This is a genomic window from Williamwhitmania taraxaci (genome assembly GCF_900096565.1).
GTDB lineage: Bacteria > Bacteroidota > Bacteroidia > Bacteroidales > Williamwhitmaniaceae > Williamwhitmania > Williamwhitmania taraxaci.
In genome coordinates, this window is record NZ_FMYP01000005.1 from 1 (window position 1) to 57,671 (window position 57,671).

A 57,671-nucleotide genomic window follows, 5' to 3' on the forward strand; every position below is an offset into this window, starting at 1 on the left:
GGACGACAGCGCATCCTAAAGCTCTTTTCGGCCAAGAAATACCACCTGCTGCTGGAGTGAAGCGGCCACGCTGCTGTGCCCAATGGGAAAGGTATGCCCGCGCCTCAATAGCTAGTAATTGAATACCTGACACTTACGGTTCGTTACGGTTTTTATTGTTGCAGGCTTCCAAAAAAGGAAGTTGCAAACCATAGGGGGAGCGAAAAACGGAAGAAGTGACGCAAAGAAGGGCTATGTCGAACCAAAAAAATGGCAAAATATCCACCAAGCAAACCTAAATACGCTAAGATTTAAAACCTAGCAATCGACCTGCGGATTTAAGGTTAAAACATTCTAATCATTTCTTTGTATCCATAAAACTACTGAACACCGTTACACGTTTACACTTTATTCGTGGCTTTGTGTAGTTTTTAATACCTTTGTGCTCATTATGGAAGAGAAAAAGGAGTATTACCTCATAGAAATTGGCAAGCTGTTCCTAAAATACGGCGTGAGTGGTATTACCATGGAGGAAATTGCCACTAGAATTGGTATTTCAAAGAAAACGATCTACAACTATTTTGAAAACAAGGCCGAAATTGTTGAACTTATAATTCAACAACGTTTTAAAAACGACAATGAGGCCATGTGGGAAACTATTACCCAAGGGAAAAATGCCATTGAAATCCTAGTGCGAATTACAAACCAAATGAAGGAAACAATTCGGGAAGTGCCACCATTTGTTCGTCGCGACTTAATGAAACACTTCCCGCTCCAATTAGAAAAAATTGGCCGAAACCACAAGAATAATGTTTTTGAAGGCGTTCGAAAAAATATTCTGATGGGTATTTATCAAGATATTTATCGCTCCAATATTAATGTTGAACTTATTGCCAGATACTATGTTAACTCTCTCGACCAGTTTATCCGTGAAGAGGTTATGGCTGGCACCGAAATACCCATAGATGCCTACTACGATGAAATTCTGTCCTACCACATTCATGGTATCGCCACGGCGAAAGGAGTGACTATTCTCGAAGAAATTATAAATCCAACTAAATAACAACAGCATAAAATGGTGAAAAGAACACTATTGATTTTTCAATCCTTACTGCTAGTATGTGCTTACTCCGCTTTTGGTCAGGCCGACAGCACACCAACTCAGCTTTCGCTGAAAGCAGCAATGGAGTTTGCGGTTAAGAATAACCTCACAGTAAAAAACTCAGAACTCGACCTGCAAATTGCCAAAAAGAAAATATGGGAAACTACGGCTATTGGATTGCCCCAAGTTAACGGAACGGTAAACTACCAGCATACCTTTAAAGTTCCCACTGCCAATTTCGGAGGTCAGAATGTTGAATTGGGCACAGCAGATAACACCAATTGGGACATTACTGCCTCGCAGCTTATTTTTAGCGGCGAATACATTGTTGGTCTGCGGGCTGCCCGTGTTTACAAAGAGGTATCGGAACGTAACCTTCGGAAATCAGAAAACGACATTCGCGAATCTGTAGCGCAGAGCTACTACCTCGCATTGGTAATGGACGAGAACGTAAAAATTCTTAAAGAAACACAACTTGTTACTACCAATTCTCTTGCGGACATTATTGCCCTGGGTAAGGAAGGTCTTGTGGAAGAAATAAATGTGGATCAAGTGCGCATTCTTAAGGCAAACATCGATAATACCGTTGCTAACCTGGAACGCCAAGCAAGCCTGACAAAGAATTTACTCAAATTTCAGCTTGGCTATGATTTGGCCAGTCCTATCGTTTTGACCGACAACCTAAACGATTTGATGACAACTTCCGAGTTTACCCAATACCTTGATCTCTCCTTTAATGTTGCCAACAATACAGATTATAGAGTTGTGGAAACTGCCGAAAAGTTGCAAAAACTTAATGTTGATCGCTATAAAACGAAGTTCTTGCCTACGATCTCAGGATTCTACCGCCACAAAGAACAGCTGAAAACTGCCGCCTTCAATTTTGAACCAAAGGACGTGGCTGGTATTACCCTGAGCTTACCAATATTTACGAGTGGATCGCGCATATCTCAACTCTCCCAAGCCAAAAAGGAGTATGAGAAAACGAGGAACAATAAACTTAACGCAGAACGCGGGCTAGTTATCGAATTCCAAAAATCACAAAACACGTTCAACACCTCATACTCCAGCTACCTAACACAAAAGGATAACCTCACCCTTTCCCGAAAAATTTTCGACCATACTATGATCAAGTATAAGGAAGGCGTTTCCTCCAGCACCGATTTACACCAAGCCGAATCGCAACTTCTCGATACCCAAAGCAAATACTTTACAGCTCTTTCCGACCTGCTAAATGCTAAGGCATCTCTTGATAAACTTACTTCAATCCAACAGTAATTTGAAACGTCAAAAGCATTACTATATGAAAACGAAATTTGTAGCCATCGCTCTTTCCGCACTCCTTTTCGCTTGCTCCTCGAGCAATCAGGACCAGCTAACCAAGCTAAAAGGTGAGCGTGACAAGCTGAACCTTTCTATTGAACAACTCGAACAGAAAATGCTGGCCGAAACTCCAGATTCTCTAAAAGAAAACAAATCAACCTTAGTGTCGACTCAAATAATTGCTTACCAACCCTTTGTTCACAACATTAAGGTTTATGGACATCTCGATGGTGACCAAAATGCAGCGGTTTTTGCCGAATCGCCCGGAACGGTGATTGCAAAGTATGCCGACGTGGGAGCGGTTGTAAAAAAGGGACAAGTATTAGCACAACTCGATGACGCCCAATACAAAAACTCTCTTCAGGGTCTCGAATCACAATACCAGCTGGCCCTCGATCTCTTCAACAAGCAAAAGCGTCTTTGGGATCAGAAAGTAGGTAGCGAAATTCAATACCTTCAAGCAAAAACAACGAAGGAATCCTTGGAGCAGCAAATAGCCTCCACACGAGAGTTAATTGACAAGTTTAAGATCAAAGCACCCATCTCGGGAACTATCGAGGAGTGTAATGTAAGAATTGGTGCCCTAGTAAGCCCCGATCCTCGCTTGGTGGCCTACCGCGTAGTAACGTTTGGTCAACTTAAAGTGAAGGCAGAAGTGTCGGAAGCATACATTTCCAAAGTTACGAGAGGAGATAAGGTAACCATCACATTTCCTGATATAAACGCAACCTTAAGTTCTCAAATCGACTTTGTAAGCAAGTATATCAATCCGGTAAATAGAACCTTCATGATTGAGTCGCCGGTTCAAGCCAACTCTATGAACCTAAAAGCCAATATGGTTGCGATTGTTAATATTAACGACTATCGGAACGAAAAAGCCATTGTTGTTTCTCAAAACCAAATATTAACCGACGCTTCTGGTTCCTACATTTATATTGCTAAGCAAATCGAAAAGCAGCTGATCGCCACCAAGCAAAAGGTTACCCTTGGCCTTTCAAACAATGGAATTACTGAGATTATCGGTGGTCTCAAACTCGGCGATCAAGTAATTACCGTTGGCTACCAAGATCTGGTAGAGGGCGAACACATTAAGCGTTAACCCCTTCAATGGCACTTTAAAAGCTTACAGAAATGGAAAAAAAGTTTAAAGAATTCAAGCCCACCAGCTGGGCCATTGAGAACAAGCTCAGCATTTACGTGCTCGTTTTCATAATCGCTATATTTGGTCTCTTCAACTACAACACCATACCCAAAGAACAATTCCCGGAAATTGTAATTCCTACCATAGTTGTAAACACGATCTATCCGGGAGCTGCGCCTGCCGATATTGAAAATCTTGTTACACGACCTATAGAAAAGAATATCAAGGGTATTAATGGGGTTAAAAAAGTAACGTCTCGCTCCGTTCAAGACTTTTCATCCATTGTGGTAGAATTTAATACCGGGGTGGTAGTGGCTGAGGCAAAGCAAAAGGTGAAGGATGCGGTAGATAAATCGAAGCGAGATCTCCCCACAAATCTCGATCAAGATCCTTCGGTTCAGGAGGTGGATTTCTCAGAATTTCCCATTATGTACCTTAACATGTCGGGTGATTTGCCACTCGATGTTATAAAAAAACATGCCGATGATCTTCAGGAAAAGATCGAGGGTCTCTCGGAAATTACTCGTGTAGATATCGTTGGAGCACTCGACCGCGAAATACAAATCGACATCGATATGTATAAGATGCAAGCGGCCAGCCTTACCTTTTCAGAAGTCGAGAATGCTATCAAGTATGATAACATGACTGTCTCTGGTGGCAATATCGATCTTCAAGGAATGAGCCGGTCAGTTCGTGTTATTGGCGAGTTTAAAACCCTTGACGATGTAAAGAATATTATCGTTAATACCGCGAGCGGCGCAAAAGTGAAGTTGAAAGATCTGGCCGTTGTTCACGATGGATTCAAGGAACAGGAGAGTTTTGCCCGCTTCGACGGAAAAAATGTTATCACCCTTAACGTAGTAAAAAAGAGTGGCCAAAATCTACTCGATGCTTCTGACAAGATAAAGGACATTATCAAAGAGCTGAAAACCAATAAGTTTCCAGATGAACTAAAGGTTGAAATCTCTGGTGATCAATCTAAGTATACTCGGACTACGCTTACTGATCTGAACAACACCATTATTATTGGTTTTATTCTGGTAGTAATTGTGCTGATGTTCTTCATGGGTATTATGAATTCCCTCTTTGTTGGACTATCGATTCCCCTGTCCATGGCTTTGGCCTATATTATTATGCCATACATCGGGTTTACCATGAACATGTTGGTAATGTTCGCATTCCTCTTTGCTCTGGGAATCGTGGTGGATGACGCTATTGTGGTAATTGAAAACACCCACCGGGTTTTCATGAAAAAACAGATGGACATTGCAACCGCTGCAAAATTTGCAGCAGGCGAGGTTTTTGCCCCAATTCTTTCCGGCACGCTCACTACTCTGGCTCCATTTTTCCCATTAGCTTTCTGGCCAGGTGTTGTGGGAAAATTCATGTATTTTATACCGGTTACGCTTATAATTACACTTTTCGCTTCACTTTTGGTGGCCTATTTAATCAACCCAGTTTTTGCCATCGATTTTATGAAGCACGATGAGGAGGAACGACCTACACCGCTTAAAAAACTATACTATATATGTGCAGGCATTGCGGTAGTTGCTATTCCATTCTACCTCAATAATTTGAATGCTATTGCAAACCTTCTCATTTTTGTATCTATTTCAATTTTCCTTCATAATATTTATGGATACAAAGTGTTGCGTAAGTTTCAACACCACTTTATACCAGCCATGATGCGACGCTACGAGGCACTACTTGTATACGTACTACACGGCCGTCGACCATATTGGCTATTCTCTGGAATGGTTGGTCTGTTTTTCATTACAATGGTTATCACCAACTTTTTCCCTCTTAAGGTTGTTTTCTTCCCCGAAAATGAACCCAATAACGTAATCACCTATATTAAAATGCCCATTGGAACCCAAATTGCAGTAACCGATTCGGTTGCCAAGTTGGTTGAGCAAAAAATTAAGCACGTTATTGGTGATGACAATAAGGTAGTGGAATCAATTATTACCAATGTAGCCTTTGGTGCCTCTGAAGATCAATTCGACAACTCCACCAAAGTTTCCCACCTGGCAAAAGTCTCCGTAAATTTTGTAGAATTCCAAAAGCGTCTGGGAATCAACACCTCTGATTACTTGACTAAAATTAGAGATGTGGTTAAAGATATACCCGGTGCTGAAATTGTTGTCGACAAAAACAAAAATGGTCCACCAGTTGGTAAGCCAATCAATATTGAACTTGCTAGCGAAGACCTCGATTTGTTGGTCGAAACATCAAGCAAGTTGAAACGCTACCTCGACTCGCTTAGTATTGATGGCGTTGAAGAGTTAAAATCGGACTTTGCTGCTTCAAAACCCGAGTTACTCATAACCCTCGATAGGGAAAGAGCGAACCTCGAAGGCATCTCTGCGGGGATGGTGGGTGGCCAAATTCGCACAGCCCTGCTGGGTAGTGAAATTTCAAAATTTAGGGAGGGAGAGGATCAATACCCCATTATGCTTCGGTTTTCCGAATACCAGCGCAAGGATGTGGAACAATTAATCAACCTCAGCATAACCTACCGAGATATGAACTCGGGAACACTACGCCAAATTCCCCTCTCGGCTGTGGCAAAGGTTGAATACAGAAACAGTTACGGGCAAATCAATCGCCTAAACTTAAAGCGAGTAATCACCCTAACATCTAACGTACTTGATGGTTATACGGCGAATGAAATCAATGCACAGATTAAAAAGGCCATCCCTAACTTTTCCAAGTCCACTGCCGTTGAAATAAGAATGACTGGCGAACAGGAAGATCAGGCCGAAACTGTAGCCTTTCTTTCCAAAGCAATGCTCTTCGCACTGTTCCTGATCCTATTCATCCTCATCAACCAGTTTGGATCCTTCAGTAAAATGGCTATAATCTTGTTAGAAGTTGTTTTTAGTATCATTGGGGTTCTATTGGGCTATGTATTCTTTGGAATGACCGTATCGGTAATTATGACGGGTCTTGGCATTGTGGCTCTTGCGGGTATTGTCGTTCGAAACGGTATCCTTTTAGTGGAGTTTACCGATGTGCTAAAAGACCAAGGCATGAAAACGAGGGCCGCCATTATTGAAGCAGGGAAAACTAGAATCATTCCTGTTATTCTAACAGCAGCCGCAACGGTTCTCGGGCTAATTCCGCTCGCCGTTGGTTTTAACATTGATTTTGTTGGTCTCTTTTCCTCGTTCCAACCACACATTCACTTTGGTGGCGATAACGTTAAGTTTTTCGGACTGTTGGCCTGGACAATTATTTTCGGGTTAACCTTTGCAACATTCCTTACTTTGGTTCTCATTCCATCTATGTACTTCATGATTTACGTTCGGGAGGTAAAGGCAAAGCGCCGCTCTTGGGCAAGAAAATTCAAGAAAAACAAGTAGTAAAAAAGGCGCCGATGGCGCCTTTTTTTATTCCATTAATTCAGATATAATACCATCCGAAATCAGCCATTTCTCTTCGGAAATTATCCAACCAAATTCCATCCTCTTGAGTAATCCCTTACTCTCCATTTCCTTGGCTTGCTTTTCAAACCAGCTTTGCTGTATTGTAGCCACAAGAGCCATCTCTTCGTTAAGAAGCCCCCGTTTGGTGCGTAGCCGGGTAAGAATTAACTCGTTGTAACGATCCTTCTCCGTAAGAAACTCCTCCTCGAACCACTTATCACCGGTTACAACTGCTCGACAATATTTCTCTATACTTGAAACGTTCCACTGGCGGCTTATCCCATTAAACGAATGGGCCGATGGCCCAAGTCCAAGATATCTTTCTCCAAACCAATAGGACGAATTGTGTCGGGAGTGGAAACCAGGTTTGCAAAAATTGGACAGTTCATAGTGTTCATAACCGTTACCACTTAACGCATTGGTTAAATATTGATAATTCTCGGCACTCTCATCATCATCAATTGGTTTAAACGTGCCCTTTTGCTGCCGCTTATAGAATACAGAACCTTGCTCCACCATCAGCTGATACGCTGATATATGCTCAATACCAAGACTTACCATTGTCGCAATGTTTCGTTTCCATTGCTCGCTCGTCAATCCCGGAAAACCATAAATGAGATCGGCCGAAATATTCAAAAAGCCGGCATTTCGAGCATTTTCAATCGCTTGTATGGCAGCAATCGCTGTATGCTTTCTTCCAAAATAGATTAAATGCTCATCATTAAAAGATTGTATACCTATACTCAATCGGTTTATCCCTAACACCCTTAACTCTTTTAAATATTCCGGGGTAAGATCTTCAGGGTTCGCCTCAAGCGTTATTTCTACTGCTGGGCTGACCTCAAACTGCTGATTTAACTTATCAAGTATTCGACCAAGTTCTTCGCTGGATAGGGTAGATGGAGTTCCTCCACCAAAATAGATGGTTTGAATGGATGAATCATCTAGGTATCCGTGGCGATAACCGATTTCGGCCACAATGGCATCAACCAACTCCAAGCGCCTTGCAAGCGATGCCACTGAATAAAAGTCGCAATAGAGGCATTTATGCCTACAAAAGGGGATGTGTATGTATATGCCGGCCATGTATGTAGCGTCGTAAGCAAAAAGTTTATATATTCATGCACTGAAATCTACTACTGCAATGTTCAAATACTTCTGGAAAACCTACCTGTGGGGAACATTTATTCTAATTATTTGCGGCATACCCGGAGATGAGTTGGATCGTTTTAAGATTGTTATTATTCCCTATCTCGATAAGATGGTACACCTTGTGCTTTACTTCATCTTCGCAACTTTTTTGTTCTCGGGGTTTACCCATTACTATGCAAGCCACCACAAAAAGGCCAGAACCTTTATTTACGGTTCTGCCATTGCCCTGGGATACGGAATTCTAATCGAACTCTTGCAGTTTTCCGTCTTTTCGCATCGCTCATTCGAAATTCTTGATATTGCAAGTAATATTATTGGAATAGTTGCGGCACTAGCAAGTTATCCGGCCATACACCGACTCACCGAAGAAACGTTGTAACCTATCTTACCGCTATTTTATCTATCCGTTTCTGGTGGCGTCCGCCCTCAAATTCGGTAGAAAGGAACATGTCCACTATTTCCTTTGCGGTATCAAGAGATATAAACCGTGCAGGCAAAGAACACGCATTCGCATTGTTATGCAACCTCGCTAATACTGCAATCTCGCCAGTCCAGCAAAGTGCGGCCCTCACGCCTTGATGTTTGTTCATGGTCATATTAATGCCATTCCCACTTCCACAAATCGAAATTCCGTAATCTACGGTTTTGCTCTCCACTGCCGATGCCAATGGATGGGCAAAATCAGGATAATCTACACTCTCGCTGGAGTTGGTTCCAAAATCACTTACCGAATATCCCTTTTCCTGAAGGTATTTACTTAATGCCTCTTTCATCTCGTAGCCAGCGTGATCGCAAGCCATTCCAAGTTTACATGGTTTCATCTTTCCAATTATTTGTAGTGACGTGTATGTTCTAGTCTCAATTATGGTCAACAAAATTAGCATTTGTTTCGCTAAAAATAATGGCATTGAGTGTAATTCCCAATCATAGTGATAAATCCAAGGTTATTAACAATTCGTATCCCAACGTTTTTTTCTGTTCACCAGTGCACCAAAACTGTTGATAAATTGTTGGTCATTTATCCATAAATATTTCGGTGCAACTCTTGACTGGTATCTTCTTTTAGTGCAAGCAAACTTTAGGTAATACGAGTCAAGAGAAAAGTATCAGAATTTATTGTAGATAAGTGAACATCCTGTTAACAGTAAAACGCAGCGCTAAGAATCCAAACTTATCAACGATTGGAGTTATCAACAGTTGTTAAAAACAATTGTAACCCACTGTCCAATAACACAAACATCACTTATCCTATTGTTAATACTATGTTTTTTGATTTTTAATGCCCAATTTTGCAACGGTTATAGCAATTATTTTTCAACCAAGCTAACCGACTAACATTACCATCACGTTTTAAATCTTTAAGAAAAAACATAAAAATAATATAACATGGATTTGTTAACAAACGGTTTCGTAAATCTTCCCGTTGATCCTAATCTGAATCTTGCAGAAGAGATAAAACGGTTAAAGAAGGAAAAAAATGCAGTAATCTTGGCTCACTATTATCAACTGGGCGAAATTCAGGATATTGCCGACTATGTTGGCGATTCATTGGGATTATCACAGCAAGCTGCGGCAACAAATGCTGATATAATTATCTTCGCCGGTGTTCATTTCATGGCCGAAACTGCAAAAATATTGGCACCAACTAAGAAAGTGTTAATTCCGGATCTTAGTGCAGGTTGTTCACTCGCTGATTCTGTTCCTGTAGATAAATTTAAAAAATTTATAGAGGATAATCCTGGTCATACGGTTATCTCCTATGTTAATACATCTGCAGAGATAAAGGCATTAAGTGATATTGTTTGCACTTCAAGCAATGCGGTACAAATTGTTAATAGTCTTCCTAAAAATGAGAAAATTATTTTCGGACCTGATAGAAATCTTGGAAATTATATCCAAGGGCTTACTGGTCGTGAAATGAAAATTTGGGATGGAGCTTGTCATGTACATGAGGAATTTTCACTTAATAGGATTTTGGAGATTAAGAGGGAGCATCCAAATGCTAAAATATTGGCACATCCGGAATGTAAGCAGCCAATTCTTATTGCAGCCGACTTTGTTGGAAGCACGGCTGATTTGTTGAGATTTGCAGGCAGTGATTTGGCTAGCGAATATATAGTTGCCACGGAATCTGGAATCTTGCATCAGATGCGCAAAAAATATCCGAAAAAACTGTTTATTCCTGCACCACCTTTGGACTCTTCTTGTGGATGCAACGATTGTGTTTTCATGAAGTTAATCACTCTAAAAAAGATATACTTAACCTTAAAGTATGAGATTCCTGAGGTTACTTTGGACGCTAGTCTAATTGATAAAGCGAAAGGTTCAATTACTCGGATGTTAGAAATTTCAAGTAAATTAGGATTTTAATTTTCTTATGAAGTACTACTCATTTTTGCTATTTTTTTTATTTGTTGCACTTTATGGTTTTAGCCAAGACCGTGAGGATGGGTATAAGAAGTTTACCTATCCTAATGGAGTTGTCAGTAGTGAAGGATTTTTTTTAAATGGTTCTCCTTACGGTTATTGGAAGACATATTACGTTAATGGTGTAATTAAGTCTGAGGGTAATTGGCGAAATAAACATTTGGATTCTACTTGGCGGTTTTATGATAAGTTCGGTAGTATTGAGTCTGAGATTAGTTACTTCGAAGGAAAAAAGAATGGATACTATTCAAAGTATGCTACACGTTTGGGCTTCGGAAGTAATAAGCAAATTCTTGTGAACAAAGAGTTGTATGTTTCCGATTTACGTCAAGGTCTAGCTTATGGATATTCTGTTGATGGTTTTGTGCAGAGTATCTCTTTTTTTGTTGATGGAAAAAAAGATGGAGTTGAAAGAGAGTTTAATAGGGATAGTATTGTTATTGCGCTTAAAGATTATTCTAAAGGTAGAGTTATTTTTTACGAGGAGATTAATCGCTACGATAAGGATAAGTTGCCTTATGGAATTTGGAAGGAATTTTATCCCAATGGTAAGGTTTCTATAGAAAAATCGTTTGTGAATGGTAAATTAAACGGCTATTTAAAAAGATTTTCCGATAGGGGAGTTCTTACTGCTGCAGTACTATATAAGAATGATGCATTAGTCCGCGATTCAGTTACACTCGATGAGATGTTACTTAGAGAATTTACTGATTCATTAGGCTCTTTGAAACGACGAGGAACATTTCTTGGTAATTTACCGGTGGGTAGTCACTATTATTTTACTGATAATGTAATAGATTCTTCTTTAGTTTTCAACGAAAAAGGAGAGGTAATTGCTAAAGGAGGAACCGATACTGAGGCTATGAAATCTGGTATGTGGGTAGAGTTTTTTCCAGGCACTCGCACGATTAAAGCTAAGGGAGCTTATAAGGCATCGCAGAAAATTGGTAATTGGACTTTTTATTTTAAAAACGGTAAAATTGAGCAAAAGGGCAGTTTTGCAAGAAATAAGATAAGCGGCATTTGGGAATGGTATAATGTGGATGGAAATCTTATTAAAAGCGAAGAGTATCTTGATGGAGTTAGGGATGGATTTTATTTTGAATTATCTGCAAAGGGTGACACTATTGCTGCCGGTAATTTTTTGTCAGACTTTAAGGAAGGAAAATGGAAAATTGTTGAAGGTGACCTTACCCAAATCGGTAATTTTGTAAATGATACTAAAGATGGCATCTGGTATTCCTACTATCCTAATGGTAAAGTTTATTTTAAAGGTAGGTTTAATCAAGGAATTGCTGATGGCAAACATACTTTCTATTATTCTTCTGGTAAAATTCAAGAGGAGCAGTACTTTTCTAGTGGATATCCTATCGATACTTGGCGGAAATATGACGTGGATGGCTATTTGAATATTAACTTACAGTATAAGGCTGGGGAGGTTTATAAAATTAATGGTTATGTTGTTGAACGTTAGACATGGGTAAGAATCGAACTATAGATAAACCAGGGCAATTAGATGAACCCGATAGTGATATCGAAAGGAAAATTCGACCTATTGATTTTGCTGAATTTAGTGGACAGAACTCTATTATTGAGAATCTGAAAATATTTGTAAAAGCAGCCAAGTTACGAGGTGAGGCTTTGGATCATGTACTGCTACATGGACCTCCAGGCTTGGGTAAAACTACTTTAGCGCATGTTATTGCCAATGAAATGGGCAGTAATTTGAAAATTACAAGTGGTCCTGTGTTGGATAAAGCAGGTGATTTGGCTGGTTTACTCACTAATCTTGAACCTGGCGATGTTTTATTTATCGATGAAATTCATCGTTTAAGTTCTGTTGTAGAGGAGTATCTTTATTCAGCAATGGAAGATTTTAGTATTGATTTAATGCTCGATAAGGGACCAAGTGCAAGAAGTATTCAGCTTACCCTTAATCCCTTTACACTTGTTGGCGCAACCACCAGAAGTGGTTTATTAACAAGTCCTTTACGAGCTCGATTTGGTATCAAATGCCACTTAGAATACTATGATCATAAAGTTTTGCAAGGCATCATTACCAGGTCGTCTGCTATTCTAAATATAGAGATTGATGAAAGTGCTTCTCTTGAGATTGCACTCAGAAGTAGAGGTACACCTCGTATTTCTAATGCTTTACTACGAAGAGTTCGTGATTTTGCTCAGGTTAAAGGTAATGGGCGTATCGATCTTGAAATTACTAAATATGCTTTAGATGCTTTGGTCATTGACAAGCGCGGTTTGGACGATATGGACAATAGAATTCTAAATACTATTATCCATAAGTTTAAAGGGGGTCCTGTTGGTGTAAATACTATCGCAACGGCAGTGGGTGAAGATCCAGGCACAATTGAGGAAGTTTATGAGCCATTTCTAATAAAAGAGGGCTTTTTAATGAGGACTCCACGGGGTAGAGAGGTCACTGCCTTGGCTTATGAGCATCTTGGACTTATTAAGCCTGGAGAACAAGGAACTCTATTTGGTTAAAGATCGTAAGAAAGTTTTTTTAACGCGCTAAGGTTAAGAATTTTAATCTTCTTATTGGATAGCTCAATTAAATTATCCGATTTAAACTCTGATAGCAATCGAATTACCGATTCTGTAGCTGTGCCTACTATGTTGGCTAAATCTTCTCGTGTGAGAATTATTTGGAGATATCCTTCTCCATCTTCTCCAAAAGTTGTTTTAAGCATCAAAAGTATTTCTGCTAATCGTTCTCTTACAGTTTTTTGTGCAATATCCTTTATATACATATTTGCTTGATTTAGTTCCTTGCAGGTAAGTTGCATTAAATCAAGCGAAAAAGAGGAGTTGCTTTTTACTAGACTGAGTAATATTTCGGAAGGTATATAGCAAAGAAGCGTATCATCTATTACCTGAGCGGTTGTGCAAGCAGGTTCGCTACTCAAAATGGACCGATAACCTATAATATCACCTTTCTGTGCAAATGCTATAATTTGTTCTTTTCCTTCAATGCCAGTTTTGTAAATTTTCAGAATTCCTTTGTTCACGCAGTAGCAACCTGAAATGCGGTTTCCTTCGTGGTAAATTATATCACCCTTTAAGTAGGAATTGCAGTTTTTTTCCTGGTTAAGAAGTTCACGTTCTTCTTTACTTAAACTCTTAAAAATATTAGAATCGGCCACACTACAACCCATACATATCGGTAATTCTTTTAAGGGCTTTTTCATCACGCTTAGTTTCTAATTGTTGCGAAATATAGTCCAAAAATATTAATTTTTGAGATATTTGGTTGGATATAACAATGGCCGGGAATTTCCCGGCCATTGTTAGTATGCTTTGTCAAATTGTTTTAGAAACCGTAAATCGTTTTCGAAGTAGAGCCGTAAATCCTTGATCTGATATTTTAGCATTGCAATGCGCTCAACACCCATTCCAAACGCAAATCCGGAATAGCGTTTAGAATCTATTCCACAGTTTTCTAATACGTTAGGATCTACCATGCCACAACCCAACACTTCTAGCCAGCCTGTGTATTTACAAACATTACAACCCTTGCCTCCGCAAATCTTACAGCTAACGTCCATTTCGGCAGATGGTTCTGTGAATGGAAAGAAGGATGGTCGTAATCTGATTTCTGTATTTTCACCGAACATCTCTTTGGCAAAATAGAGAAGGGTCTGCTTAAGATCTGTAAAGGATACGTTTTCGTCTATGTACAAACCTTCTACTTGGTGAAATATGCAGTGAGCACGAGCCGAAATTGCTTCATTTCGAAATACTCGTCCTGGCATAAGTGCTCTGATAGGAGGTTTTTGATTTTTCATCACTCTTACTTGAACCGAAGAGGTATGGGTTCTTAAAAGTATATCCGGGTTTTTGGCGATGAAGAATGTATCCTGCATATCTCTCGCAGGATGTTCTGGTGGGAAGTTTAGCGCCGAAAATACATGCCAATCATCTTCTACCTCTGGACCTTCTTCTACTACAAAACCAAGTTTAGAGAAGATTTCTGTAATCTCGCGTTTCACTAAAGAAATTGGATGACGTGTTCCTACAACTGCGTTATCCGAAGGGCGTGATTTATCCTCTTTGCTAGTTAATACTGATTGGTTCTCTAGTAGATCTTTGATGCTAACTATTTTATCAACCGCCTTGTTTTTTAAACTGTTCAATCGCTGGCCAAATTCTCTTTTTTGTTCCGTTCCTACAGTCTTGAACTCCTCAAATAGTTGCGTTATTTCTCCCTTCTTACCTAAAAGACGAATGCGCCAATCTTCGAGAGCTTTTTCAGCCTTATCGTTGAATTGCTCTATCTCTTCCTCTAACTTCTTTATCCGGTCTAGCATAAATTATAATACTTTGATAGTTATTATTTTAACGTCTTTCTTTGGCCTATCGTTCGAATCTGTTTCTTTTGCTGCAATTTTGTCGATTACATCAAACCCTTCTAGTACTTGGCCAAAGACGGTGTAGTTGCCATCCAGGTGTGGAACTCCGCCAACTTCCTTATAAATCTTTCTATTATTCTTAGGAATAATACATTTTTCCTGTGGCATCAATACATTATCAACACTGTCTTTGACTTGTTGCATTACTTTTTGAAAGTTATTCTGATTATACTTATCTCCCAACAAGTTTAACTTTTCTTGGAGGATTGCTGAGTATAGGTTAGTTTTCCGCGTTGTATTTGCTTTAATTTCAACTTTATCGAGTTCTTCTTCAGTGAATTTCTTTCCTTGAACAATGTAGAATTGTGATCCGGATGATTTTTTTTCTGGATTTTCTTCATCGGATGTTCTGGCAGCGGCTAGTGCTCCCTTCTGGTGAATATGATTTGGTCTGAATTCAGCATCAATTGTATATCCAGGATCTCCTTCGCCTAACATTTTCCCTTCTTCTGCTTTTCGGGAATCAGGGTCACCTGCTTGGATCATAAACCCTTGAATTACTCTATGAAACAAGATATCTTCATAATATCCGTCGTTTGCTAATTTCAGGAAATTTGCCTTATGTTTTGGAGTATCGCTAAAGAGTTCAATAAGAATATCTCCCTCCGATGTTTTTATTAGTACTTTATTACCCTCCTTTTTTGAACACCCTGCTGAAAATGCAGTTAAAAGCGAGAGGAGAATAATACCTTTGGAAAAAATTTTTGGCATAGTTATTTCTTATTACAAAAGGTCACCTTACATTTGGATACAAAAGTAAATGAAAATGAAAATAGTAGGGCCCATGTGCAGGTTTTTTTTATTGGTAATAATAATTACTTTTTCTCACAGTAGCACTTTTTCTCAATCTGTGGGCTTGGTTTTGAGTGGTGGTGGCGCTAAAGGGCTTGCGCACATTGGTGTTATTCGCGCTCTTGAGGAAAATGGAATTCCAATCGATTATATTGCCGGTACCTCCATGGGTGCAGTTGTTGGTGGTCTTTATGCCATCGGTTACACTACTCATCAAATGGACTCCATTTTTCGTACGGACGATTTTCAAAAGTGGTCTGAAGGAAATATCGACAGCGATTTTCTTTATTACTTCAAACGTGGTTTGCAAAATAGTGGCCAGTTTTCTTTTAAAATTGGTTTACAAGGGGATAAGCCGATTCCAAAATTGCCGACTAATATTGTTCCTAACCACCAAATGGATCTGGCTTTCCTGAAACTATTCGCGGGTGCCTCTGCCGCTTGTAACTACGATTTTAATAAGTTACTCATTCCATATAGGGCGGTTGCTAGTGATGTGTATAATCGAAAACCGTATATTCTTTCTAGCGGCGATTTAGGATCTTCTATTAGAGCTAGTATGACTTTCCCTTTTTATTTCAAACCGATTTCCATCGATTCGGTTCTTCTTTTCGATGGTGGTTTGTATAATAATTTTCCTTGGGACATCATGAAGAATGATTTTAATCCAGATTATATTATTGGTAGTCAGGTTAGTAATAATTCACAAAAGCCAGATGAAGACGATATTATTACTCAGATTGAAAACATGTTGATGTCAAAAACCGACTATTCGATCCCAGATAGTGTGGGTATTGTTATTAATACTCGTTTTTTTGATGTAGGGTTGATGGATTTCCAAAAGATCGATGGTGTTATTAGTGCTGGTTATGATTCAGCATTAGTTAGAATCGCTGAAATAAAAAGAAGAGTTCACCGAACGGTGGATACTAATAGCATTAAAGTTTCTCGAAGAGATTTCCAAACTAAATTTCCGCCCTACCAGTTCCGTGATATTTTACTATCTGGTTTGCGTAGAAATCAAATGGAGTATTTTTATCGTTCTTTTAGTAAAAAGCGTAATAAAACCTTTAACTATAGTCATTTAGAAAGTGAATACTTTAAATTGCTGAGCGATAATAATATCGTATCTATATACCCATTGGCTAAGTATGACACTTCTACGGGTTATTACAATCTCAATCTTAAAATCTCAACTGACGATTATTTAGATGTTTCTTTTGGTGGAAATATCTCATCTAGTTCTATGAACCAAGGTTTTTTAGGGGCTGAGTACCGCTATTTTCGTAAAAATGCTACCAGTCTTTATACTAATATCTATTATGGAAGGTTGTATAGTTCCGTAATGGTTGGTTTAAAACGAGATTATCCTTACAAGATCCCATTTTATTATGATATTAACTTGATACTTAATCGACTAGATTATTATAAAAGTTCGATAGATCCTTTTTTTGAGGATGTTAGACCTAGTTATTTAGTTCAAAACGAGGCGTTTGGTACATTTAATTTTGGTTGGGCTCTTGGAACTAACTATCTATTTAAATTTTATGGTTCAGGAGGAAAAGAAATTTTTCAGTACTATCAAATATCTAACTTTCTGGAAGCGGATACACCTGATAATTCTAATTTTAAGTATTATAGTTTTGGTAGTAGTATAGGTCTCAACAGCAGTAATTATAAGCAGTACGCCGATCGAGGAATTATTCGACATTTGAGTTTTACTTATATTCGTGGTATTGAAAACTATGTTCCTGGAACTACTGCTCCTGTTATGGATGCGGCTAGTAGTAATAAACATTTTTGGTTTACGATTAAGTTTTATAACGAATCGTATCATCGTATTTTGAATAGGTTTCGACTAGGGGTTGTTCTTGATGGTACATACTCGAATAAGTCTTTTTTCAGTAATTATACTTCCACTGTTCTTTCTGCCAATGCTTTTACTCCGAATCCTCATTCAAAAACTCTTTTTTTAGAAGCCTATAGAGCCAATAATTATTTTGCAGCAGGAATTCTGCCCATCTTTAAGATTACGGAGAAATTTATCCTTAGGTTGGAAGGCTATGCTTTTCAACCATACCAAACATTTTTGCGAGACGATATTAATTTTAGTACTTATTATTCAACGCGTTTACCCAAACCCGTTTTTATGGCTGCTGGTGGATTTGTTTACCAAACTGCATTTGGACCGGCTAGCATATTTCTTAACTACTATGAGAAGGAAAATAAGTATTTATATTTGACTTTTAATTTTGGTTTTATCTTGTTCAATAGCCGTGGAATCTAACTCATCCCTTTTCAAAAAACTTTTTGGGCATGCTGCCCTTTACGGCATTAGTAGTGTTGGTGGAAGATTCATTAACTATTTATTAGTTCCCTTTCATACTCGAATTTTTAACCCTGAAGCATATGGCGTAATTACTGATTTTTATGCGCAGATTGCTGTATTGCTTATTTTCCTTACTCTTGGATTAGAGACAGGTTTTTTTAGATTCACTTCTAAGGGAGTTAGCCCAAAGGAAGTTTTTAATAACTCTTTTCTTATTCTCCTAGCTAATGGTTTGATATTCCTGTTAGCCGTTTTTCTTTTTCTTCCTTCGATTTCTAGTGCATTGGGCTATTCGCATTTTCCTGAGTATGTTCTGATTTTTGCCTTAATTCTATTTTTTGATACTCTCGTTGCTATCCCTTTTTCTAAACTTCGACTCGAAGGTCGCGCCCTAGAGTTCGCTCTTGTAAAATCAGGTAGTATTTTTGTAAATGTTGGTTTAAACTGGTTATTTCTTACTAATACATTTTTCATAAATTCTATTCATCGAATTCCATTTCTTGAAAACACAGGTTTAGTATTTCTAGTATTTCTCTCAAATTTTGTGGCCAGTCTATTAACGCTTGGATATTTTTATAGAGATTTTTTTAGTATACGTTTTAAGGTTAATCTGGCGCTCATCAAGAAAATTGTTTTCTACTCTTTTCCTCTTATGGTTGGTGGGTTTGCTGGAATCGTCAATGATATGGCTGATAGATTTTTCATAAAGGGCTTGGTTCCTGCAGAACAGAATCCTATGTATCAACTTGGGATTTATGGTGGAATTCTGAAGATATCCATACTACTCAATCTTTTTATTCAGGTGTACCGATTTGCTGCGGAACCATTATTTTTTAAGAATTCCGAAAATGCTGGCTCAAAGAAGTTTTTTGCTGATTCTACAAAGTTCTTCTTTGTTATTAGTTTATTAATTTTTCTATTTATCTCCTTTTATCTAAGTTATTTTCAGATGATACTGGGGGGTGATTATCGTGTTGGTATTGGAATCGTACCGATTCTATTATTATCCTATGTTTTTTATGGATTTTATTTCAACATAAGTGTTTGGTTTAAATTAACGGACAAAACCAAGTATGCTGTAGTTTTTACTCTTTTTGGATTAGCAATAAATGCGCTTATTAACTATTACACAGTTCCGATCTATGGCTTTTGGGGTAGTGCCTGGGCTCGTTTGGCTAGTTATTTTTTAATGGTTGTTTCATGTTATTTTGTTGGTCAGCGTTTTTTTAAGGTCGACTATGATTTGCGTAATATGTTTTTATATTTGACTTTTTCGCTCTCACTTTACTTTTTTGATTTTTTTCTGCTTGCTGAAAATTCTATAACAACATTTTTCACAAAACTTTTGCTACTTTTCCTTTTTATTGCTCTGTTTTTATGGCGTGAAAAGGAACTCAGGTATAAGCTTAATTCTATTATTAAAACTTATGGAAGTAAAGGTAATAAATAGCAGCCGGTTCGATTTGCCTAGTTATGCTACTGTCGGTAGTTCGGGATTGGATCTCAAAGCAAACATTGAAGAAACATTGATAATTGGTTCGTTAGAACGTTGCATCGTGCCTACTGGCTTATTTCTCGAAATTCCGCTCGGATATGAGGCTCAGGTTCGCCCACGTAGTGGTTTAGCTTTCAAGCACGGTATTACTGTTTTAAACACGCCAGGTACAATTGATGCTGATTATCGTGGCGAAATTAAGGTCATATTAGTTAATCTTTCTAATCAATCGTTTAGTATTGAAGCGGGAGAGCGAATTGCTCAAATTGTTTTTTCAAAAATCGAACTAGTTAGTTGGGTCGATGTGAATGCTATTTCTAATACCGACCGTGGTGATGGTGGTTTTGGTCATACTGGTCGTTAGTTTTTTGGTTTTAATTTTTTTGTATGAAAAGATATTTTCTGTTGCTTTTTCTTCTGCTTCCTGTTTTTGTTGTTGGCCAAAGAATTGAGAGAGTAAATTTGGACTCCTCATCCGACTCTCTAAAAGCAAAGTACTATTTTCATGAAGCAATTAAAAGTAAGCTTGCGCAACAGTATACAATTTCTTATGAGTTGTTGAAGCGCTGTGCAAAACTAGAGAAAGATAATCCTGCTTATTTCTACGAACTCTCTATTGTCTCTTACAATTTGCAAAAAAGCAAAGAGTCTGTCGATTTTGCAAGTCGTGCTTACTATGCCGATACGTCAAACCGCTACTATGCTCTTAATTATGTGCAGATGCTCTCTCTTTCAGGAAAAAATTTGGAGGCTATATGGATTTATGAGAAGCTTTTAAAAAGTCATTACTCTACGCTAGAGGACTACATTAATTTAACTTATTTATTTCAGAGGATAGGCGATGGTAAGAGTGCTATTGAGACGCTTAACGCAGGTGAGGGAAAATTTGGTATTCAAGAGTTAATTTCTGGTTCAAAAATCGATATATATACTAATCTGAAAGATTATTCTTCGGCTAGCTTGGAGGCTCTAAAGTTGGCTTCTACCGATACTCTTAATGCTCGTTATATACTTATACTGTTTGAGGTTAATTTGAATTTTGGATATATTGACAAGGCACGCAATTATTTGGACGAAGCATATGCTCTTGACACATTGAATCCGCTTGTTTTACTTAATATGTGCAACTTCTATTTAGGAAAGGGCGAATTTGATCTTTTCTTTAAATATTTGAATGATTATCAGAGTCTAAGTGACGGTGCTGAAGAGGCATACGTGCTTTTAAGTAAACTTTTATCTAATTCAGCGATTGCATCCAAGTATTTGGACTCTATTCAAGGTGCAACCAATAGAATTGACGTTATTCAGCCTGGATCAACTTTTTCTGCAGATCTTAATTCTCAAATCGCGACTATCAAGCAGGATATACCTGCTTCAATTATTTTTTTACGTAGAGTTGTTTATAGTCCGTCAGCTAACGAGAATATTTGGGAACGCTATTTAAGCCTATTAATGCAGCAGCAACAACATGACTCAATTCAAATAATTACGGATAGACTCCTAAATACTTACCCCGAAAACCCTTTTATACCATTTATTAAGAGTATTTCATTGTGGCAGATGAAACAAGATAAGCAAGCATTAACCATTCTTGAAAAATACAAAGGTCGTATTAGTTTTCGGCAAGCAATTATTCCCGATTATTTGGCTTCTATGGGTGATTTGTATCATTCTACCGGAAATACTAAAATGGCTTTTAAGACTTATGATCAGGTTTTAAAAATTAAGCCAGATCATTTTTCTGTGCTCAATAACTATGCTTATTATTTAAGTGTTCTTAATAAAAGACTCGATGAGGCATTAACTATGAGTCGGCTTACTGTCGATGGTGATCCTAGCAATTTTACCTATTTGGATACATATGGCTGGATACTTTACAAGTTAAAACGTTATAGCGACGCAGAAGTTTTTATACGTAAAGCTATTGTAGGTGGAAGTGATGAGAATGCCGAAGTTCTCGAACATTATGGCGATGTCTTGTTTAAACTAAATAGGGTCGATGAGGCAATTGTGTATTGGAGGATGGCACTTAAGTTAGAGCCGAATAGACTGTGGATTGAAAAGAAAATCAACAATAAATCAATTAACTAAATGGACAGACTACGATTAGCTCTATTCGTTTTGGGTTTAACTCTACTTGTTGGGAGTGTTTTTGGTCAATCTGTAAAAGAACTTCAAAAGAAAAAGAGTAGTATTTTAAATGAGTTACAAGTCACTCAGAATCTTATTAGTCAGTCTGAAAAGGAGAAAGAAGTTTCTTTGAATCGATTATTGCTGCTAAGAAGCCAAGTGCAATCGAGGCGTAAACTAATCGAGAATCTCACTCAAGAGATATCCGCTCTGAATGAGGAAATAATTGAAGGCGAATTGAGACTTTCACTACTTATCGTTCAGTTATCAGATGTGAAGGTTGCCTATAGTAGTTTGGTAATAGCTGCATTTAAGAGTCGTTATAACCAACAAAAGTTAATTTTCATCTTTAGTTCTAAAGATTTCAATCAGGCTTATCAGCGAATGCGCTACTTCCGCGAGTTTAGTGACTTAATTAAGCATAAGGGTGATGAGATTGTTGTTACAACGACGGCTGTTACTCGTGAAATTAATTCTGTAAAGCAAAAAAAAGAAAGTTTAAATCAGGCAATTGCATCCCGTAACAAAGAGGTTGCTTCGCTGAGTAGTTCAGAAAATGCAGTTAACGTTATGGTTGTGCAACTTCAAAATAAAGCCACGCAACTTAGAGTGGAGCAACAGCGACTTTCTCTGGAAAGTCTAAGAATTGAAAAAGAAATTGCAGCGTTAGTGGAGGAGGAGCGTAGAAAGTCTTCTGTTAATGGTAAGATCATTTATTCACCTACCGACCAAAAGGCCAGTACTAAGTTTGACGATAATCGCGGTAAATTTCCAATTCCTCTGATGGGTGGGGTTGTTGTTGAGCAATTTGGTGAGCATAACCATCCCATCTTGGCTCATGTAAAAGTTAAGAGTAATGGTGTTAAACTTGTAAGCTCTACAGGAACAACTGTTTTTTCAATTTTTAACGGAAGTATTAGCAAGGTTCTTACCATCCCTGGATTAAATAAAATTATTATTGTTAGACACGGTAAGTATATTACAGTCTATTCCAATTTGTCTGAAGTGTTCGTTAAAGTAGGTGATGTGATTAGTTTAGGTCAAAGTATTGGAACTGTAAAATCGGGTAATTACCTGCAGTTTGAAATATGGAACGAAAACCAACCGCTTAATCCCGAAGTGTGGTTGAGAAATAATTAAAATTTTTTTTAAAAAAATTGATGTTTTTGGTAACTTGGTTTTGATTAGATTCGTTGAAAGTAAATATATAAGTACAATACATGGAAAAACGGCTTACTATTTCTTCTAAGCTGGAGAATATTTGTCTAGTAGAAAAACTCATCGATGAAGTTTCCGATGTGTTACAGCTTAGTTCCGAACTTTATGGCAAAGTTTTAATTGCTACAGTTGAAGCCGTGAACAACGGTATTGTGCATGGAAATAAACTCCGACCGGACAAAAAGGTTGAGGTTATTCTAACATTCCAGTCGCCTGTTTTGAGAATTCTTATTAACGATCAAGGATCGGGATTCGATTACTCTAGCGTGCCTGATCCTACCACACCGGAGAATATTGAGAATATTCATGGGCGAGGAGTTTTTTTGATGCAACATCTTTCAGATTCTGTATCGTTCGATAATAATGGTTCTACTGTTGAACTTATTTTTAATTTGTAGTGGCGATTTCTTTTTATAGCGAGGATACTAATTACTGTCTAAAGAATCGTCGTTTACTTGCGAATTGGGTAAAGAGTTGTATTGCTAATGAAGGGAAAAAGTGTGGAGATATTTCTTTCATTTTTTGTTCCGACGATCATTTGCTCTCTATCAATCGACAATATCTTCAACACGATTATTATACTGATGTGATTACCTTTGATTATTGCACCGGAGATATTGTGTCGGGTGATATATTTGTAAGCGTGGATACCGTTAGGGAAAATTCCGCTTTGTTCAACAAAGCGTTTCTCGATGAACTTCATAGGGTAATCATTCATGGTATCTTGCATTTGTGCGGTCATGGCGATAAGTCGGATCAAGATGCCTCCAAAATGCGGTTATTAGAAGACAATAGTCTAAATTTGTTGCCCAACAAATAGTCTTCTTTCTGTTTTCACAAAGTACAATTTTAAATTCATGAGTTTTTCTTTTGATGTAATTGTTGTCGGAGCAGGTCATGCCGGCTGTGAGGCGGCCGCTGCGGCTGCAAATCTGGGTAGTAACACGTTACTTATTACCATGGATATGACCAAAATGGCTCAAATGAGTTGTAATCCTGCTATTGGCGGAATTGCTAAAGGCCAGATTGTTCGTGAAATTGATGCATTAGGTGGATATACCGGGATAGTAACTGATAAAACGAGCATTCAATTTCGAATGTTAAACCGCAGTAAAGGGCCAGCGATGTGGAGTCCGCGTGCACAATGTGACAGAACCCTTTTTTCAATTGAATGGAGAAATGTTTTAGAAAGTTTGCCAACTCTTTCTTTTTGGCAAGATAATGTTATTGGTTTGCTTTCTCATAATGGCTGCGTTACTGGCGTTGAAACAAGCTTAGGTATTCGATTTTATGCCAAGAGCGTTGTGATGACCAATGGAACTTTTCTTAATGGAATTATACATGTAGGGCGAAAAAACATTACAGGTGGTCGGTCGGGGGAACCTGGATCGGTTGGTGTTACAGCTAGTTTACTCGATCTTGGTTTTGAATCTGGACGAATGAAAACTGGTACACCAATGCGGGTAGATGGTCGTTCTGTGGATTTCTCTAAACTGACGATTCAGTATGGTGACAGTCCTGCGAGTAAGTTTTCTTTTCTAAATTCGATAAAGCCGGTTACGAAACAATTGCCGTGCTACACTGCATATACTAATTTAGATGTTCATGGTACAATCAAAACTGGATTCCTTGATAGTCCTTTGTTTAATGGTACCATTAAAAGTATTGGACCTCGTTACTGCCCCAGTATAGAGGATAAGGTTCGAACTTTTTATGATAAAGACCAGCATCAACTCTTTTTAGAGCCGGAAGGCTGGAATAGTTGTGAGTACTATTTGAATGGATTTAGTAGTTCTCTACCATTTGAGATTCAAATTGCGGCGTTAAAAAAAGTTGTTGGTTTTGAAAACGTAAAGGTTTTTCGTCCTGGTTATGCGATTGAATATGACTTCTTTCAGCCTACTCAATTGAAACATTCATTGGAGACTAAATTGATTTCCGGTTTGTTTTTTGCAGGGCAAATTAATGGGACTACAGGTTACGAAGAAGCAGCCGCACAAGGATTGGTCGCTGGGATTAATGCTCATCAGCTAATTCATGACTCGGATCCTTTAATACTCAGCAGAGATCAGGCTTATATTGGCGTTTTGATAGACGATCTTGTTAATAAAGGTGTTGACGAGCCTTATCGTATGTTTACCAGCAGGGCGGAGTATCGCATCTTGCTGCGACAGGATAATGCCGATGAAAGGCTTACACCTATTGCTTATGAATTGGGACTGGCTTCAAAAGAGCGCTACGATTTGATGTTGAATAAGCGTGAATTCGTTAGTCGGGTTATTAAGGCCATTAAGGAAACTAGTGTCACGCCCGGGCAGTTAAACTCGCTTCTTATTAGCAGAGTTAGCGCAGAGATATCTCAGAGTAAAAAGGCTATTGATATTCTATTACGTCCTGAAATATCAATCTATGACATTGTAGTTTTTATCCCACTGGTTGCTGAAATTGAGACTGAATATGATGGTGTTTGGAGCGAGGTGTTGGAATCCGCTGAGATACTATTAAAATATGCCGGCTACATAGAGCGAGAGCGAATTGTTGCCGATAAATTGAAGCGATTAGAGCATATAAAAATAAACCCAGATTTCGATTATGCCCAACTCGCATCACTGTCAACGGAGGCTCGGCAAAAGCTTGCAAGAATTAAACCGGTAGACATCGGTCAGGCTAGTCGCATTCCCGGGGTAAGCCCTTCTGATATCAATGTTCTCTTGGTCTGTTTTGGAAGATAGTTCCACGTGGAACTATTTTTTTCGTTTTATAGTTAAGTCGCGTTAGCGAAAACAAATAAGTGGCATTAATTGTTCCACGTGGAACAAAATACGTGTGTGTATGAAATTGTCTGGAAATATTGTTGACCTTGAGAGGTCGGAGGTTTATTACGGTGCCTTGTTTGTGGAAGGGGCGCGGGTTGTTGATGTGTTAAAGGAGGGGCCGGAGCGGTCCGGTGAGCGCTATTTGTGCCCTGGGTTTATAGACTCTCATGTACACATTGAGAGTTCTATGGTGTCTCCTTCGAGGTTTGGTGCGGAGGCAGTAAAGCACGGCACTGTGGCTGTAGTAACCGATCCACACGAAATCGCCAATGTTTTAGGTGTTCCGGGCATCGACTTTATGATTGAAGACTCAAAGAAGAGTCAAGTGAAATTTTATTTTGGGGCACCTTCTTGTGTTCCTGCTACGTTTTTTGAATCATCTGGAGCGATAATTGACGAGGGGGATATAGCGCGGTTAATGGCGCGTGACGACATTTTCTTCTTGGCTGAAATGATGAATTTCCCTGGGGTTATCTATAATGACCCACGGGTAATAAAAAAGATTGAGCACGCTAAGGAGTATGGCAAACCTATTGATGGCCATGCACCAGGATTAATGGGCGATCAACTTTCTGCATATGCTGGTGCTGGGATTTCAACCGATCACGAATGCTTTTCAATGGAGGAGGCAAGGGCCAAAATGAAACTTGGCATGAAAATCTTGATCAGAGAGGGTAGTGCGGCAAAAAATTTCGATGCATTGCATGAGTTAATTGCCGAGGCTCCGGATTTGGTGATGTTCTGCACCGACGATTGTCACCCTAATGATTTTAGAAATGGTCATATTAATCTGCTTGTAAAGCGCGCCATTGCGTTGGGATATGATTTTTTTTCTGTTCTAAAAATTGCGTGCTTAAACCCTATTGGTCATTATAAACTTGCTGTAGGGACTCTTAAAGTAGGTGATTATGCCGATTTTCTAGTTCTAAAGGACTTGGTCGCTTTCGAGGTTGTTTCTACCTATATTAACGGCGTTTGTGTTACCACTACAGAGGGAGTTTTGTTGCCGCTTTCTCACACTCCAAATAATTTCAATTGCGAAACAATATCGCTTTCAGATATTCGTGTGGAGGCAAAATCGCTTAAAGTAAGGGTCATCGAGATTGAGGATGGAGAGTTGATTACTGGATCTGGAGAGGGTTGCCCAACGGTTGTTGATTCGAGCCTTTGTTCGAATGTGGATGCCGATATACTCAAGATTGTTGTTGTAAATAGGTATGAGAAGGCTACCCCCGCAATAGGTTTTATTAAAGGCTTAAAGTTAAGTAATGGAGCAATTGCAACAACAGTAGCTCATGATAGTCATAATATTATATGTGCAGGTGTCTCTGATGAGGATATAGTCATGGCGATTAACCATATTATTGAAAATAAGGGTGGACTTTGTATTTATGATAGCAAAGAGTTGTCCATTTTACCGCTTCCGATTGCCGGACTTATGTGCGATTGTTCTGTAAATGAAGCGGCCGACAGGTATGAATCGTTAGAGAAACGAACTCGATCACTCGGTTGTACATTAAAAAGCCCATTTATGACTTTGTCTTTTATGGCTCTTATCGTAATTCCTGAATTAAAACTTTCGGATAAGGGTCTTTTTTCAACTTCGAAATTTGATTTTGTCGATTTGTTTGTGAATTAAGTATGGACACGTCTTTCGACTACAAAGTTGCACTTGAATCGTTACCCTCACTTCCGGGGGTTTACCAGTTCTTCGACCGGACTGGTAAGATTATTTATGTGGGAAAGGCTAAGAACCTCAGGAAGCGTGTTTCCTCTTACTTCAATAAAACACATCAAAGCGGCAAGGTAACGGTGCTCGTTCGTAAAATTGTCGAAATTCGACACATTATTGTCAATACCGAATCGGACGCACTTTTGCTTGAAAATACTCTGATTAAGCAATTTCAGCCCAGGTACAATATTTTACTCAAAGACGATAAAACATATCCGTGGGTAGTTATTACAACTGAAGATTTTCCACGCGTTTTTGTAACCAGGCGCACGGGCATTGACGGATGGCGCTATTATGGTCCCTATACCTCAGGAATTAGTGTGCGTGGATTAATGGAATTGTTTCGCAATATATATAAAGTTAGATCTTGTAAACTTCCGCTAACTACATCCTCAATTCGAGCTGGTAAGTTTAAAGTTTGTTTGGAATACCATATTGGAAATTGTCCTGCTCCATGCGAGGGTCTTCAGTCCGAAGAAAGTTACCACGATAACATTCGAAGTATTACTTCAATTCTGCGCGGAAATACGACTGACGTTATTAAGGAAATGAAAGTTTCCATGGCATTGTTGTCGGCTGAATTGAAGTTCGAAAAAGCACAATTATTTAAAGATCGTATAGATTTACTGTTGAATTGGCAAATAAAGTCAACCGTTGTAAACTCCTCTATTACAAATGTTGATGTTGTATACCTTTATCTAGAATCTTCTTTTGGCGTTGCTAGCTTCTTTAGGGTAGTGCATGGTTCAGTCGTCCAATCAATAACCTTTGAGGTAAAGGCTAATTTGGATGAATCCAAGGAAGAAATTCTTACCGTTGTTTTAAATGAATTGAAATTGCGGTTTGGTTTTTTATGCCGAGAAGTTCTTGTTCCTTTTTTGCCCGAAATAGAAAACTTTGTCGGTATTAATCTAATCATACCGCAGCGTGGTGATAAGAAAATACTACTAGATCTTGCAGAGAAAAATTGTAAGGAGCACTTGGCTTCAAAAATGAAGATTCTTGAAAAAGTTGACCCTGGAAGAAGGGCTGAGTTATTACTTCTGCGAATGCAAAAAGAATTGCATATTGTTAGACCGCCTAAGCGCATTGAATGTTTTGATAACTCAAATCTACAGGGGACAAACCCGGTTGCTGCGTGTGTTGTTTTTATTGATGGAAAGCCAGCTAAATCGGAGTATAGGCACTTCAATATTAAAACTGTAGTCGGTCCTGACGATTTTGCTTCAATGGAGGAGGTTGTGTTTAGACGCTATGAGAGGAGGTTGTTGGAAGGAGCTGAACTGCCTGATTTAATAGTTGTTGATGGTGGTAAAGGACAATTGTCTGCCACCTATAATACCTTAGAAAAACTTAATTTGCATGACAAGATACCGTTAATTGGTTTGGCGAAACGCCTAGAGGAGATATTCTCGCCTTTTGATTCAACTCCACTGTATCTTGATAAAAATTCTGATACACTGCGGGTCTTAATGTATATTCGGGATGAAGCTCACCGATTTGGAATTACATTTCATAGGAATAAGCGGAGTAAATTTTTCTTGGAAAGCGAACTCGATCATATTCCTGGCGTTGGGCAAAAATCGAAGGAGGCACTCCTTAGAAAATTTGGTAATCTGGATGCTATTAAAGTAGCTACTATTGTACAACTCCAAGAGGTGGTAAAATTGAAAATTGCTGGTAGTGTTTTTGGCTATTTCAATAATTAATTGGTTGTTCCGATGAATGATTCTATATCGCAGTTGCACATCTTATTAAACATGTTTTATTCGGCTTTTATCTTACTTTGTATTGAGTATATTCTATCTTCCTTCGGTCTGGGTGTTAATAATTCCGTCATTATGGGTTAAAATCGTTTGATATTCCTGTTATCTTTGCGATTAATATAGCTTCCAATTTTATCTATGGGAAATTTTGCAGAAGATAGTTTCAATATCTGTTTTCAGGCGGATTCCACTCAAGTGGTACAAAATGCTGGAGATAGTACCACCAAGTTGGTTCACCTTAAAGACTCACCAGTTGTTAAGAAAAAAGAACAACGTATTGAACATCTAGACTCGTCAAAAGCCACCTCCGTGGTTCAGTCTAAGTACAAACCTGTTTTTGAAACGCCCCAAACTAGTTATGCCAATGATACCATCTTTGAATTGCCAACAGTAGGTGATTTTGGATCAACTCTTCAAGGTAGTGTCTTTTTGGTGGAAAATTATTCAAATAATCTATTTAAAGGTGCTACTCCTTTAGTCTCTAAAAGACAAAGTTATAGTTTCAACGAATTTAGTGGACGTGTATTTACTGAAGTTGCTGGAAAAGAGAATAATACGATGTTGTCGGCGGGTAAACCTATTAAGCATTTTGTGTTTAATTCGTGGCTTTTGTTCATATTAATTATCACGCTATCAGCGAGTATGATTCTTTTTCGCCGTTATTTTCAAAAATATTTCGGCTTAATCCTTCTCAGTGCCATTAATATCCGTGAAGCCGAACGATTTTTTGATAGCAAAACAAGTCTCTACCAACGAATCTTATTTATTACGAATTCTCTTTTGATAGGTTCAATCTGCCTTGCTGTTTTCAATTATCTAACTCTCGTTTCTGACACTTTTGATTCTTCGGTAAAATCTTTTCTGATTATTGCTTTGGTTGTTATTGCATACCTTGGTTATCGAAATATATTGCTTTCCAGTTTTGCTGTCGTAAGTGATTTACGCGATTTCTTTTCTTCGTTGTCGTTTCATCATTTCGTTTTCAACTTTATAATTACACTTTTTCTTTTGTTTTTTGGAGTATTGTCAACCTACTTACCTTTCGAATTCCGAATTTTACCTCTTTATGGAAGCCTAATTATTGCATCTATGCTTTTAATAATGAGGGCATTAAGATCTCTTCGTCTTTTTATTTTGCACAGATTTTCTATTTTCTATTGGTTTTTATACTTTTGTGCGCTTGAATTAATGCCTTTAGCCTTTTTATTTTATGGCTTAAAAAGGTTAGTTATTATTGCCTAATTCTTAAATAATACGGCCTTGAAAATTAAAAGAGTTTTAATCTCTCAGCCTGAACCTCAAAGCGATAAGTCTCCTTTTTCTGAGCTTGCTACACGATACAGTTTAAAGATCGATTTTCGACCATTTATTCATGTAGAAGGCGTTTCGGCAAAGGAAGTAAGACAGCAAAAGATTGATATTGCGGCTCATACCGGAATCATTTTCACCAGTAGAACTGCAATCGATCATTATTTCCGGGTATGTGAGGAGATGAGGTTTACCGTTCCTGAAACGATGAAGTATTTTTGCATTTCTGAGGCAATTGCCCTCTACCTTCAAAAATACATTGTTTATAGGAAGCGGAAGATTTTCTACGGAGATTCTACCTTTAAAGACTTGATGAGCGATATTGTTAAACACAAGGAGGATAAGTTCCTTTTAATGTTGAGCGATATCCATAAGCTTGACATTCCAAAGGCCTTGGACAAGGAAAAAATCAAATACACCAAGGGTATCTTTTATCGGACTGTTAGCAGCGATGTTTCCGATATAGACTTATCAGTATATGATATTGTGGTTTTTTATAGCCCTAGTGGGATAAAATCACTTTTAACAAACTTTCCAGACTTTTCTCAAGGAGAGTTGCGAATAGGAACTTTTGGACCAACAGTTGCTAAAGCGGTAAAGGATGCCGGTCTTCGGCTCGATCTTCAGGCACCGACGCCTGAATTTCCTTCAATGGCCACAGCACTCGAAGTTTATATTAAGAAGTATAATAAAGAAAACGGAATTAAATAAGCACTGGGGGACTTACATCCCCCTTTTTTTTTCAATGGTAAAACTGTCTCTCACAAAAAGCGATCGTTTATGTAGCGAAAAGTTAATAAGCAGCCTATTCAACAACGGGCACGCTCATTTTCGCTATCCCATTCGTGTCGTTTATCGAAGAGTAGATTCAGGTTTCATTCAAAGCCAAGCACAAGGGGCGTTTTCTGTGCCCAAAAAACGATTTAAGCGCGCCGTTAAGCGTAACTTACTTAAACGACGGATGCGAGAGGCATATCGGCTTCAAAAGGGCGAATTTTATGACCGACTGAAAGCGGTTGACTCGAAAGTTATATTTATGTTTGTATACGCGAGTAATGAAATCTTAAGCTTTCAGATAATTTCCAAGTCTATAAGTGCGTTATTGGCGGAAATGGTTAGTTTGCTAGAAAATGAGAAAACTGTTAATAAGCCTACTGATACTTCCTATTAAGTTTTATCAGTTTTTTATTTCGCCTTTTTTTCCAGCAGCTTGCCGCTATACTCCAACTTGCTCGGCATACTCTATTGAGGCAATAAAACGTCATGGTCCAATACGTGGTTTTTGGCTATCCATTAAACGAATAGCATCATGCAATCCATGGGGTGGCCACGGACATGATCCTGTGCCGTAGCAAATTTTTTTATAATGGAAATCCAATGCTTTAGCCGAAATCTTTTGTTGACCGTATATTGTTGGGATGGCAATTTTTATGGGTTTAATCTAATTGTTACTCAAAAGTGTTATTAACGATCCGATAGCCCGCTTAGCGGAATACTTTATTTGAGTTAAACCAAGTTAATTCTAAATATCCTTATGAAAAGAATAAAAAAGGCATTAATCGTTTTTTCGGTTCTGTTTACCGTTGGATTTGGATTATTCACAGTTTTGGCGTTTACTTCCGATGATTTTAAAGTAAGCAAAAGCTTAGATGTTTTTTTTACTCTCTTTCGGGAGTTGGATATTTTTTATGTCGATAATATTGATCCAGAAAAGTTAGTTAATACCGGTATCGAGGCCATGTTGATGTCTCTAGATCCATATACGGAATACTATTCGGAGGAAGACAAGGGGGATTTTGAATTTCTAACTACTGGAAAATATGGTGGCATAGGCGCGATGATACAAAAGCGGGGAGTCATGGCTCGTATCATGGATGTGTACGAAGGAACTCCATCTCAAATTGGGGGTATCAGTGTAGGCGATTATATTACGAAAATTGATGGCGTTTCGGTAAATAACTTTACCAATGAGCAAATTAGCATGCGTCTGAAAGGGGAACCTGGAAGTAAGGTAACATTGGAGCTAAAGGATAGCTTTACCGATTCTCTTTATTCCAAAACTTTGATTAGGCAACGAATTGCTATTCCGAGCGTTCCCTATAGCGGGGTTATCGAAAAGGAGATTGGCTATGTACGCCTTAGCAGTTTCACCTTGGGTTGTGCCGACGATCTACGAAAATCTATTCTTGATTTAAAGGGTCAAGGTGCAAAGAAAATCATTCTGGATTTGCGCGGAAATCCAGGTGGTTTAATGGACGAGGCGGTGAAAATTGTAAATTTCTTTGTTCCAAAGAATCAACTAGTCGTTTATACGCAAGGAAAAACAAAGCAATTTGACTCGCGCTATTTTACCAACGAACAACCACTAGACACCATTATTCCATTGGTCGTTTTAGTAAATAGTGGAAGTGCTTCGGCTAGCGAGATCGTTGCCGGATCGCTACAGGATCTCGATCGAGCAGTCATTGTCGGTTCTCGCACTTTTGGCAAAGGGTTAGTTCAAACCACTAGGAAGTTGAGCTATGGTGGACAACTAAAGGTAACCACAGCTAAATACTATATTCCTTCCGGTCGCTGTATTCAAGCCATTGATTATTCTCACAGGAATGAAGATGGTAGCGTTGGACATATCCCCGATTCGCTCATAAAAGCATTTAAGACAAAAGCGGGGAGAGTTGTTTATGACGGCGGCGGTATTCTGCCCGATATTACGTTAAAAGCGGATACACTGAGCAATATCTGCATGAAAGCATACGCTGAGAATAGATTCTTTGAATTTGCTAATGTCTATCACCGATCCCACAAATCAATAGCCAATCCTGACACTTTCGTAGTAGACGAGACTGTCCTCAATGGGTTTATAACCTATTTGAATGAAAATGGTTTTGTTTTCAAATCGGAAGAGGAACGGCTTATCGATCGTTTGGATTCGCTGGTTTCAAAAAAATCTGAAGGGAAGAATCTTTCCTTAAATATTGAGGCGATAAGGAGCCAGGTTTCACGTGGAATCGCAAAACAGATAATTGAGAATAAAGACGATTTCAACTATTTTCTCACAGAGGAGATAGTCGGGCGCTACTACTTTCAGCGAGGATCATTTCAGGCGGCAATGAAATTTGATACCCAGCTGTATCGCTCGAAGCAAATAATTAATGATATTTCACAATACAAAAAGATGCTAGGCAGATAGTTATCGCGTTTTTAAAGGAAAGGAAAGAGGCCCATTGTTTGTAGCGATGGGCCTCTTTTTTTTGTTGTATCGTTGTTACTTTTTCAGGACAATACGAAATGTAGTGCCCCTTACCGAATCGGATTGAAGCACAAATATTTTCCCTTTGTGATAATCTTCAATAATTCGTTTCGAAAGCGATAAACCAAGTCCCCATCCTCTCTCTTTTGTGGTGAATCCTGGTTTGAAAATGGTTTTTGCTATGTTTTTTGGAACACCTTTTCCCTGGTCGTTTATATCGATGTAGGCCACCTGGATATCGTCCCTAACCGTAAATGTTATTGTTCCTTTTCCCTGCATTGCATCAATTGCGTTTTTAACCAAGTTTTCAAGCACCCATTCGAAGAGAGACTCATTTATTTTCACATAAACCTCTTCGTTGGGATTATATTTCTTTACAAAAACAATGCTTCCTGAAATACGCTTCTGAAGGTATCCTATTGAGTTTTCAATCTGGTCAATCAGGTTCAAGGATCGGAGGGATGGCGATGATCCAATTTTGGAAAAACGATCAGTGATTTTTTCAAGACGATGAATGTCTCTATCTAGTTCGACTAATAATGTATCCGGTAGCTCATTGTCTTTTAAAACCTCTAACCATGCCAACAGCGATGAGGTGGGTGTTCCAAGTTGGTGTGCCGTTTCCTTTGCCATCCCAACCCAAACAAGATTTTGTTCAGAGTTTCGGATGGATGAGAAGGCCAGGTAGGCTGCAAAAATAAATAGTATTAATACAATTAGTTGAACGATGGGGAAGTAGTAAAGCTTTTTAAGGATCGTGGAATCATCATAGTAGAGTAGATTCTTTTCCTTTTCTGAGATTGTAATGACGAATGGTTTGTGCTTCGCAGACATCATTTTTATCATTTTTGCCGCACGCTCCTTGGTCGAAATCTTAAGAGAATCTATATTTCTTGAACCAATTATCTCATTATTTCCATCGGTGAGGATCGTTGGCACCGTGTTGTTCTCTTCCAGTACTTTAAAGACAAAGGAGTAGTCGCGGTTCTCGTCCTCCTGTTGTTTCGACAACTCTTCATTTGCCGATGCCCACAACTCAATTTTCTTTTTTTCTTCCTTTGCGAGGTTTTTTACCAAATCGTGGGTAACCCAAAGCGATGCCAACGCAATTAACGATAGTAAGAAAAGGATAATGAGCTTAATGTGGAATTTTCGAGTGTAGAATTTTATCATAGTCGAGTACTTTTGGAGAGTTGTCAATAACGAAATTTTTCCGCAAAAATTGTGATGGGCTGGATTTATTCCCAATCAATCTTGAAACCGGAATTCTTCTTCAATGGTTTTTGCTTCGTTGTGTCAACAGGCACTATTTTTTCTTTGTTTTCTAATGGATCTGAAATTACAAAGCCGCTATTTTTCTTAGACTCTACCTTTTGATTTGAAATGGCATTCCTTTGCTTAAAAATGTTGCGCAGTGCCGTTCCTTCCTGCTTCAACCGCTTCCCCATGGTCTCTATAGCCCTTGCCTTATCGTATGAGAAGCTATAGTTTTCTGGAGTTCCTGTCAACTTGATAAAGAGCGATCCACCGTTTGGTTCTTCTTGCTCTACTATTCCTAAGTCGCTTCTGAATTGGTTCGCCTTCTTTTTTCGAGACCACAGCAAATCCATGAGCTTAATTCTCATTCTATAATCGAAAGAACCACTTAGCTTGTGAACACCTGAAACATTGATGTTCAATGCATTGTTTTCAATTAACATCTCGGGTATTACAATTTCGTTATTTTCAATGTGGATCGTGTTCTTCAGTTTTCTAAATCGAATCGTCTCCAACTCCTTAAGATTTATAAAACCGGATAGTTTTTTTAGCGGTTCGTAATTTTTTAAACAGCCGTCAGTAATTTCAATGGTTGAAAGGCAAAATAATTTATTGTTTAGTAGTTTTCCGTTTTCCAATACTCCTTTTAGGTTTATATCGCCATCGATTCTCCCCGAAAGGTGCTGACTGCTTATAAATGTTTGGTCGAAATTATTGAACGTATGAAATAAGCTGTCGACATAAATTCCGTAGACTTTTCCGTTGAAAGAAACGGTGTTTTCATTATTTATTAATTGGTTTTCGAGGTTAAAGAGTGTTTTTCCTCCTAGCGTAATCAGTGATACATTATTTAACGAAAAGGATTTAGTAGGAAGATATATTAATGTTCCGTGTGCGTCGCTACCGCGCAGTTGACGGAGAGCAATTTTCTTTGCTACAAAATTGATCTCGATTTTAGAAATAATTAGTGGCGTTTCGGCAGAATCAACCTTGACTTTCGTGGTAGACGATTCTTCCGAAAGGCCCCATTGTGGCAGATTTAAGTTAAGATCAGGGCTAGAAAGATTTCCCTTAATTTCCAGAGGAAGTCGATTATTTGCTGCAAAGAAGGATTGCCGCCAATGTGGAATAGTGCCAGAAAGATCTAATTTACCTAAGCTTCCATCAAGGGAGAGGTGCTTAAATACCAATGAGTCAGAAATGCCAAGCGATCCAGAAATGTTGCTGAAGTTAAGATCTGGCGACTCTATGTTAAGTTTGCTTATTTCAACCGTTCCGAGGACCTTTAGATTGTCTGGATTAAAATTTGTGATGCTAAATTCGGTGGAGAAAAAGGTAGCATCAATATTTATGTTGTCCCCAGTGATGGTCGGTGAACTGATCTTTAATACTTTTGAGAATACTGTAGGTGAAATATTGCCACTTATTTTGGCCGAAAGAAGATGATTCTTTGGCAAATAGGATAATGAAAGTGTGATTGTTTTGTCTTCATGTAAAAATGTCGTTGGCTCTACAATAATTTCTTTAGGCAGCAGGATTTTATTTTGTAGACTTGCTTTTATTTTTATTTTTGAATCGATGATTTCAATGGGTACATCCCTGAGAACAATTACTTTTGCGTCATCTATCTTGGCTATCGCCTCAAAATCTATATCCCAAGCTTGTGGGCCAATAATGCTGCCGGTAAGATCTATCGTTGCTTTGCTGTGTGACTTAATTTCGATTTCCTTATTCTGAAATAGAAATTTGTTGAGAAACTTTTCGTTTGGTAATAATACCGAAAAATGGCATTTTCCATTTAATCTTTCACTTAACTTAACAGAATACATTCCACTGATTGATATGTATTCAGATTTATACTTTATATTTTCTAAGGAAAGACTGTTTCCGTAAATGTAGTAACCCTTTACTTCTATTGCTGCTTGCTCACTTAAGGCATCAAAGTTTCTGAAATTGTTTGTTTTCAGCTTGCGGACGTTTATTTTTAAACCTCCCATTAATCCCTGATCGGTTACTGTTCCTGCAAAACTAGCATCCTTTATGCTTAATTGTTGGAAGTCGTTCGCCGCCTTGTTGGTATACAATATTTCAACATTCTTTATTTCGATCAACCTGATCTTAAATGCAGAGGACACGCTGTCTGCGGTTTTTTTAAATAGATGGATATTGGGTAACTTCCCGTCAGCTTGCGCGATTAGTGTAATAGTTGCATTGTTTATGTCTATACCTCTAACAGATATTTTTCCTCTGATGAGATCTATAAGATTAAGGTTAATATAAAAACGTTTTACCGAAAGCAAGGTATCTGTATTTTGAAAACCGGGATACAGAACGGTACTGTTTTCAAGAACGGCGGAGGCATTAGGGAAGTTCTCTATAAAGGAAAATTTGATTTTTTCGATCCTGACAGGCAATGCAAGTTGGGTCTGTAAATCTGCTATAATCCAGTTAACCACACGCTCTTGGAAAATGGCTCCTAGTAAAATCAGAAGAAGAATTAAACCTAGAAGCAATGCAAATGTCCACTTTATGATGCGGATGGCAATTTTTCTTATTTTTGACATGGCGGTTATGAATAAAATCTCAGCGAAATGAAATCTGTGAAAAGTTCTTATCTTGCATAGTTGAGCTATACTGTTACAATGAAAAGAACGACAAATATACTCCTGTGTTTTATTTTGTGTGCTTTTTGTCTCTGGACGAATGTGGTTTTTTCTTCTTCGCAAGATAAATCACTCGATTCACTTGTCCTAGTAGTATCACAAAGTTCACTCAACGACTCTGGACGAATCAAGTCGATTCTCCAACTTTCTGAACGGATGCTTAAAGATCCAAAACGCACTGGGGACGTTTTAGGGTATCTAAATGAGGCCGTCTCGGTTGCTAGAGAAATCGGAAATGACAAACTCCTTTGCCGTAGTTATGACTTACTCGGTATTTACTATCGTGATATTTCGCAATACGACAAGGCTCTTGATTTTCACAACCGCTCACTAGAACTTGCTGATAAATTATTAGACAAAGCACTGCTGGTTAAGGTGTATAACAACATTGGGGTTCTTTATCGTAGAATGGATGAATATTCCTTAGCTGCGTTTTACCACCATAAAGCCCTTGGCTATGCCGAGGAAATTGGCGATTTGTATGGGATTTCTGTAGCGTTAAATAGCCTAGGCAATGTGTATAGCATTAACAAGAACTATGAAGAGGCTTTTGAATTCTTTAAGCGAGCACTTGCTCTTTCCCGACAAAATAAAAACGTTCTAGGGGAGGCTATAAATCTTAATAATCTTGGCGAAGTTTATGAGTTTCTCGGAAACCAAAAAAATGCAAGGATCTATTACCTTGCTTCCCTAAGAATTAACCAAGACCTGAATAATGTTAAGGGTATGGCCATTTGCTATAACGGAATTGGGAATACATACTTTCTTTCAAATGATTTTCCAACAGCATTGGCTTTCTACCAAAAGGCGTTGGCTATTGATAAAATTCTTGGCGATAAAAAGTTCATTGCCGAGAGTTACATAAATATAGGTAAGACTAAAATATACCTTGGATTGCTTGATGGTGGAGCACAGGCATTGCAAATGGGCCTTACTATTTCGAAAGAAATTGGTGCCAAGTGGCAGATTCAGCTTTGTTACTTCTATCTGTCGGCTTATTTCGAAAAATCTAACAATCCGTCAGATGCTTTGCGCTATTATCAAAAGTCAATGGCATATAAGGATTCGGTTTTAAACGAGAAGGCACAAAGGAGCATAGCTCTTTTAAATACGCTCTACAAGACCGAGAAAGCAGAAAGAGAAAACCAGCTGCTGAGAAAAAACGAGGAAATTCAGCAAAAAGAACTTCGAAAGCAGCGAATGTTCACTGTAGGACTAACGGTTTTAATCGGTATGGCCATTTTTCTTCTAGCAATCGGTTATAATGTTTTGAGAATTAAGCGAAGGACAGCACTTGAACTGCTCGAGCAAACTCGGGAGATTGAGGGAAAAAATTCGGAATTAGGACAGCAGCAGGTCGAGATGCAGGCCCAAAATGACGAAATTGAAAAGCAACGAAATAGCATTGCCCAAAAAAATAAGTATTTGGAAGATGCATATAGAATTATTGAAGACTATATTAATAAGATTACTGATAGCATTAAGTATGCTGAGCATATTCAGAAGGCAATACTTCCTCCGGCAAAAGTTGTCAAATCTTTTTTCCCAGATTCCTTTATTTACTATAGGCCAAAGGATATTGTTTCTGGTGATTTTTATTGGTTTGGCAAGCGTGATAGTAAGCTGTTTTTTGCTGCTGCCGACTGCACTGGGCATGGCGTTCCTGGCGCTTTCATGAGTATAATCGGGTATGATCTTATCAACAGGGCTTTCAATGAAAAGGGCCTTTCAAAACCGAAAGAGATCTTGGAATACCTAAACGATCAAATTAGGATTTCCCTCCGAAAGGAAGAGGACGATATTGTCTTAAAGGACGGCATGGATATCGCCTTTTGCAGTTACGATCCACGAACTGGAATACTAGAGTATAGCGGAGCACTTGCACCAATTGTTTATGTTCGACAAGGTAAATTCTTTGAAATTAAGCCCGATTCCAGCTCAATTGGAATCTCTATGCGAAAGTTGAACCGAACCTTCACTAACCACGAAATACAACTTTTCCCGGGGGATACTATTTACCTGTTTTCAGATGGTTTTATTGACCAATTTGGCGGCCTAAATAGGAAAAAATTTATGAGAGGTAATTTCATAAATGCCCTTCAGGATATTTCAAACTTACCGATGGATAATCAAGCGGCCCAATTGGAAGATGTTTTTATGGAATGGAAGGGGCTCAATGAACAGATTGACGATATTATGGTTATAGGATTACGGATATAAGACTATGCGAATAATGGTTCTATTTGCCTCATTCATTTGTTTTTGCAATGAGTCTTCGTCTCAACCAAAATTTACACAGTATCCAACAAATGGGTTCGTGGCTTTTGGTTTTGCCGAAAGCAAGGATTCTTGTGTCTGGTTGGCTTTGGGCGATGGGTACGGTTCAGGAACGGTGACTTTTTCTGATAACATAAAGTCGAGAGTTTTCTCTGAGGCCGACGGCTTGCCTAATGCTTCCTATGAGCAAATATTTATTGCATCAGATGGTACCGTTTGGGTTGGTGGCTTTTCTGCAACAAAACCAAATACTGCTGTAATTGCAAAATATGCTAAGAACGCCTGGAGTGTCACCTATCTAAACAGTTCAAAAGAGAATCCCATTGTAAAAAAAATAACCGAACCTTTTTCTGGTCAAATATGGATTGCTACATATGGCGGCATCTTTTACCAAAAAGATTCTGCTTGGGGACAATTTTCTACCGCGGACGGACTCCCCGATGCCAAGGTAAATGATATTCTTGCCGACAGGGTAGGCAGGATTTGGATTGGAACTGAATCTGGGGTTTGTCTATTTGATAAGGGTGATTTTATCTCTTTCGAAGATGCTGCTGTGGTTAGTAGTGTATCCGTTATATTTGAGGATACGCGCGGTTACGTGTGGGCTGGCGGGAAATTTAACAACGATGGCGTAAGCGTTTTCGATGGTGTTCGTTGGCGAACCTATACCATGGAGGATGGGCTTGCCGAGAATACGGTTGGAACTATTACCGAAGATTATTTTGGTCGCATGTGGTTTGGCGGGTATTATGATAGCCGAAATGGTGGTACTACCATGCTGAATAACGGCAAGTTTAGTCGTTACCAATATCCAGAAATTGCAAAGTATTCGGTCGATTGTTTATATGGTGATAGGCTTGGTGGTGTTTGGTGTGGTGGTGGACTAAAGGAGAAAAGCAAAAATGGCTTATCCTACTTCCGCAACGGAAAATGGAATAAGATGGGTGCCCGTGAAGGCTTATTAAATGATAGAATTGTAACGGTTTATATCGACAAACGTGACAGGGTTTGGGTGTCAACTTTTTACGGGCTTTTTGTTGTTAATCTAATTGAAACTATTAACTACTTTGATGCGAAACATTAGCAAGTTACTGTTTGTTTTACTATTTCTCTTTTCGGGCAATCTTCTCGGCCAGTCAAGAGATAGCCTCCTTATTGCATTGGTTCACACAAACAGTCTGAAGACTTTGGATAGCCTCGTATCGCGTGTCGATGTGGACGATCCGCTTGGACAGTCTCAAGATCCACTTCTTTTCTACGCAATTCAGGAAAATAATCTTGAAGCAGTTAAACTACTAATAAAGAAGGGTGCTTCTATCGAAAAGTTATTTAGCGATGTAAATGCATTAATGAATTGTTCTATTAAAGGAAGAACGGAGATAGGTGCTTATTTAATATCCATTGGCGCTAATGTTAATAGTTTCAACTCCAGGCGAAATACGGCCTTAATTTATGCAGCGCGTTATGGCCGTCTGCCTTTTGTCAAGTTATTACTGGATAATGGTGCAAATGCGGAGGTTAAGAATATCACAAATATATCGGCATTGGATTATGCAGAGAAGTTTGCAGAGGTGGCTATTTCAGAACAAATACGACTTACAATTGAAAATAAGTATATTCCATTCAAACCAAGTTTTAGGGATGGTCCACATGTTTTCACTTCCATGTGGAATACGTTTACCAAAGATTACTTAAATTTTGATAGCAGTAGCCAGAAATTTACTAGGACTTCGGAGTCCTTTAAATACCAGAAGGGGAGTGCAAAACTTATGGTCAACGAATCAATCGGTGAGATCACAGTCTCTTTTAAGCAACCTCGTGCCGCAAAACATCACAAAAGCAACTATTCTAAGATTTTTGCAGTTGGCGATGTACATGGAGCTTATGATTCTCTTTTGGTGCTTTTAACAAACAATGGAGTGATAGACCATAATACCAATTGGACCTTTGATGATGGGGTTTTAGTTTTTGTTGGCGATATTTTTGACAGAGGGAATCAAGTTACTGAATGCCTTTGGCTTATTTATAAGTTGCAAATTCAATCCACCGAAAACGGAGGAACCCTTTTCTGGACGCTAGGCAATCATGAAATAATGGAACTCGAAGGCGATACCCGGTATTTACACAACAACGATTTACTCCTTACTACAAAGAATAAAACCACTTACATGGATTTGTTTGGCAAAGAGTCTCTGCTTGGCCTATGGATCCGCCAACAGCAGACTGTTGTTCGAATTGGGAATATCCTTTTCTCTCACGCAGGAATTTCGCCTCAGTTAATTAAGAATAAATTTACGATAGGCGATATTAATTCTTTAGTGAACCGTTTTGTAAATAGAAAACAGTTAGATCCAACCGATATTGAACGGATATCATTATTATTCGGCGAATATGGGCCGTTCTGGTATCGCGGTTATGTGCAGAGTTCTTCTTATGCAAATAAACTAGATAGCGTTGAAGTTGCTTCAATTAACCGCTCACTAGATGTCCGTGTGCAAATTATTGGGCATACTGAAGTTAATCAAATTGAGCCATCCTATGGCGGTTCTGTAATTCCTATTGATGTTTCATTCGTATCACCACAGGTTTCAATTCAAGGACTCTATATTGAGGCGGATAAATTTTATCGAGCGCTTCGAGACGGAAAAAAAGTGTTTTTGTTTTCCATAAGTAAAGATTAATGAAAAGATATCTGGTATCTTTAATTATTCTCCTTTTTGTTTCCTTCGGTAGCGTTACCAGAGCTCAAGATTTTTTGCGTATTGTTCGTCCATTTGTTCCTCCAAATTCCAGTAACCAGTCATCTACACTTCTCTTTCAATCCGATTCTCTTTTAAATCTGATTATCATCACTGATTTAAGAGGTTTGTTTCGTGAAAGAAGAGAAAAACCGCAGTATTTTGGGGGGCGGATATTTTATTTTAACAAAGACTCTATCCCTCTGTTTTTCGAAATGAAGTTACGTCAAAGAGGTAATTTTAGACGTCAAAAAGAAAACTGTAGCACTCCACCTCTTTTCATAAATTTTAAAAAAAATTCGGTTGCTGGAAGTCTCTTTGCTGGTCAAGATAAGGTAAAGTTGGTGACGCATTGCCGTGAGCGTAAGCGTTATGAACAAGATGTTTTGAATGAGTATCTTGCTTACCGTATTTATAATTTGGTGACCGAGTTTTCCTACAAAGTACGGTTGGCTAAAATTACTTATATTGATAGTTCTGGGCGGTTAAAGCCGATAAGTCGCTTTGGGTTTTTTATAGAATCGAGAGATGAGTTCGAAAAACGGACCGGCGTTTCGTATGTGGAAACAAAAAATCTGCATCAAGAGGTTGTGGACCGCTATCAGATGACTTTGGTAACAATATTTCAGTATTTAATAGGAAACACAGATTGGTCAGTGCCCAATCGACACAATATCGATTTGTATTTAGGCAATTCCCAAAACCCATTAATCCCAGTCACTTTCGATTTTGATTTTTCTGGATTGGTAAATGCCCCATATGCGCAACCGCAGCCCATGCTTGGGATTAAGAAGGTCACAGATCGACTTTATCGTGGATTCCCTCGAACTATCGAGGAAGTTGATTCTGTTTTGGGATTATTCAAAGCCAAAGAGCAGGCAATTTCTAAAGAGTTACGGAGCCTGCCTTCTATGGATAAAGGTCAACAAATAGAAGCGTATCGCTTCCTACATTCGTTTTTTGAGGAAACGAATAGTAACAACAAGGCAATTCGCATTTTTATTGATGGAAGCCGTAACCTCGAGTAGCATGGAAAATTTTGAATTAAAGCGTATTTTACTTAGTGCTGTAATTCCATTGCTTTTAGTTTTGGCAATAGTAATCATTTTCTTCCTACAGCAATTTCAGTTTATTGAAGGCTATCGGTGGGGTATTTATCCTAGAGTGGAATCCGGATTGATTGGTGTTTTGTTGGCTCCTTTGGTGCATTCGGACTGGTCTCATTTAGTATCAAATATTGTAACTTTTTTCTTTTTGGCGACAGCCGTTTTTTATTTTTACCGCGATTTGGGGTTAGTTGTGTTACTCATTTGTTGGGTATCAGGTGGTTTTCTGACATGGCTGTTTGCACGAGAATCTTTCCACATAGGTGCTTCTGGCGTTGTTTATGGACTAGCCTCTTTTTTGTTTTTTAGTGGCATTGTTCGACAAAACATTCAACTTCTGGCTGTTTCATTGATAGTTGTAGTACAGTATGGCGGTCTTGTTTGGGGAATTCTTCCCACGTTTAAGGAATTTTCTTTCGAAAGTCACCTCTTTGGCGGATCCGTTGGTTTTGTATTGGCAATTGTATTGCAAAATAAAGGGCCACAATTACCCGTTAATGTATGGAACCGTGATTATCCCGAAGACGATAACTCAGAGTTTTATGAAGATGAATCGGAAATTAGCAATGACCAAGTGCCGGAAAGTAAAGATTAAAAGAAACTATTTTCCAGCGATGAACGTAGATTAGGTCTCATGGATAAGGGTGAATAGGTGTTTTTTTAAATCATTCACCATTATCATGTGATAGAGGATCAATTTTTTTATATTTGTGGGCAACAAAAGATTTTTAAACTTATTAACATGGCCAAGTATAACGAATCAGAGGCAATTTCTGCAAACATTAACCTCATTGGAGGTGGAACGGAAATAACAGGTGATATTACTTCCAACGGGGATATCCGGATTGATGGTGTTCTTTTCGGTAATATTACTACGCGTGGTAAAATTGTGATAGGGGAAACCGGTCGAATTAAGGGTGAGATGAACTGTAGAAATGCAGATATCTCTGGTACAGCCGATGGAAAGTTAACCGTTACTGAACTAATAGCGCTTAAGTCTTCTAGTCGCGTGAACGGTGATATTACCACTGGCCGATTTTCTGTGGAACCCGGCGCTCGATTTACTGGCTTTTGCAATATGACTGATTCCGATCAACCTAATAGTATTGCAAACAGCGAAGATTTTTCCAAGAAAATATCCGAATAAACTGTACTTCGATATAATAATGAGGGGCCTCTGGCCCTTTTTATTTTGCTTTTTAAGCAATAATTTGTAGATTGGTGAAATATTTCAACATATTATTCTTGGAAGAATACTTGTTTTATGGGATAGATATCTGATTGATTTTTCGTTAACTCAAGTACATCAGGTTTTTTTGAACATATCATTTTAGCGGAATTGTATTGGTTCGTTATTTTCGGTTAGAATGGGCCTGTTTGAGTTTATATCCTTTGGTTCGAGAATTTCTGTGGTCTGAATACCATTTTCCACTACTTCGTTATTGTGGATAATATATCGCTTACCATCCAATAGTTACTTCGTTGATGTGCCAAACTAATTACTGTTTACATGAAATCATTCTTTTCCAAAGAGATGCTCAAAACGTTATTGTTTGGTGGTTTTTTAGCTCTCATCTCGTTTTTGATTTTTCACTATATTGTTCCTGAACATTATTTTAATGCATTTCCGTTTTTGCTCCTGCTGTTCATCCTCTATTCCATATTTAGTCATGTTTTTTTGGATCAATCGGATACCTTAAGGCCTCAAGCCTTCCTTAATCGATATTTGTTTGTAACCTCGGCTAAACTTTTTCTGCTGTTAATGGTTGTTGTTTTCTATATAGTAGTAATTCGTGAAAAAGCAGCAGCATTTCTTATTAGTTTGTTAATCATATACTTTATCTTTCTTGTTTTTGATATTTCAACCTTGCTGGGCAAATCGAGAACATCGAATCAAAAAAAGAACTAAATTTCGAAAAATTTTCAACGTGCAGCATTTAAGACATACTATTGGTATACTTGTTTTTATGGGCTTTTTCCACTTTGGATTTGCCCAGGATTCAGTTCAAGATACTTCTGTGCATTCCGGGAAGAAATTTTTGCCGGGTGAGTTTATTATGGAGCATATAGGAGATGCCTATAGTTGGCATATCACCTCAATAGGAGAGACTGAACTTAGCATCCCCCTTCCTGTAATTCTGTATTCAAAGCATACCGGTTTCCATGTTTTTATGTCTAGCAAACTGCATAAAAGCAGTTATCACAATTTTTCCATTCCGAGTGACGGTAAATACAAGGGAAAAATTGTTGAGAGCGTGGCCCAGTTGGATGGCTCTGTCTTAACGATTCGACCTATTGATATATCCATAACGAAGGTAGTGCTTTCTGTTTTTATGACAGTTGGGTTCATGATATGGATCTTTTTGTCGGTAGCTCGAACGTATGTCCGGAATCCAGATAAGGCACCAAGTGGTGTGCAAAATTTATTTGAACCGATGATTCTTTTTGTTCGCGATGACATTGCACTTCCCTCTATTGGTGAGAATAGATATCGGCAGTACATGCCATTTTTACTAACTATTTTCTTTTTTATTTGGTTCGTAAATATGTTGGGCCTTATTCCAATTTTCCCTGGAGGAGCAAATGTTACTGGTAATATTGCTATAACAATCGTTTTGGCGCTTTTTACATTTGTCATAACAATGTTTAGCACCAACAAACACTATTGGGTTGAGGTTTTTAACAATCCAGAAATTCCATGGTGGTTAAAATTGCCTATTCCGATTGTTCCAATTGTTGAGTTTTCGGGTGTTTTTACAAAGCCGTTTGTTCTCATGATCCGACTATTTGCCAATATTTTAGCCGGACATATGGTGGCTACTGTTTTTTTTAGTTTGATTTTTATTTTTGGTAACCTCTCTGTTACTGCAGGATATGGTTTCTCCATACTAACAATTCTATTTACTGTATTTATGTCTCTTTTGGAGGTGCTGGTTGCATTTATCCAAGCGTATGTATTTACAATGCTTTCTGCTATTTATTTTGGCATGGCAAAGGTCGAGGCACATCACACGCAACAAGCTCACTAGGTACTTTAACATAAACTTTGACATTATGATTACTTTAGGTATTATTATGGAAGCGGCCGCCGCTGGTGCTGGTATTGCAAAACTTGGTGGTGCCATTGGTGCCGGTATTGCAGCTCTTGCTGCTGGTGTTGGAATCGGAAAAATTGGTGCATCTGCTCTCGAGGCAATTGCCCGTCAACCAGAAGCGATAAGCGATATTCGTTCCAATATGATTCTTGCTGCTGCCCTTATTGAAGGTGTTGCGTTTTTTGCTATCATTATCTCCTTCTTAGCGCTTGTTCTTTAATTCAAAAAATCAAATAAATGGAACTGCTAATCCCAGAAGTCGGGTTAATTTTTTGGATGCTCTTATCATTCTCCTTTTTGCTTTTTATTCTAGGAAAGTATGCTTGGCCTATAATATTAAGTTCGTTAAAGAAAAGAGAGGATTATATTAGAGAGTCTTTAATTACTGCCCATAAGGCACAAGATGATTACTACCGCTTGCAAAAGGATGGTTCCGAGATTTTGAATAAAGCACGGGTTCAACAGGAAGAGATTCTTATGGAAGCGCGTAATCTTAAAGAGACCATGCTCGCCGATGCCAGAATTATTGCTCAAGAAGAAACGAAACGGCAAATGGAATTGGCGAAAGTTCAAATACAGCTGGAGCGAGATCGTGCTCTTGCTGATCTGAAAAAGCAAGCAGCACTTCTTTCGGTTGATATAGCAGAGGAGATTTTGAAAAGGGAATTGGTCGACTCCAAGGAACAAGATCGATTAATTCAGCAGTTGTTGGACAACGTAAAGTTAAACTAGGCAATGAACCACGGACGCCTTCACGTAAAATATGCTAACGCTCTCTACGATTTTGCAGAGTCGTCTAATGCTATTCAGGTCGTTTATGAGGACATGAATAAGATTAATAATTTGCTTGCGACCTCTCCTGAATTACTTGAACTTTTAGATTCACCAGTAATCTATCCTACCCGAAAGAAAGAGTTAATAGATAAGCTATTTCTTGGTCGGTTGTCGGATGTTACTATTCGATATCTTCATTTTCTGGTTGACAAACACAGGGAAATGCACTTGAAGTACATCGCTATAACTTTTTTTCGAATTTACCGTGAGAAGATGGGTATCACTCGAGTAGAGTTTGTTTCTGCTTTGGAAGTCAGTGATACATTTAAGGTAACCATCAGGAAAGAGCTAGAAAAATCCATTTCTGGTGAATTGGAACTGGTTTTTCAAACAAAAGCGGATCTAATCGGAGGATTTACGTTAGCCCTAAATGATAGTTTACTCGATGCCAGTGTTGCAACTAAATTGCGGCGCTTGAAAACAAAAGTTCAAGAATCTTACAATAGTCATTAAATAATTAATCATATAGCTATGGCCGATATTAAGCCAGGTGAAATTGCTGAAATCCTAAAAATGGAACTTTCCGGCATGAGCGGAGTGGACCATTTTGAGGAGGTTGGGCGCGTTCTGCAGGTTGGTGACGGCATTGCCCGTTTGTATGGAATGTCCAATGTTCGCTCGAATGAGTTAATTGAGTTCGAGAATGGCGTTCTCGGAATTGTGCTCAACCTTGAGGAGGATAATGTTGGTGTTGTACTTCTGGGTTCCTCCGAAAAAATTAAGGAAGGCTATACCGCAAAGGGTACTGGCCGTATTGCTTCCATTAATGTTGGAGAAGGATTACTGGGCCGGGTAATTAACACCATTGGTGAACCGCTGGACGGAAAAGGCCCTATTCCTGGAGAACTTTTTGAAATGCCACTTGAGCGTAAAGCGCCAGGTGTTATTTTCAGACAACCTGTAAATGAGCCACTACAAACGGGATTGATGGCAATTGACGCAATGTTTCCCATTGGAAGAGGTCAGCGCGAATTAATTATTGGTGATAGGCAAACGGGTAAAACTACCATTGCTATTGATACCATTATTAGTCAGCGGCAATTTTTTGAGCAGGGGAAGCCCGTTTACTGTATCTATGTTGCTATCGGACAAAAGAATAGTACTGTAGTTAATATTGCTAAGACTCTGGAAGAACACGGTGCATTGGCATATACTACCATTGTTGCTGCTCCAGCCTCTGATCCAGCTGCACTCCAGTTTTATGCTCCTTTTGCAGGGGCCGCAATTGGTGAGTTCTTCCGAGACACTGGTCGCCCTGCACTTATCGTTTATGATGATTTATCGAAACAGGCTGTTGCATATCGCGAAGTTTCGTTACTCTTACGTCGTCCACCTGGACGCGAGGCTTATCCTGGCGATATATTTTACCTACATAGCCGCTTGCTCGAACGTGCTGCTAAGATTATTAATTCCGATGATATCGCTCGAAAAATGAACGATTTACCGGAGTCTATTAAACATTTAGTGAAAGGCGGCGGATCACTTACCGCACTTCCTGTTATTGAAACTCAGGCAGGTGATGTTTCTGCGTATATTCCCACAAACGTGATATCCATAACGGATGGGCAAATATTTTTGGAGTCGAACTTGTTCAATGCGGGTATTAGACCAGCTATCAACGTGGGCGTCTCTGTGTCGAGGGTAGGCGGTAATGCTCAGTTAAAATCGATGAAAAAAATCGCTGGTCCTCTTAAGATTGACCAAGCTCAGTATAGAGAACTCGAGGCATTTTCGAAATTTGGTAGCGATTTAGATGCCTACACCATGTCTGTTCTCAATAAAGGTGCAAAAAATGTGGAACTCTTAAAGCAGGGACTGCATTCGCCAATGCCTGTAGCCGAGCAAATTGCCATTCTCTATTGCGGAACGAACGGACTGCTGAACGAGGTTCCTGTTGCTAAGGTGAAAGACTTTCAGCGTGCTTTTTTTGAAGTGCTTCATGCCAAGTATCCAGTTGAAATATTAGAGAAACTGCAGCAAGGCGTGATTAATGATGATATTTCATCAAAGTTGGGCGAAATTGCTGTCGAAATTGCTAAACGTTTTATTTAATCTAAGCGAATAAAGATGGCCTCTCTTAAGGAGTTAAGAAATCGAATCACTTCGGTTACTTCTACAAGAAAGATTACAAGTGCCATGAAAATGGTTTCTGCTGCAAAGTTAAAGCGAGCACAGGATGCTATTTATAGGATGCGACCATACAGTTCTAAGTTAAATACCATGGTTAGTAACCTTACTATGGATTCTATGGTTTTTTCTGAACTTGCATTGGCAAAGGTTTCGGTACCTCGAAATGTCACCCTTGTAATTTATTCTGCTAACGGAAGTTTGTGCGGTGCGTTCAATAGTAATATTCTTAAACTCGCGGAAGCAACTATGGACGAGTATCGGAACGCTTATCCAGAAGTTACCTTCTCCTTGCTTGTTTTCGGAAAACGAGGGTATGAGTATTTTATTAAGCGCAATTTCCACGCTTCTGGACCCTACAAAAGCTTGGTTGACAAGCCCAATTTAGATGTGCTGTCGGCTTTGACTAGTGGGCTTATACAATCGTTCATTAGTGATCATACCCAACGGGTCGAAATTATTTATAATGAGTTTGTAAGTGCAGGTGTTCAGCGACCCAAACGAGAGGTTATTCTTCCCTTTAGCAAAACTAAATCAGAAAGTCAGTATGAATTAGGGTATATTTTTGAACCATCGGTTGAATTATTACTTGAAAAAATAGTGCCTAAGTCATTGAAAATAAAGATGTATTCTGCGTTACTTGAATCTGTTGCTGCCGAACAAGGTGCTCGCACTACAGCAATGCATGTGGCAACAGAGAATGCGTCTGACTTAATTGGGACGCTTAGTCTTCAGTATAATAAGGCGCGACAATCGGCCATTACGAATGAAATTTTGGAGATTACGACAGGGGCTGAAGCCCAGAAATCAAAATAAAAAAAAGCGCCTAAATGGCGCTTTTTTTAATTAGTAAACTTACCACTCAGGGCCTTCTCGTAGGGAATAGGTTTAATCTCGAAAATATCCTCGGATATGTCTATCGTATAATCGCCAAGTTTCTCCGCCTCACAAAACAGGTCGCTATAGATTACTCCAGCGAGGTATTTATACTTACTGCTCTCCACATTCTTTATGTGCTCCTCGCGGAGGGCATTCCTAAGGTTGTTAATCCTTTCCTCGATCTCTTTAGCTTGGTTTAAGGCAATTTTACCATAGCCTATTTCAATATTCTCAATCATGGTGTCCAATGCCTCATCTACTAGGTCGAACATTTTGTTGATGTTATCCCTGAGTTCTTGTTGAAACCATATGCTGTTTTGTTTTTTTCGTTCCAAGGTCTTGGCCAAATTATAGCAGCAATCGGCAATACTCTCAATATTGCTAATAACTTTTAGCATGGCATGAACGCGTTTGGATCCTTCTTCACTCAAATCACCTTCGGCAACCTGGGTTAGATAGGTGGCTATTTCTTGTTCTACTCTGTCGCTAATATCTTCGTATTTCCGAATTCGCTCAAAATTTTGTTCAAATACTTTATTGTTTGTTTCGTTGAATAGTTCTTTTACGAAATAAAACATCCTCTTTGTTCGCGTTGCGTAGGTGATTATTTCTTTCTTTGCCTGGAGTAGAGATAACTCCGATGTAGAAAGAAGTCCAAATTCGATGTGCTTAAGCCGATAGTTTTCTTCCTCTTCCTCTTTTGCTGGTACCATTTTGGTGACAATCTTGACAATTAGTCCCGTAAAATTCATTAATACGAGAGTGTTGGTGATATTAAATAGACTATGGAAGAGTGATAATGCTACCGGAATTGAACCAACAGCAATGAAGGGTGATGGCTGCCCCATCTTAAGCATTATGTATTCAACCATTAGCACAAATGGCTTAAATACTATCATCATCCAAAGAACACCCATCACGTTAAAAATTGTGTGGGCTCGTGCAGCACGCCGGGCCGAAACGTTAGCCACCATAGCCGCTAAGTTTGCGGTAATGGTCGTTCCAATATTCTCTCCGAGGATCATTGCTGCTGCATTTTCGAACGAAATCCATCCGTTTGCGCACATGACTAGCGTTACAGCTACCGTAGCGCTCGAGGACTGGATAATAACTGTAAGAACGGATCCAATTCCCACAAAAATTAGCAGCGAGAGAAATCCGAGATTCGAGAAATCTTTTATAAATGAGAGAACTGCGGGGTTACTATCAATAGAGGGAACTGAATCTTTAAGAAAGTCGAGACCAATAAAGAGTAATGCAAAACCTGCAATTAATTCACCAGTAGCTTTAAAGTTATGATTCTTGGAGAAGAGAAGCGGGAAACTTATTCCAATAAGTGGAAGTGCGAGTGTGGCCATGTCGACCTTAAAACCTAGTAGTGAAATAATCCAAGCGGTAATGGTGGTTCCGATGTTGGCGCCCATAATTACTCCCACCGATTGTGTTAGGTTCATTAACCCTGCGTTAACAAAACTAACGACCATCACCGTTGTTGCCGATGAGGATTGAATTATTCCTGTAACTAGGGCTCCAGTCAAAATTCTTGTGGCCTTATTTTTAGTCATTGCGGCCAAAATCGAACGCATTTTGTCCCCGGCCACTTTTTGAAGGGATTCACTCATCAGCTTCATGCCATAGAGGAATAGACCCAGCGAACCTAAAAGGGTTAACGTGCCTAGAATTACATCGCTCATCTGTTTTGTCTAAGGAATTTTGGGTCAAAAATAGAAAAAATACCCTTGCTAGACCTATGTTCTAGTTCATAAAGGTGTTTTTACTGGTTTTAATACAATCATCTTTATGTTTTTCGTTTCTTTGTACTCTATGATTTCTCTTGAGCGGATTTTTTGTCTTCGGTCATAGCAATTAAGCCGTATAATTATTGAATCCTACAAATATAAGGGGAAACACTAGTTACGTTTCCGATATATAGAAAACAATGATTGGTCTTTCACGTTAATAGAGATTTAGGATGTATTCTTCAGAAGATTTGCAATCAATTGCGGAGAAGGGACTCATTGAGGTTGAATTAAACCGAGAACCCAACGAACTTTTTGCTCCCTTGCGTTATTTCCTTTCGGCTGGTGGGAAGAGGATAAGACCTATAATAACGTTGATGTCGTGCAATGTATTTTGCGATAATATTCAATCGGCGGTTGCCCCAGCAATTGCACTTGAGTTATTCCATAACTTTACGCTCATCCACGACGATATTATGGATAACGCCGATGTTCGAAGAAATCTCGAAACCGTTCATAAAAAATGGGACTCGAACACGGCCATTCTTTCGGGCGATGCATTGATGGTGGTTGCTTACGAAATGCTACAGAAATCTGACAAGGATAAAGTTGTACAAATTCTTGCTGTTTTTAATCAGGTAGCCTTGGAGGTATGCCAAGGTCAACAGATGGACATGAATTTTGAAAGGTCGAACTTCGTTACAGAAGAAGAGTATTTGAGAATGGTTGAGCTAAAGACTGCTGCGCTGCTTTCCGGCTGTACCAAAATAGGCGCAATATGTGGTGGCGCCAGCGAACCTGATCAAGCGAATATGGATCGGTTTGCCCGAAATCTAGGAATTGCATTCCAACTGCAAGACGATTTACTCGATTCCTTTGGAGATATTTCAAAATTTGGGAAAAAAATTGGTGGCGATATTGTGGCGAATAAAAAGACATACCTTTTGATAACTGCTCTAAAAAGGGCTCAAGGAAATCAGCTGGAGTTGCTAAACGGCTATTTAAATATGGGAACCGCAGACCCTGATCGTAAAATACAAGGAATTATAGCAATATACAACGATCTTAAGGTTAGAGAAGCTACCGAGTTAATCGTGGAAGACTATTTCGCTAGGGCTTTTAAGTATTTGCGCTGCGTAAATCAACCAATAGAGCGGCTAGTCGAAATAGAGCAATTGGCTATAAAAATGATGAGTCGCAACAGTTAATTTTGTTGTTTTTAGAATTATCGGTTGTTTTTTTGTTTTACATTTGCAAGGAGGGATTTATTTCCCATAATGGATAGTTTTCGGTATGGAGAAAAAAGCAGGTAAGGTTTCACAGGTTATTGGACCTGTTGTTGATATAACCTTTGCTCACGGAGCAAATGAATTACCAAATATTCACGAAGCACTTGAAATTACTCGTGAAGACGGTACTGTTTTAGTTGTTGAGTGTCAGCAACACCTCGGGGAGAGCACGATCAGGACCATTGCGATGGACTCTACCGATGGACTAAAGCGAGGGCTTCAAGCTGTTGCGTTAGGTGTTGCCATAAGTATGCCTATTGGCGAACAAGTAAAGGGCCGGCTCCTAAACGTTATTGGAGAGGCCATTGACGGTATTGGGGTATTAAGCAAAAAAGATACACGACCAATTCATCGTGAACCGCCATTATATAAAGATCTTTCTACAAAAAACGAGATATTGTTTACCGGTATTAAGGTTATTGACCTTTTGGAGCCCTATCCCAAAGGTGGCAAGATTGGCCTTTTTGGTGGAGCCGGAGTAGGAAAAACCGTACTCATCATGGAACTTATCAACAATATTGCCAAGAAGCATGCAGGTATTTCGGTATTTGCTGGAGTTGGTGAGCGTACTCGCGAAGGAAACGACCTGCTTCGTGAAATGATAGAGTCGGGCGTTATTCGTTATGGCGAGGAGTTCAAGAAAAGCATGGAGGCTGGTGGTTGGGATCTTTCTAAAATCGACCACGAAGAGTTGGCAAAATCTCAGGCCACACTTGTGTTTGGCCAGATGAATGAACCACCAGGAGCACGTGCAACCGTTGCTTTATCAGGACTCACTGTTGCTGAAGCTTATCGCGACGGTGATGGAAGTGGTGGTGGAAAAGATATTTTATTCTTTATCGATAATATTTTTCGATTTACTCAAGCTGGTTCTGAAGTTTCGGCGCTTCTGGGTCGTATGCCTTCTGCTGTAGGATATCAACCAACACTTGCTACCGAAATGGGTACAATGCAAGAGCGTATCACCTCGACAAAGCATGGTTCTATCACTTCAGTTCAAGCGGTTTACGTTCCGGCGGATGACCTTACCGACCCAGCGCCTTCTACCACATTTAGCCACTTGGATGCAACCACGGTACTAAATAGAAAGATTTCCGAACAAGGTATTTATCCTGCGGTTGATCCGCTCGATTCTACTTCACGAATTCTTTCTCCTGAAATTGTGGGCGAGTTGCACTACGAAACAGCGCAACGCGTTAAGCGGTTACTTCAGCGCTACAAAGAACTTCAGGATATTATTGCCATTCTTGGTATGGAAGAACTTTCCGACGAGGATAAACTGGTTGTTCAAAGAGCACGACGTGTTCAACGTTTCCTCTCTCAGCCATTTCACGTCGCCGAAGCCTATTCTGGGATAAAGGGTGTTTTGGTAACCATCGAAGATACTATCCGCGGATTCAATATGATTATGGATGGTGAAGTTGATGATCTTCCTGAGAATGCATTCTCGTTTGTGGGAACCATTGAAGAGGCCATAGAAAAGGGTAAAAAATTACGTGGTTAATACCTGTAGTAAATGTTTGTAGAACTAATTTCACCCGATAAAGTATATTTTTCAGGGGAGTGTATAATGGTCCGATTGCCGGGAGAGAAAGGTTCTTTTTCGGTTCTCGATAACCATGCACCAATCATATCTTCACTAGAAGGTGGTGTGGTTAAAATTACCCTTAAGGATGAGTTTTTAATTTTTGACGTTGATTCAGGTTACGTAGAAGTTAAGGACAATCGGGTTACTATATGTGGTGATAAGGTTGTAAAGATATAACTATGAAGTTCTTCCTAGTAGTATTTGCAATGTGGTTGACATTCATTACCAGCTTTGGACAGCAAAGAGTTACCTACAAGGCTGTTGATGGTTTGCAAGTTACGGCCGATCTATACTTAGGAAAACCCGATTCTCCATTCATTATACTGCTACATCAAGCGGGTTATAGCCGAGGAGAATATAATGAAATTGCACCTAGGCTTATTAACTTGGGTTATAGTTGTCTTGCTGTTGATTTACGTTCGGGTAAAGAGGTGAACTTTATAGTAAACGAAACTGCTAAAAAGGCAAACGAACAAGATTATTCTGTAAACTATATTGATGCTATTCCCGATATTCTTGCCTCCATCGATTATGCTCGGGCTTTAGTTAAGAAACCTGTCATTCTTTTTGGTTCAAGTTATAGCGCTTCTCTTTGCTTATTAGTGGCCTCTGAATCGGTTAAGGTTGGCGGTGTTATCGCTTGTTCTCCAGGAGAATACTTTGGCGACACCTCATTTGTAAAGAATCGAATCAATCTTCCCAAAAAATCCGTTTTTGTTTGTGGCTCGAAACTTGAGATGCCCGATATTAAAAAATTGGTCTCAAATATTCCAATCAAAAATATTATCGTTGCTGATCCAGGCAAGTATAGCGGCACGCACGGGGCCTCTACTTTCTGGTCAAGTAAACCCGAAAGTAAAGAGATGTGGCTTGCACTTACCCTGTTTTTCAGTAGACTTCCAAAGTAGAATTTATGGCTAAATTTCTGATCATTCGCTTTAGCTCTATAGGCGATATAGTGCTGACTACACCTATCGTGCGCGCTATAAAAACACGATACCCCGATGCAGAGGTTCATTACGTAACAAAAAAGGGTTTTTATGACATTATTCGGTATAGTCCCTATATCGATAAAATACACTTGTTGGATGGCACCCTCTCAGCGCTGGTTACATCATTGAAACAGGAGAAATTTGATTATATCATCGATCTGCATCACAATTTACGATCGCTAATCATTAAACTTAGGCTGTTTGGAGTAAAAGCGTATAGTTTTCCGAAGCTTAATTTTGCAAAATGGCTTCTGGTTAGGCTGAAATGGAATGTTATGCCCGATATTCATATCGTGGATCGATATTTTAAGACTTTGGCGAAGCTGGATTTGAAAAATGATGCGAGTGGCTTGGATTTCTTTCTTCCTGAGGAGGATGTTTTCCCCACAGAAAAACTGCCAAATTTTTTTAATGAGCCCTATATTGCTCTCGTTATAGGGGCAAAGCATTATACAAAGAGAATTCCTACCGAACGTGTTATTGAACTGTCTAAGAAACTGATATTCCCAATTGTAATTCTGGGCGGACCAGAAGAGAGTGATCAAGGAAATTTTATTGCAAAAAAATCAGGCCTCCACGTATTTAATGCCTGTGGAAAACTCTCGCTTCTCGAGAGTGCGGCAGTAATTCAAAAGGCTAAGCTGGTTATCTCTTCCGATACAGGTCTTATGCATATTGCCTCAGCATACAAGCGCGACATATTCTCTGTGTGGGGAAATACAACACCTAATTTTGGAATGTATCCCTACATGCCAGGAAGTCGAAGCAAAATATTCGAGGTTATTCCGCTTTCGTGCCGACCATGTTCTAAAATAGGATTTGATTCATGTCCAAAGAAACACTTTAAATGCATGCAGGATATACCATATCACCAAATAATTATAGATTCAAAAGAAATCATGAAAGTGTAATGAACTTTCTGAATTTAAGGTAACCTTGCTTTCCCTTACCCTCAATTGTACCGTTTTCGGTTTATGCTTTTTAACGTGAAGGAGTTCTCGCTTAGAGGTTTCCGTTGAATTTGTGAGTTGCATTTCTAGAATTTATCGCCAAAATTTTCCCGTAATTATTTTCTTTTTTGTTTTCAATGGCAGTATGATGCGTTAGTTGTGTATTTCTTTTCTAAGTCCATTTTCATTGGCGTAATATTTGTTTGTAAGCGTTATGTTTTCAGTCCATATTGGTCATTGTTGAACTAACCGTTGGGTTTGTGTGCTAGCGAGCAATATTACCCGACACTTCGCGGTGGCTTGTTTTTAGGCTTTTATA

General features: G+C 38.8%; 49 protein-coding genes. 41 read left to right on the plus strand and 8 right to left on the minus strand.

The genetic code is table 11. From position 1 onward, the window contains the following. Window positions 1–430 precede the first annotated feature (430 nt). The 4 genes from BLS65_RS02120 to BLS65_RS02135 are packed head-to-tail and all read left to right on the plus strand — an operon-like array spanning window position 431 to window position 6,910. On the plus strand, window positions 431–1,042 hold the full coding sequence (locus BLS65_RS02120; protein WP_092435121.1) for a TetR/AcrR family transcriptional regulator: 612 nt from the start codon (window positions 431–433) through the stop codon (window positions 1,040–1,042). A gap of 12 nt (window positions 1,043–1,054) precedes the next feature. After that, window positions 1,055–2,359 carry a TolC family protein gene (locus BLS65_RS02125; RefSeq protein WP_092435124.1) on the plus strand — a complete coding sequence of 435 codons (1,305 nt, stop codon included), beginning with the start codon at window positions 1,055–1,057 and terminating at the stop codon, window positions 2,357–2,359. A 25-nt stretch (window positions 2,360–2,384) separates the two neighbouring features. Beyond that, on the plus strand, window positions 2,385–3,503 hold the full coding sequence (locus BLS65_RS02130) for an efflux RND transporter periplasmic adaptor subunit (protein ID WP_170829971.1): 1,119 nt from the start codon (window positions 2,385–2,387) through the stop codon (window positions 3,501–3,503). A gap of 32 nt (window positions 3,504–3,535) precedes the next feature. Then, window positions 3,536–6,910, plus strand: coding sequence for an efflux RND transporter permease subunit (locus tag BLS65_RS02135; RefSeq protein ID WP_092435130.1), 3,375 nt, complete (start codon window positions 3,536–3,538; stop codon window positions 6,908–6,910). Between the two features lie 27 nt (window positions 6,911–6,937). Here the strand turns inward: BLS65_RS02135 and hemW are convergent, their stop codons facing one another. Then, complete coding sequence (gene hemW / locus BLS65_RS02140; RefSeq protein ID WP_092435133.1) at window positions 6,938–8,059, minus strand: radical SAM family heme chaperone HemW; 1,122 nt, start codon at window positions 8,057–8,059, stop codon at window positions 6,938–6,940. 58 nt (window positions 8,060–8,117) lie between these two features. On the opposite strand from hemW, the gene BLS65_RS02145 reads away from it, so the two are divergent. Further along, entirely contained in the window at window positions 8,118–8,504 is a 387-nt protein-coding gene (locus tag BLS65_RS02145) for a VanZ family protein (RefSeq protein ID WP_092435135.1), read from the plus strand. 1 nt (window position 8,505) lies between these two features. On the opposite strand, the gene rpiB is transcribed toward BLS65_RS02145, so the two are convergent. Beyond that, window positions 8,506–8,946: a ribose 5-phosphate isomerase B gene (gene rpiB, locus BLS65_RS02150; RefSeq protein WP_092435354.1), complete on the minus strand. Its 441-nt coding sequence runs from the start codon at window positions 8,944–8,946 to the stop codon at window positions 8,506–8,508. A 565-nt stretch (window positions 8,947–9,511) separates the two neighbouring features. Between rpiB and nadA the strand changes: the two genes are divergently transcribed. The 3 genes from nadA to ruvB are packed head-to-tail and all read left to right on the plus strand — an operon-like array spanning window position 9,512 to window position 13,057. Next, on the plus strand, window positions 9,512–10,495 hold the full coding sequence (nadA, locus tag BLS65_RS02155; protein ID WP_092435138.1) for a quinolinate synthase NadA: 984 nt from the start codon (window positions 9,512–9,514) through the stop codon (window positions 10,493–10,495). 7 nt (window positions 10,496–10,502) lie between these two features. After that, window positions 10,503–12,026 carry a toxin-antitoxin system YwqK family antitoxin gene (locus tag BLS65_RS02160; protein ID WP_092435141.1) on the plus strand — a complete coding sequence of 508 codons (1,524 nt, stop codon included), beginning with the start codon at window positions 10,503–10,505 and terminating at the stop codon, window positions 12,024–12,026. Window positions 12,027–12,028: 2 nt separating this feature from the next. Further along, the gene (ruvB, locus tag BLS65_RS02165) at window positions 12,029–13,057 is read left to right on the plus strand and encodes a Holliday junction branch migration DNA helicase RuvB (protein ID WP_092435144.1); all 1,029 of its coding nucleotides are present in this window, start codon (window positions 12,029–12,031) and stop codon (window positions 13,055–13,057) included. Here the strand turns inward: ruvB and BLS65_RS02170 are convergent. From BLS65_RS02170 to BLS65_RS02180, 3 genes are all read right to left on the minus strand, one after another. Beyond that, a complete protein-coding gene (locus BLS65_RS02170) occupies window positions 13,054–13,761 on the minus strand; it encodes a Crp/Fnr family transcriptional regulator (RefSeq protein WP_244500654.1) in 708 nt (235 codons plus the stop codon). The genes ruvB and BLS65_RS02170 overlap by 4 nt on opposite strands. A 99-nt stretch (window positions 13,762–13,860) precedes the next feature. Further along, the gene (gene pheS / locus BLS65_RS02175) at window positions 13,861–14,880 is read right to left on the minus strand and encodes a phenylalanine--tRNA ligase subunit alpha (RefSeq protein WP_092435149.1); all 1,020 of its coding nucleotides are present in this window, start codon (window positions 14,878–14,880) and stop codon (window positions 13,861–13,863) included. Between the two features lie 3 nt (window positions 14,881–14,883). After that, window positions 14,884–15,693: a peptidylprolyl isomerase gene (locus BLS65_RS02180; RefSeq protein WP_092435152.1), complete on the minus strand. Its 810-nt coding sequence runs from the start codon at window positions 15,691–15,693 to the stop codon at window positions 14,884–14,886. A 55-nt stretch (window positions 15,694–15,748) separates the two neighbouring features. On the opposite strand from BLS65_RS02180, the gene BLS65_RS02185 reads away from it, so the two are divergent. From BLS65_RS02185 to BLS65_RS02255, 15 genes are all read left to right on the plus strand, one after another. Beyond that, the gene (locus BLS65_RS02185) at window positions 15,749–18,061 is read left to right on the plus strand and encodes a patatin-like phospholipase family protein (protein ID WP_170829972.1); all 2,313 of its coding nucleotides are present in this window, start codon (window positions 15,749–15,751) and stop codon (window positions 18,059–18,061) included. After that, window positions 18,051–19,553: a lipopolysaccharide biosynthesis protein gene (locus BLS65_RS02190; protein WP_125869739.1), complete on the plus strand. Its 1,503-nt coding sequence runs from the start codon at window positions 18,051–18,053 to the stop codon at window positions 19,551–19,553. Before BLS65_RS02185 ends, BLS65_RS02190 begins: the two co-directional genes overlap by 11 nt. Beyond that, entirely contained in the window at window positions 19,531–19,962 is a 432-nt protein-coding gene (gene dut, locus BLS65_RS02195) for a dUTP diphosphatase (RefSeq protein ID WP_092435159.1), read from the plus strand. The genes BLS65_RS02190 and dut overlap by 23 nt, the downstream gene beginning before the upstream one ends. Window positions 19,963–19,985: 23 nt before the next feature. Then, window positions 19,986–21,689 carry a tetratricopeptide repeat protein gene (locus BLS65_RS02200; protein ID WP_092435162.1) on the plus strand — a complete coding sequence of 568 codons (1,704 nt, stop codon included), beginning with the start codon at window positions 19,986–19,988 and terminating at the stop codon, window positions 21,687–21,689. Continuing rightward, window positions 21,690–22,868, plus strand: coding sequence for a murein hydrolase activator EnvC family protein (locus BLS65_RS02205; RefSeq protein ID WP_092435166.1), 1,179 nt, complete (start codon window positions 21,690–21,692; stop codon window positions 22,866–22,868). An 80-nt stretch (window positions 22,869–22,948) separates the two neighbouring features. Next, window positions 22,949–23,344: an ATP-binding protein gene (locus tag BLS65_RS02210; RefSeq protein WP_092435171.1), complete on the plus strand. Its 396-nt coding sequence runs from the start codon at window positions 22,949–22,951 to the stop codon at window positions 23,342–23,344. Continuing rightward, on the plus strand, window positions 23,344–23,766 hold the full coding sequence (ybeY, locus tag BLS65_RS02215; RefSeq protein WP_092435174.1) for an rRNA maturation RNase YbeY: 423 nt from the start codon (window positions 23,344–23,346) through the stop codon (window positions 23,764–23,766). Before BLS65_RS02210 ends, ybeY begins: the two co-directional genes overlap by 1 nt. Before the next feature lie 37 nt (window positions 23,767–23,803). Beyond that, window positions 23,804–25,678, plus strand: a complete 1,875-nt coding sequence (gene mnmG / locus BLS65_RS02220) for a tRNA uridine-5-carboxymethylaminomethyl(34) synthesis enzyme MnmG (RefSeq protein ID WP_092435178.1) — start codon at window positions 23,804–23,806, stop codon at window positions 25,676–25,678. 100 nt (window positions 25,679–25,778) lie between these two features. Then, the gene (gene ade / locus BLS65_RS02225) at window positions 25,779–27,401 is read left to right on the plus strand and encodes an adenine deaminase (RefSeq protein ID WP_092435181.1); all 1,623 of its coding nucleotides are present in this window, start codon (window positions 25,779–25,781) and stop codon (window positions 27,399–27,401) included. 2 nt (window positions 27,402–27,403) lie between these two features. Then, entirely contained in the window at window positions 27,404–29,203 is a 1,800-nt protein-coding gene (gene uvrC, locus BLS65_RS02230; RefSeq protein ID WP_092435186.1) for an excinuclease ABC subunit UvrC, read from the plus strand. A 195-nt stretch (window positions 29,204–29,398) separates the two neighbouring features. After that, window positions 29,399–30,502, plus strand: coding sequence for a DUF4271 domain-containing protein (locus tag BLS65_RS02235; protein ID WP_092435189.1), 1,104 nt, complete (start codon window positions 29,399–29,401; stop codon window positions 30,500–30,502). A gap of 18 nt (window positions 30,503–30,520) precedes the next feature. Next, the gene (locus BLS65_RS02240) at window positions 30,521–31,279 is read left to right on the plus strand and encodes a uroporphyrinogen-III synthase (protein WP_092435192.1); all 759 of its coding nucleotides are present in this window, start codon (window positions 30,521–30,523) and stop codon (window positions 31,277–31,279) included. A gap of 34 nt (window positions 31,280–31,313) precedes the next feature. Next, entirely contained in the window at window positions 31,314–31,739 is a 426-nt protein-coding gene (locus tag BLS65_RS18990; protein ID WP_170829973.1) for a ribonuclease P protein component, read from the plus strand. Next, on the plus strand, window positions 31,699–31,920 hold the full coding sequence (gene yidD / locus BLS65_RS02250) for a membrane protein insertion efficiency factor YidD (protein WP_092435197.1): 222 nt from the start codon (window positions 31,699–31,701) through the stop codon (window positions 31,918–31,920). The genes BLS65_RS18990 and yidD overlap by 41 nt, the downstream gene beginning before the upstream one ends. A 182-nt stretch (window positions 31,921–32,102) precedes the next feature. Next, window positions 32,103–33,758, plus strand: a complete 1,656-nt coding sequence (locus BLS65_RS02255) for a S41 family peptidase (RefSeq protein ID WP_092435200.1) — start codon at window positions 32,103–32,105, stop codon at window positions 33,756–33,758. 75 nt (window positions 33,759–33,833) lie between these two features. Here BLS65_RS02255 and BLS65_RS02260 read toward each other — a convergent pair whose 3' ends face one another. Then, window positions 33,834–34,991, minus strand: a complete 1,158-nt coding sequence (locus BLS65_RS02260; RefSeq protein WP_092435204.1) for an ATP-binding protein — start codon at window positions 34,989–34,991, stop codon at window positions 33,834–33,836. A gap of 65 nt (window positions 34,992–35,056) precedes the next feature. Then, entirely contained in the window at window positions 35,057–37,639 is a 2,583-nt protein-coding gene (locus BLS65_RS02265) for an AsmA-like C-terminal region-containing protein (protein ID WP_092435207.1), read from the minus strand. Between the two features lie 255 nt (window positions 37,640–37,894). On the opposite strand from BLS65_RS02265, the gene BLS65_RS02270 reads away from it, so the two are divergent. The 13 genes from BLS65_RS02270 to atpG all read left to right on the plus strand — a co-directional run bounded on the left by BLS65_RS02270 (window position 37,895) and on the right by atpG (window position 50,731). Continuing rightward, window positions 37,895–39,958 carry a tetratricopeptide repeat protein gene (locus BLS65_RS02270; RefSeq protein WP_170829974.1) on the plus strand — a complete coding sequence of 688 codons (2,064 nt, stop codon included), beginning with the start codon at window positions 37,895–37,897 and terminating at the stop codon, window positions 39,956–39,958. Window positions 39,959–40,055: 97 nt separating this feature from the next. Further along, window positions 40,056–41,099, plus strand: a complete 1,044-nt coding sequence (locus BLS65_RS02275; protein ID WP_170829975.1) for a ligand-binding sensor domain-containing protein — start codon at window positions 40,056–40,058, stop codon at window positions 41,097–41,099. Continuing rightward, entirely contained in the window at window positions 41,086–42,696 is a 1,611-nt protein-coding gene (locus tag BLS65_RS02280; RefSeq protein WP_092435216.1) for an ankyrin repeat domain-containing protein, read from the plus strand. Before BLS65_RS02275 ends, BLS65_RS02280 begins: the two co-directional genes overlap by 14 nt. After that, window positions 42,696–43,781, plus strand: coding sequence for a hypothetical protein (locus BLS65_RS02285; RefSeq protein WP_092435219.1), 1,086 nt, complete (start codon window positions 42,696–42,698; stop codon window positions 43,779–43,781). The genes BLS65_RS02280 and BLS65_RS02285 overlap by 1 nt, the downstream gene beginning before the upstream one ends. Before the next feature lie 136 nt (window positions 43,782–43,917). Then, complete coding sequence (locus tag BLS65_RS02290) at window positions 43,918–44,454, plus strand: rhomboid family intramembrane serine protease (protein ID WP_394331448.1); 537 nt, start codon at window positions 43,918–43,920, stop codon at window positions 44,452–44,454. 147 nt (window positions 44,455–44,601) lie between these two features. After that, entirely contained in the window at window positions 44,602–45,006 is a 405-nt protein-coding gene (locus BLS65_RS02295; protein ID WP_092435357.1) for a bactofilin family protein, read from the plus strand. Between the two features lie 363 nt (window positions 45,007–45,369). Then, on the plus strand, window positions 45,370–45,768 hold the full coding sequence (locus BLS65_RS02300; protein ID WP_092435226.1) for a hypothetical protein: 399 nt from the start codon (window positions 45,370–45,372) through the stop codon (window positions 45,766–45,768). Between the two features lie 19 nt (window positions 45,769–45,787). Next, a complete protein-coding gene (gene atpB / locus BLS65_RS02305) occupies window positions 45,788–46,888 on the plus strand; it encodes a F0F1 ATP synthase subunit A (protein WP_125869740.1) in 1,101 nt (366 codons plus the stop codon). 25 nt (window positions 46,889–46,913) lie between these two features. Continuing rightward, window positions 46,914–47,174, plus strand: coding sequence for an ATP synthase F0 subunit C (atpE, locus tag BLS65_RS02310; RefSeq protein WP_394331447.1), 261 nt, complete (start codon window positions 46,914–46,916; stop codon window positions 47,172–47,174). Between the two features lie 17 nt (window positions 47,175–47,191). After that, window positions 47,192–47,686, plus strand: a complete 495-nt coding sequence (gene atpF, locus BLS65_RS02315; RefSeq protein WP_092435234.1) for a F0F1 ATP synthase subunit B — start codon at window positions 47,192–47,194, stop codon at window positions 47,684–47,686. Window positions 47,687–47,689: 3 nt separating this feature from the next. Further along, entirely contained in the window at window positions 47,690–48,241 is a 552-nt protein-coding gene (gene atpH, locus BLS65_RS02320; RefSeq protein WP_092435237.1) for an ATP synthase F1 subunit delta, read from the plus strand. Window positions 48,242–48,259: 18 nt separating this feature from the next. After that, window positions 48,260–49,840 (plus strand): F0F1 ATP synthase subunit alpha, encoded by a 1,581-nt coding sequence (atpA, locus tag BLS65_RS02325; RefSeq protein WP_092435241.1) that lies wholly within the window; start codon window positions 48,260–48,262, stop codon window positions 49,838–49,840. Window positions 49,841–49,855: 15 nt separating this feature from the next. Beyond that, the gene (gene atpG, locus BLS65_RS02330) at window positions 49,856–50,731 is read left to right on the plus strand and encodes an ATP synthase F1 subunit gamma (RefSeq protein WP_092435244.1); all 876 of its coding nucleotides are present in this window, start codon (window positions 49,856–49,858) and stop codon (window positions 50,729–50,731) included. Window positions 50,732–50,757: 26 nt separating this feature from the next. On the opposite strand, the gene BLS65_RS02335 is transcribed toward atpG, so the two are convergent. Then, window positions 50,758–52,488 (minus strand): Na/Pi cotransporter family protein, encoded by a 1,731-nt coding sequence (locus tag BLS65_RS02335; protein WP_092435247.1) that lies wholly within the window; start codon window positions 52,486–52,488, stop codon window positions 50,758–50,760. A gap of 278 nt (window positions 52,489–52,766) precedes the next feature. Here BLS65_RS02335 and BLS65_RS02340 point away from each other — a divergent pair, with 278 nt between their 5' ends. From BLS65_RS02340 to BLS65_RS02360, 5 genes are all read left to right on the plus strand, one after another. After that, complete coding sequence (locus BLS65_RS02340) at window positions 52,767–53,741, plus strand: polyprenyl synthetase family protein (RefSeq protein WP_092435250.1); 975 nt, start codon at window positions 52,767–52,769, stop codon at window positions 53,739–53,741. An 85-nt stretch (window positions 53,742–53,826) separates the two neighbouring features. Further along, window positions 53,827–55,326 carry a F0F1 ATP synthase subunit beta gene (gene atpD / locus BLS65_RS02345; RefSeq protein WP_092435253.1) on the plus strand — a complete coding sequence of 500 codons (1,500 nt, stop codon included), beginning with the start codon at window positions 53,827–53,829 and terminating at the stop codon, window positions 55,324–55,326. Between the two features lie 12 nt (window positions 55,327–55,338). Then, complete coding sequence (gene atpC / locus BLS65_RS02350; RefSeq protein ID WP_092435256.1) at window positions 55,339–55,587, plus strand: ATP synthase F1 subunit epsilon; 249 nt, start codon at window positions 55,339–55,341, stop codon at window positions 55,585–55,587. Between the two features lie 2 nt (window positions 55,588–55,589). Further along, on the plus strand, window positions 55,590–56,318 hold the full coding sequence (locus BLS65_RS02355) for an alpha/beta hydrolase family protein (RefSeq protein WP_092435258.1): 729 nt from the start codon (window positions 55,590–55,592) through the stop codon (window positions 56,316–56,318). A 5-nt stretch (window positions 56,319–56,323) separates the two neighbouring features. Continuing rightward, window positions 56,324–57,313 carry a glycosyltransferase family 9 protein gene (locus tag BLS65_RS02360; RefSeq protein ID WP_092435261.1) on the plus strand — a complete coding sequence of 330 codons (990 nt, stop codon included), beginning with the start codon at window positions 56,324–56,326 and terminating at the stop codon, window positions 57,311–57,313. The last annotated feature ends 358 nt before the right edge of the window (window positions 57,314–57,671 follow it).

Excerpts from the sequence above, each read along its gene's own strand:
- BLS65_RS02120 (WP_092435121.1), top strand. The coding sequence starts at position 431 with ATGGAAGAGAAAAAGGAGTATTACCTCATAGAAATTGGCAAGCTGTTC.
- BLS65_RS02125 (WP_092435124.1), top strand. The coding sequence starts at position 1,055 with ATGGTGAAAAGAACACTATTGATTTTTCAATCCTTACTGCTAGTATGT.
- BLS65_RS02130 (WP_170829971.1), top strand. The coding sequence starts at position 2,385 with ATGAAAACGAAATTTGTAGCCATCGCTCTTTCCGCACTCCTTTTCGCT.
- BLS65_RS02135 (WP_092435130.1), top strand. The coding sequence starts at position 3,536 with ATGGAAAAAAAGTTTAAAGAATTCAAGCCCACCAGCTGGGCCATTGAG.
- hemW (WP_092435133.1), bottom strand. The coding sequence starts at position 8,059 with ATGGCCGGCATATACATACACATCCCCTTTTGTAGGCATAAATGCCTC.
- BLS65_RS02145 (WP_092435135.1), top strand. The coding sequence starts at position 8,118 with ATGTTCAAATACTTCTGGAAAACCTACCTGTGGGGAACATTTATTCTA.
- rpiB (WP_092435354.1), bottom strand. The coding sequence starts at position 8,946 with ATGAAACCATGTAAACTTGGAATGGCTTGCGATCACGCTGGCTACGAG.
- nadA (WP_092435138.1), top strand. The coding sequence starts at position 9,512 with ATGGATTTGTTAACAAACGGTTTCGTAAATCTTCCCGTTGATCCTAAT.
- BLS65_RS02160 (WP_092435141.1), top strand. The coding sequence starts at position 10,503 with ATGAAGTACTACTCATTTTTGCTATTTTTTTTATTTGTTGCACTTTAT.
- ruvB (WP_092435144.1), top strand. The coding sequence starts at position 12,029 with ATGGGTAAGAATCGAACTATAGATAAACCAGGGCAATTAGATGAACCC.
- BLS65_RS02170 (WP_244500654.1), bottom strand. The coding sequence starts at position 13,761 with ATGAAAAAGCCCTTAAAAGAATTACCGATATGTATGGGTTGTAGTGTG.
- pheS (WP_092435149.1), bottom strand. The coding sequence starts at position 14,880 with ATGCTAGACCGGATAAAGAAGTTAGAGGAAGAGATAGAGCAATTCAAC.
- BLS65_RS02180 (WP_092435152.1), bottom strand. The coding sequence starts at position 15,693 with ATGCCAAAAATTTTTTCCAAAGGTATTATTCTCCTCTCGCTTTTAACT.
- BLS65_RS02185 (WP_170829972.1), top strand. The coding sequence starts at position 15,749 with ATGAAAATAGTAGGGCCCATGTGCAGGTTTTTTTTATTGGTAATAATA.
- dut (WP_092435159.1), top strand. The coding sequence starts at position 19,531 with ATGGAAGTAAAGGTAATAAATAGCAGCCGGTTCGATTTGCCTAGTTAT.
- BLS65_RS02200 (WP_092435162.1), top strand. The coding sequence starts at position 19,986 with ATGAAAAGATATTTTCTGTTGCTTTTTCTTCTGCTTCCTGTTTTTGTT.
- BLS65_RS02205 (WP_092435166.1), top strand. The coding sequence starts at position 21,690 with ATGGACAGACTACGATTAGCTCTATTCGTTTTGGGTTTAACTCTACTT.
- BLS65_RS02210 (WP_092435171.1), top strand. The coding sequence starts at position 22,949 with ATGGAAAAACGGCTTACTATTTCTTCTAAGCTGGAGAATATTTGTCTA.
- mnmG (WP_092435178.1), top strand. The coding sequence starts at position 23,804 with ATGAGTTTTTCTTTTGATGTAATTGTTGTCGGAGCAGGTCATGCCGGC.
- ade (WP_092435181.1), top strand. The coding sequence starts at position 25,779 with ATGAAATTGTCTGGAAATATTGTTGACCTTGAGAGGTCGGAGGTTTAT.
- uvrC (WP_092435186.1), top strand. The coding sequence starts at position 27,404 with ATGGACACGTCTTTCGACTACAAAGTTGCACTTGAATCGTTACCCTCA.
- BLS65_RS02235 (WP_092435189.1), top strand. The coding sequence starts at position 29,399 with ATGGGAAATTTTGCAGAAGATAGTTTCAATATCTGTTTTCAGGCGGAT.
- BLS65_RS18990 (WP_170829973.1), top strand. The coding sequence starts at position 31,314 with ATGGTAAAACTGTCTCTCACAAAAAGCGATCGTTTATGTAGCGAAAAG.
- yidD (WP_092435197.1), top strand. The coding sequence starts at position 31,699 with ATGAGAAAACTGTTAATAAGCCTACTGATACTTCCTATTAAGTTTTAT.
- BLS65_RS02255 (WP_092435200.1), top strand. The coding sequence starts at position 32,103 with ATGAAAAGAATAAAAAAGGCATTAATCGTTTTTTCGGTTCTGTTTACC.
- BLS65_RS02260 (WP_092435204.1), bottom strand. The coding sequence starts at position 34,991 with ATGATAAAATTCTACACTCGAAAATTCCACATTAAGCTCATTATCCTT.
- BLS65_RS02265 (WP_092435207.1), bottom strand. The coding sequence starts at position 37,639 with ATGTCAAAAATAAGAAAAATTGCCATCCGCATCATAAAGTGGACATTT.
- BLS65_RS02270 (WP_170829974.1), top strand. The coding sequence starts at position 37,895 with ATGCTTAAAGATCCAAAACGCACTGGGGACGTTTTAGGGTATCTAAAT.
- BLS65_RS02280 (WP_092435216.1), top strand. The coding sequence starts at position 41,086 with ATGCGAAACATTAGCAAGTTACTGTTTGTTTTACTATTTCTCTTTTCG.
- BLS65_RS02285 (WP_092435219.1), top strand. The coding sequence starts at position 42,696 with ATGAAAAGATATCTGGTATCTTTAATTATTCTCCTTTTTGTTTCCTTC.
- BLS65_RS02295 (WP_092435357.1), top strand. The coding sequence starts at position 44,602 with ATGGCCAAGTATAACGAATCAGAGGCAATTTCTGCAAACATTAACCTC.
- BLS65_RS02300 (WP_092435226.1), top strand. The coding sequence starts at position 45,370 with ATGAAATCATTCTTTTCCAAAGAGATGCTCAAAACGTTATTGTTTGGT.
- atpE (WP_394331447.1), top strand. The coding sequence starts at position 46,914 with ATGATTACTTTAGGTATTATTATGGAAGCGGCCGCCGCTGGTGCTGGT.
- atpF (WP_092435234.1), top strand. The coding sequence starts at position 47,192 with ATGGAACTGCTAATCCCAGAAGTCGGGTTAATTTTTTGGATGCTCTTA.
- atpH (WP_092435237.1), top strand. The coding sequence starts at position 47,690 with ATGAACCACGGACGCCTTCACGTAAAATATGCTAACGCTCTCTACGAT.
- atpA (WP_092435241.1), top strand. The coding sequence starts at position 48,260 with ATGGCCGATATTAAGCCAGGTGAAATTGCTGAAATCCTAAAAATGGAA.
- atpG (WP_092435244.1), top strand. The coding sequence starts at position 49,856 with ATGGCCTCTCTTAAGGAGTTAAGAAATCGAATCACTTCGGTTACTTCT.
- BLS65_RS02335 (WP_092435247.1), bottom strand. The coding sequence starts at position 52,488 with ATGAGCGATGTAATTCTAGGCACGTTAACCCTTTTAGGTTCGCTGGGT.
- BLS65_RS02340 (WP_092435250.1), top strand. The coding sequence starts at position 52,767 with ATGTATTCTTCAGAAGATTTGCAATCAATTGCGGAGAAGGGACTCATT.
- atpD (WP_092435253.1), top strand. The coding sequence starts at position 53,827 with ATGGAGAAAAAAGCAGGTAAGGTTTCACAGGTTATTGGACCTGTTGTT.
- atpC (WP_092435256.1), top strand. The coding sequence starts at position 55,339 with ATGTTTGTAGAACTAATTTCACCCGATAAAGTATATTTTTCAGGGGAG.
- BLS65_RS02355 (WP_092435258.1), top strand. The coding sequence starts at position 55,590 with ATGAAGTTCTTCCTAGTAGTATTTGCAATGTGGTTGACATTCATTACC.
- BLS65_RS02360 (WP_092435261.1), top strand. The coding sequence starts at position 56,324 with ATGGCTAAATTTCTGATCATTCGCTTTAGCTCTATAGGCGATATAGTG.